The sequence below is a fragment of the Amycolatopsis sp. NPDC051372 genome, assembly GCF_040682095.1.
Lineage (GTDB): Bacteria > Actinomycetota > Actinomycetes > Mycobacteriales > Pseudonocardiaceae > Amycolatopsis.
In genome coordinates this window covers 1-56,790 of sequence record NZ_JBFBAF010000036.1, presented here as the reverse complement: position 1 = coordinate 56,790, position 56,790 = coordinate 1, and the positions used below count along the sequence as shown (strand labels likewise).

Annotated in this window: 51 protein-coding genes, 2 tRNA genes and 1 pseudogene (1 of these 54 only partly in view); 19 read left to right on the top strand and 35 right to left on the bottom strand. The window is 69.0% G+C overall.

Features of this window, described 5'->3' with window-relative positions:
- The 4 genes from AB0M56_RS40655 to AB0M56_RS40640 all read right to left on the bottom strand — a co-directional run.
- Nucleotides 1–602, bottom strand: partial view of a hypothetical protein gene (locus tag AB0M56_RS40655; RefSeq protein ID WP_364186320.1) — the 5' portion only. Its footprint begins 31 nt before the window's first position; 602 of the gene's 633 nt are visible here — the first part of the coding sequence; the start codon lies at nt 600–602; the stop codon falls past the left edge of the window.
- A gap of 184 nt (nt 603–786) precedes the next feature.
- Nucleotides 787–1,521: an ABC transporter permease gene (locus AB0M56_RS40650; protein ID WP_364186258.1), complete on the bottom strand. Its 735-nt coding sequence runs from the start codon at nt 1,519–1,521 to the stop codon at nt 787–789.
- Entirely contained in the window at nt 1,518–2,432 is a 915-nt protein-coding gene (locus AB0M56_RS40645; RefSeq protein WP_364186257.1) for an ABC transporter ATP-binding protein, read from the bottom strand. Before AB0M56_RS40645 ends, AB0M56_RS40650 begins: the two co-directional genes overlap by 4 nt.
- A gap of 184 nt (nt 2,433–2,616) precedes the next feature.
- Nucleotides 2,617–4,185, bottom strand: coding sequence for an alpha/beta hydrolase (locus AB0M56_RS40640; protein WP_364186255.1), 1,569 nt, complete (start codon nt 4,183–4,185; stop codon nt 2,617–2,619).
- 282 nt (nt 4,186–4,467) lie between these two features.
- On the opposite strand from AB0M56_RS40640, the gene AB0M56_RS40635 reads away from it, so the two are divergent.
- Nucleotides 4,468–5,637 carry a macrolide family glycosyltransferase gene (locus tag AB0M56_RS40635; RefSeq protein ID WP_364186253.1) on the top strand — a complete coding sequence of 390 codons (1,170 nt, stop codon included), beginning with the start codon at nt 4,468–4,470 and terminating at the stop codon, nt 5,635–5,637.
- Between the two features lie 56 nt (nt 5,638–5,693).
- Here the strand turns inward: AB0M56_RS40635 and AB0M56_RS40630 are convergent, their stop codons facing one another.
- The 4 genes from AB0M56_RS40630 to AB0M56_RS40615 are packed head-to-tail and all read right to left on the bottom strand — an operon-like array spanning nt 5,694 to nt 10,017.
- Complete coding sequence (locus AB0M56_RS40630; protein ID WP_364186252.1) at nt 5,694–7,418, bottom strand: aminotransferase class V-fold PLP-dependent enzyme; 1,725 nt, start codon at nt 7,416–7,418, stop codon at nt 5,694–5,696.
- On the bottom strand, nt 7,415–8,182 hold the full coding sequence (locus tag AB0M56_RS40625; RefSeq protein WP_364186250.1) for an amino acid ABC transporter ATP-binding protein: 768 nt from the start codon (nt 8,180–8,182) through the stop codon (nt 7,415–7,417). The genes AB0M56_RS40630 and AB0M56_RS40625 overlap by 4 nt, the downstream gene beginning before the upstream one ends.
- The gene (locus AB0M56_RS40620) at nt 8,175–9,068 is read right to left on the bottom strand and encodes an amino acid ABC transporter permease (protein WP_364186248.1); all 894 of its coding nucleotides are present in this window, start codon (nt 9,066–9,068) and stop codon (nt 8,175–8,177) included. Before AB0M56_RS40620 ends, AB0M56_RS40625 begins: the two co-directional genes overlap by 8 nt.
- Nucleotides 9,055–10,017: an ABC transporter substrate-binding protein gene (locus tag AB0M56_RS40615; protein ID WP_364186246.1), complete on the bottom strand. Its 963-nt coding sequence runs from the start codon at nt 10,015–10,017 to the stop codon at nt 9,055–9,057. Before AB0M56_RS40615 ends, AB0M56_RS40620 begins: the two co-directional genes overlap by 14 nt.
- Before the next feature lie 98 nt (nt 10,018–10,115).
- Between AB0M56_RS40615 and AB0M56_RS40610 the strand changes: the two genes are divergently transcribed.
- Nucleotides 10,116–11,096 (top strand): Gfo/Idh/MocA family oxidoreductase, encoded by a 981-nt coding sequence (locus AB0M56_RS40610; RefSeq protein ID WP_364186244.1) that lies wholly within the window; start codon nt 10,116–10,118, stop codon nt 11,094–11,096.
- On the opposite strand, the gene AB0M56_RS40605 is transcribed toward AB0M56_RS40610, so the two are convergent.
- Nucleotides 11,054–11,593: an NADAR family protein gene (locus AB0M56_RS40605; protein WP_364186319.1), complete on the bottom strand. Its 540-nt coding sequence runs from the start codon at nt 11,591–11,593 to the stop codon at nt 11,054–11,056. The genes AB0M56_RS40610 and AB0M56_RS40605 overlap by 43 nt on opposite strands.
- Nucleotides 11,594–12,617: 1,024 nt before the next feature.
- Entirely contained in the window at nt 12,618–12,800 is a 183-nt protein-coding gene (locus tag AB0M56_RS40600; RefSeq protein WP_364186243.1) for a hypothetical protein, read from the bottom strand.
- Between the two features lie 273 nt (nt 12,801–13,073).
- Here AB0M56_RS40600 and AB0M56_RS40595 point away from each other — a divergent pair, with 273 nt between their 5' ends.
- A complete protein-coding gene (locus AB0M56_RS40595) occupies nt 13,074–13,475 on the top strand; it encodes a pyridoxamine 5'-phosphate oxidase family protein (protein WP_364186241.1) in 402 nt (133 codons plus the stop codon).
- Here the strand turns inward: AB0M56_RS40595 and AB0M56_RS40590 are convergent.
- The 6 genes from AB0M56_RS40590 to AB0M56_RS40565 form a co-directional block, all read right to left on the bottom strand.
- Nucleotides 13,472–13,759 (bottom strand): hypothetical protein, encoded by a 288-nt coding sequence (locus tag AB0M56_RS40590; protein WP_364186239.1) that lies wholly within the window; start codon nt 13,757–13,759, stop codon nt 13,472–13,474. The genes AB0M56_RS40595 and AB0M56_RS40590 overlap by 4 nt on opposite strands.
- 56 nt (nt 13,760–13,815) lie before the next feature.
- Nucleotides 13,816–14,010 (bottom strand): hypothetical protein, encoded by a 195-nt coding sequence (locus tag AB0M56_RS40585; protein WP_364186237.1) that lies wholly within the window; start codon nt 14,008–14,010, stop codon nt 13,816–13,818.
- On the bottom strand, nt 14,010–15,569 hold the full coding sequence (locus AB0M56_RS40580; RefSeq protein ID WP_364186235.1) for a long-chain-fatty-acid--CoA ligase: 1,560 nt from the start codon (nt 15,567–15,569) through the stop codon (nt 14,010–14,012). The genes AB0M56_RS40585 and AB0M56_RS40580 overlap by 1 nt, the downstream gene beginning before the upstream one ends.
- 95 nt (nt 15,570–15,664) lie before the next feature.
- Nucleotides 15,665–16,858 carry a GTPase gene (locus AB0M56_RS40575; RefSeq protein ID WP_364186234.1) on the bottom strand — a complete coding sequence of 398 codons (1,194 nt, stop codon included), beginning with the start codon at nt 16,856–16,858 and terminating at the stop codon, nt 15,665–15,667.
- Nucleotides 16,855–18,627, bottom strand: a complete 1,773-nt coding sequence (locus tag AB0M56_RS40570) for an isoniazid inducible protein IniA (protein WP_364186232.1) — start codon at nt 18,625–18,627, stop codon at nt 16,855–16,857. Before AB0M56_RS40570 ends, AB0M56_RS40575 begins: the two co-directional genes overlap by 4 nt.
- 99 nt (nt 18,628–18,726) lie before the next feature.
- Entirely contained in the window at nt 18,727–19,755 is a 1,029-nt protein-coding gene (locus AB0M56_RS40565; protein ID WP_364186230.1) for an IniB N-terminal domain-containing protein, read from the bottom strand.
- A gap of 522 nt (nt 19,756–20,277) precedes the next feature.
- Here AB0M56_RS40565 and AB0M56_RS40560 point away from each other — a divergent pair.
- Both AB0M56_RS40560 and AB0M56_RS40555 read left to right on the top strand, forming a co-directional pair.
- A complete protein-coding gene (locus tag AB0M56_RS40560; RefSeq protein ID WP_364186228.1) occupies nt 20,278–21,420 on the top strand; it encodes a molecular chaperone DnaK in 1,143 nt (380 codons plus the stop codon).
- A complete protein-coding gene (locus tag AB0M56_RS40555) occupies nt 21,417–23,981 on the top strand; it encodes a helix-turn-helix transcriptional regulator (RefSeq protein WP_364186227.1) in 2,565 nt (854 codons plus the stop codon). Before AB0M56_RS40560 ends, AB0M56_RS40555 begins: the two co-directional genes overlap by 4 nt.
- 456 nt (nt 23,982–24,437) lie before the next feature.
- Here AB0M56_RS40555 and AB0M56_RS40550 read toward each other — a convergent pair whose 3' ends face one another.
- Genes AB0M56_RS40550 through AB0M56_RS40540 form a run of 3 tightly spaced genes read right to left on the bottom strand, consistent with a single transcriptional unit; the run spans nt 24,438 to nt 26,399 of the window.
- The gene (locus AB0M56_RS40550) at nt 24,438–25,181 is read right to left on the bottom strand and encodes a ferredoxin reductase (RefSeq protein ID WP_364186225.1); all 744 of its coding nucleotides are present in this window, start codon (nt 25,179–25,181) and stop codon (nt 24,438–24,440) included.
- On the bottom strand, nt 25,151–25,750 hold the full coding sequence (locus AB0M56_RS40545; RefSeq protein ID WP_364186223.1) for a sulfite oxidase-like oxidoreductase: 600 nt from the start codon (nt 25,748–25,750) through the stop codon (nt 25,151–25,153). Before AB0M56_RS40545 ends, AB0M56_RS40550 begins: the two co-directional genes overlap by 31 nt.
- A 40-nt stretch (nt 25,751–25,790) precedes the next feature.
- Nucleotides 25,791–26,399, bottom strand: a complete 609-nt coding sequence (locus AB0M56_RS40540) for a pentapeptide repeat-containing protein (protein WP_364186317.1) — start codon at nt 26,397–26,399, stop codon at nt 25,791–25,793.
- Between the two features lie 144 nt (nt 26,400–26,543).
- Here AB0M56_RS40540 and AB0M56_RS40535 point away from each other — a divergent pair, with 144 nt between their 5' ends.
- Nucleotides 26,544–26,837 (top strand): hypothetical protein, encoded by a 294-nt coding sequence (locus tag AB0M56_RS40535; RefSeq protein ID WP_364186222.1) that lies wholly within the window; start codon nt 26,544–26,546, stop codon nt 26,835–26,837.
- A 105-nt stretch (nt 26,838–26,942) separates the two neighbouring features.
- Nucleotides 26,943–27,737, top strand: a complete 795-nt coding sequence (locus tag AB0M56_RS40530; RefSeq protein WP_364186220.1) for a hypothetical protein — start codon at nt 26,943–26,945, stop codon at nt 27,735–27,737.
- Nucleotides 27,738–27,740: 3 nt separating this feature from the next.
- On the opposite strand, the gene AB0M56_RS40525 is transcribed toward AB0M56_RS40530, so the two are convergent.
- From AB0M56_RS40525 to AB0M56_RS40485, 9 genes are all read right to left on the bottom strand, one after another.
- Entirely contained in the window at nt 27,741–28,982 is a 1,242-nt protein-coding gene (locus AB0M56_RS40525) for a cytochrome P450 (protein WP_364186218.1), read from the bottom strand.
- Complete coding sequence (locus AB0M56_RS40520; RefSeq protein WP_364186216.1) at nt 28,979–29,662, bottom strand: TetR/AcrR family transcriptional regulator; 684 nt, start codon at nt 29,660–29,662, stop codon at nt 28,979–28,981. The genes AB0M56_RS40525 and AB0M56_RS40520 overlap by 4 nt, the downstream gene beginning before the upstream one ends.
- A gap of 91 nt (nt 29,663–29,753) precedes the next feature.
- Complete coding sequence (locus tag AB0M56_RS40515; RefSeq protein ID WP_364186215.1) at nt 29,754–30,341, bottom strand: hypothetical protein; 588 nt, start codon at nt 30,339–30,341, stop codon at nt 29,754–29,756.
- Complete coding sequence (locus AB0M56_RS40510) at nt 30,338–31,960, bottom strand: substrate-binding and VWA domain-containing protein (RefSeq protein ID WP_364186214.1); 1,623 nt, start codon at nt 31,958–31,960, stop codon at nt 30,338–30,340. Before AB0M56_RS40510 ends, AB0M56_RS40515 begins: the two co-directional genes overlap by 4 nt.
- Entirely contained in the window at nt 31,957–33,108 is a 1,152-nt protein-coding gene (locus tag AB0M56_RS40505) for a toxic anion resistance protein (protein ID WP_364186213.1), read from the bottom strand. The genes AB0M56_RS40510 and AB0M56_RS40505 overlap by 4 nt, the downstream gene beginning before the upstream one ends.
- Complete coding sequence (locus tag AB0M56_RS40500) at nt 33,108–34,199, bottom strand: hypothetical protein (RefSeq protein ID WP_364186211.1); 1,092 nt, start codon at nt 34,197–34,199, stop codon at nt 33,108–33,110. The genes AB0M56_RS40505 and AB0M56_RS40500 overlap by 1 nt, the downstream gene beginning before the upstream one ends.
- Before the next feature lie 232 nt (nt 34,200–34,431).
- Nucleotides 34,432–35,859: an ATP-binding protein gene (locus tag AB0M56_RS40495; RefSeq protein ID WP_364186210.1), complete on the bottom strand. Its 1,428-nt coding sequence runs from the start codon at nt 35,857–35,859 to the stop codon at nt 34,432–34,434.
- Nucleotides 35,856–37,508: an FAD-dependent oxidoreductase gene (locus AB0M56_RS40490; RefSeq protein ID WP_364186208.1), complete on the bottom strand. Its 1,653-nt coding sequence runs from the start codon at nt 37,506–37,508 to the stop codon at nt 35,856–35,858. Before AB0M56_RS40490 ends, AB0M56_RS40495 begins: the two co-directional genes overlap by 4 nt.
- Before the next feature lie 144 nt (nt 37,509–37,652).
- Entirely contained in the window at nt 37,653–38,987 is a 1,335-nt protein-coding gene (locus AB0M56_RS40485) for a sigma factor-like helix-turn-helix DNA-binding protein (protein WP_364186206.1), read from the bottom strand.
- A 75-nt stretch (nt 38,988–39,062) separates the two neighbouring features.
- Here AB0M56_RS40485 and AB0M56_RS40480 point away from each other — a divergent pair, with 75 nt between their 5' ends.
- Entirely contained in the window at nt 39,063–39,461 is a 399-nt protein-coding gene (locus AB0M56_RS40480; RefSeq protein WP_364186204.1) for an ester cyclase, read from the top strand.
- 38 nt (nt 39,462–39,499) lie between these two features.
- On the opposite strand, the gene AB0M56_RS40475 is transcribed toward AB0M56_RS40480, so the two are convergent.
- The 4 genes from AB0M56_RS40475 to AB0M56_RS40460 all read right to left on the bottom strand — a co-directional run bounded on the left by AB0M56_RS40475 (nt 39,500) and on the right by AB0M56_RS40460 (nt 44,068).
- A complete protein-coding gene (locus AB0M56_RS40475) occupies nt 39,500–40,570 on the bottom strand; it encodes an ABC transporter ATP-binding protein (protein WP_364186202.1) in 1,071 nt (356 codons plus the stop codon).
- Nucleotides 40,567–41,337: an ABC transporter permease subunit gene (locus tag AB0M56_RS40470; RefSeq protein ID WP_364186200.1), complete on the bottom strand. Its 771-nt coding sequence runs from the start codon at nt 41,335–41,337 to the stop codon at nt 40,567–40,569. The genes AB0M56_RS40475 and AB0M56_RS40470 overlap by 4 nt, the downstream gene beginning before the upstream one ends.
- Nucleotides 41,334–41,669 carry an ABC transporter permease subunit gene (locus AB0M56_RS40465; RefSeq protein WP_364186198.1) on the bottom strand — a complete coding sequence of 112 codons (336 nt, stop codon included), beginning with the start codon at nt 41,667–41,669 and terminating at the stop codon, nt 41,334–41,336. Before AB0M56_RS40465 ends, AB0M56_RS40470 begins: the two co-directional genes overlap by 4 nt.
- A gap of 137 nt (nt 41,670–41,806) precedes the next feature.
- The gene (locus tag AB0M56_RS40460; protein ID WP_364186197.1) at nt 41,807–44,068 is read right to left on the bottom strand and encodes an RICIN domain-containing protein; all 2,262 of its coding nucleotides are present in this window, start codon (nt 44,066–44,068) and stop codon (nt 41,807–41,809) included.
- 401 nt (nt 44,069–44,469) lie between these two features.
- Here AB0M56_RS40460 and AB0M56_RS40455 point away from each other — a divergent pair.
- Both AB0M56_RS40455 and AB0M56_RS40450 read left to right on the top strand, forming a co-directional pair.
- Nucleotides 44,470–44,542 (top strand) — tRNA-Ala (locus tag AB0M56_RS40455).
- Between the two features lie 707 nt (nt 44,543–45,249).
- A complete protein-coding gene (locus AB0M56_RS40450; protein WP_364186195.1) occupies nt 45,250–45,819 on the top strand; it encodes a hypothetical protein in 570 nt (189 codons plus the stop codon).
- 399 nt (nt 45,820–46,218) lie between these two features.
- On the opposite strand, the pseudogene AB0M56_RS40445 reads toward AB0M56_RS40450, so the two are convergent.
- Nucleotides 46,219–46,908, bottom strand: a pseudogene (locus tag AB0M56_RS40445) (alpha/beta fold hydrolase); the annotation flags it as partial.
- Nucleotides 46,909–47,092: 184 nt separating this feature from the next.
- On the opposite strand from AB0M56_RS40445, the gene AB0M56_RS40440 reads away from it, so the two are divergent.
- The 4 genes from AB0M56_RS40440 (at nt 47,093) to AB0M56_RS40425 (ending at nt 51,115) form a co-directional block, all read left to right on the top strand.
- Nucleotides 47,093–48,334 carry an IS30 family transposase gene (locus AB0M56_RS40440; RefSeq protein WP_364186316.1) on the top strand — a complete coding sequence of 414 codons (1,242 nt, stop codon included), beginning with the start codon at nt 47,093–47,095 and terminating at the stop codon, nt 48,332–48,334.
- Nucleotides 48,335–48,949: 615 nt separating this feature from the next.
- Nucleotides 48,950–49,120 (top strand): hypothetical protein, encoded by a 171-nt coding sequence (locus AB0M56_RS40435; protein ID WP_364186193.1) that lies wholly within the window; start codon nt 48,950–48,952, stop codon nt 49,118–49,120.
- A complete protein-coding gene (locus AB0M56_RS40430; protein WP_364186191.1) occupies nt 49,117–49,737 on the top strand; it encodes a hypothetical protein in 621 nt (206 codons plus the stop codon). Before AB0M56_RS40435 ends, AB0M56_RS40430 begins: the two co-directional genes overlap by 4 nt.
- A gap of 856 nt (nt 49,738–50,593) precedes the next feature.
- The gene (locus AB0M56_RS40425) at nt 50,594–51,115 is read left to right on the top strand and encodes a transposase (RefSeq protein WP_364186189.1); all 522 of its coding nucleotides are present in this window, start codon (nt 50,594–50,596) and stop codon (nt 51,113–51,115) included.
- Between the two features lie 140 nt (nt 51,116–51,255).
- Here the strand turns inward: AB0M56_RS40425 and AB0M56_RS40420 are convergent, their stop codons facing one another.
- Both AB0M56_RS40420 and AB0M56_RS40415 read right to left on the bottom strand, forming a co-directional pair.
- Nucleotides 51,256–52,413: a putative T7SS-secreted protein gene (locus AB0M56_RS40420; protein ID WP_364186187.1), complete on the bottom strand. Its 1,158-nt coding sequence runs from the start codon at nt 52,411–52,413 to the stop codon at nt 51,256–51,258.
- A complete protein-coding gene (locus AB0M56_RS40415; RefSeq protein ID WP_364186185.1) occupies nt 52,406–52,699 on the bottom strand; it encodes a hypothetical protein in 294 nt (97 codons plus the stop codon). The genes AB0M56_RS40420 and AB0M56_RS40415 overlap by 8 nt, the downstream gene beginning before the upstream one ends.
- Nucleotides 52,700–53,000: 301 nt before the next feature.
- Between AB0M56_RS40415 and AB0M56_RS40410 the strand changes: the two genes are divergently transcribed.
- The 5 genes from AB0M56_RS40410 to AB0M56_RS40390 all read left to right on the top strand — a co-directional run.
- A complete protein-coding gene (locus AB0M56_RS40410) occupies nt 53,001–53,537 on the top strand; it encodes a GNAT family N-acetyltransferase (RefSeq protein WP_364186184.1) in 537 nt (178 codons plus the stop codon).
- Nucleotides 53,538–54,334: 797 nt separating this feature from the next.
- Nucleotides 54,335–54,401 (top strand) — tRNA-Lys (locus AB0M56_RS40405).
- Between the two features lie 285 nt (nt 54,402–54,686).
- Nucleotides 54,687–55,535, top strand: coding sequence for a TIGR04255 family protein (locus AB0M56_RS40400; RefSeq protein WP_364186183.1), 849 nt, complete (start codon nt 54,687–54,689; stop codon nt 55,533–55,535).
- On the top strand, nt 55,532–56,314 hold the full coding sequence (locus AB0M56_RS40395; protein ID WP_364186181.1) for a hypothetical protein: 783 nt from the start codon (nt 55,532–55,534) through the stop codon (nt 56,312–56,314). The genes AB0M56_RS40400 and AB0M56_RS40395 overlap by 4 nt, the downstream gene beginning before the upstream one ends.
- A gap of 1 nt (nt 56,315) precedes the next feature.
- A partial coding sequence (locus tag AB0M56_RS40390) for a hypothetical protein (protein WP_364186179.1) occupies nt 56,316–56,790 on the top strand: 475 nt, incomplete at its 3' end.

The following is a 56,790-nucleotide window of genomic DNA, read 5'->3' as shown; positions in this document are numbered from 1 at the left end:
CGCCGTTCCCGGACGAAGTACACGAGCGATGCCACGAGGAACCCGCCGCCGCCGGCCAGCGACAGCACGAGGAAGTTGCCCGGCACGCCCACGAGCACACTCGCGCCGCCGCAGACGACGATCCACGCGCCGAAGCCGTACTGCAGCTTGTCCTGCCACAGCATCCCGCCCGCGAGGTACAGGACGCCGGTCAGCAGCAGCGACGTGCCCGACCACAGCAGCGAGATCGTGTGCGGGTCGAGGTCACCCAGGTTCATCACCCGGATGTTGATCAGCGACAGCGCGGCGAACGAGATCATCCAGCTCCAGCCGTACATCGCGCCGGTGCGGCGCGACGGGCCGCGGATCCCGCGGCTGATGCGGCTGCCGTAGTAGGCGGAGTACACGATCGCAGCCACGAACAGCACCGCGACCACGATCCCCGCGACCCACCCGGGCATGAGCGGCCTCGCGTGGCTGTCGTCGGCCAGGTACACCAGCCCCCAGCCGACCAGCCACGTGAAGGCCCAGACGCCGAGCAGACGCGCCGGGCTGGCCCCCAGCTCCCGGCGCGTCCGCTCGTTCTGCCGGGCGATGAGGTTCAGCGACTCGGCGGCCGACATCGGCTGCTCTTCGTCGTCATCCACCTTGCTTCGCCCTCCCACCGTGCTGACCCCTATGCAGCACGGAAGCTACTGTGCCGCTGGTTACCAATCCGACCACAGTCACGGCGGGAAGGGCTGCCACACACGGTAACGTCCAGTTCCGTGCCCGCCTACTTCTGGTCGGATTGGTAACAGCCGTCAACTAGCTGACCTTGGCCGTGTCCAACCGGAACCGCCGCACCACGACGATGGCTGGCACCACCAGCCACGCCGCCAGCACACCCACCGCGAGCCCCAGACCACCTGAGTGCGTCACCGGCAGCGTGCCGACCTTGCCGAGCCAGTACGTCGGGAAGAAGTGCGCCACCGTGGTCATCCAGCCGGGCATGATCGACAGCGGCATCCACAACCCGCCGAATACCCCGAGCGGCAGCATCAACGCGCCCGTCATGGCGCCGACCGTGTCGCCCTTGCCGAACAGCCCCAGCAGCAGACCCAGCACTGCGAACGGCAACGCGCCGAGCCACAGCGACACCGCGGCGAGCGCCCACTGCGAGGCCGTCATGTCGACTCCGCGCAGCGCGCCGGCCACGAAGATCACCAGCAGCACGGGCAAGGCCATCGCCATGGCGGACGCGATCTTCACGAGCACGTAGTCCGGCGCGCGCATCGGCGTGAGGCGCAGCTGCCGTTGCCAGCCGTCGGTGCGTTCGGTGGCCACTCGGGTGCCGGTGAAGAGGGCCCCACTCAAGGCGCCGTACGCACCCATGTTGATCATCGTCGTGGTGCTCGCCCGGACCCCGTCCGGGCCGACGTAGTCGCCGAACAGGCCGCCGAAGAGCAGGAACATGCCCAGCGGCACGGCGATCGTGAACAGCGCGAACTGCGGGCTGCGCACGATCCGGACGATTTCCAGGCGCAGGTAAACGAGGTTCATCGCAGGGCTCCTTCCGGTTCGTCGGTGTGCTGGTCGCCGGTCAGGGCAAGGAAGGCTTCTTCCAGACCGACGGCGGTGATCTCGATGTCGCTCGCGTCCGGGAACGTGGTGAGCAGCGCGCGGATCGCGAGGTCGGAATCGACGCACGCCAGCTCCGCGCGGCCACCCTGGACGCGCGCGGTCGTGACCCCGGCGAGCGCCGCCAGCTCGGCCTCGCTCGCACCGGGCACCACGGCCCGCAGCACGCGTCCGGACACGGCGGCGCGGACCTCGGCGACCGTGCCGTCGGCGACCACGCGGCCGTGGCGCACGAGCACCACGCGGTCGGCGTAGTCCTCGGCCTCGGCCAGGTAGTGCGTGGCGAACAGCACCGTGCGGCCGCCTGCGCTGAACTCGCGCATCGAGGCCCAGAACGAGCGCCGGCCGTCCACGTCCATGGCGGCGGTCGGCTCGTCGAGCACGAGCAGCTCGGGGTCACCGGCCAGGGCCAGCGCGTAGCGCACCCGCTGCAGCTGGCCGCCGGAAAGCTTGCCGCAGCGGCGGTTCGCGAAGTCCGTGATGCCCGCGCGTTCGAAGACCTCCGCGGCCGCCAAGGGCTTGCGGTACATCGAGCGCATCAGCCCGACGAGCTCCGCCGGAGTCGTGTCGCGCAGCAGGAAGCCGTTCTGCACCATCGCGGCCATGCGCCCGGCGTCGACGGCCGCCCGCGCGTCGCCGCCGAACACCCGCACCTCGCCCGCGTCGGGCCGCGTGAGCCCGAGCAGCATGTCGATGGTGGTCGACTTACCGGCACCGTTGGGGCCGAGCAGCGCCACGACCTCGCCGCGGCTGACCTCGAGGGTCAGCTCCTCGACGGCGTGCACCGGCCCGAACCGTTTCGTCAGGCCTCTCAGACCGAACGCCTCACTCATCCCGTCCCCCATCGACTTTGCGTTGCAAACCTGCTGAGGAATTTTGTAACACAAACCTCGTTGCGATGAAAAGTCCTACGCGCCGCGAACTTGGTTCATCAAGGTCTTTAGAGGACCTTGGAAACGACGAAGCGCCGGGCGGGGACAGTGCCCCACCCGGCGCTTCGGCCGGTGTTTCAGCTGGTCAGAGGTGACCCAGCAGCGGAAGCAGGTCCGCCTTGGCCTTCGCCTGCGCGGACGCCGACGGGGCCGGTTGCGGCTGCGGCAGCGGCGCGCACTCAACGTCGGCGGTACGGCCCGGCTTGCGGGCCGGCAGGGCGCCGGTCGCCAGGTAGTCCGCGATCTTGGTGTCCACGCACGCGTTGCCGCGCGGCGTGATGGCGTGGCTCGTGCCACCCGGCTCCGCGATCAGCGACGCACCCGGGAAGCGGCTGCGGACCTCGAGGCTGCCCTCATACGGCGTGGCCGCGTCGAGCGTCTCGTCGATCATCAGCACGCTCTGCACACCCTTGCCGTTGACCTGCACGGGCTTGCTCGCCTTCGCGGGCCAGTAGACGCAGGGGGCGTTGAACCAGGCGTTCTGCCAGGTGAAGTACGGCGCCTTGAGGAAGGTCTTCCAGTTGTCGAGGCGCCACTGGTTCCAGTTGGTCGGCCACTGCACGTCGGTGCACTGCACGCCGAGGTACACGGCGTAACCGTTGTCGCTGTCGGATTCGTAGAGCGCCTTGACGCCCGTCGGGTCGCCCTTGGTCACGATCGCCGACAGCGCGTCGGCCACGTCCAGCCAGGTCAGCTGGTAGTAGCCGGCCTGCTGGATCACGTCGGTCAGCTCGTCGGGCCCGATCTGGCCGCCCGCGGGCTTGAGCGAGAGCTTCACCAGCTCACGGTCGACGGTCGCCTTCACCGAGGCCTGCGTCTTGCCCAGGTGGTAGGTGCTGTCGTACTTGGCGAGCCAGCCGAACCAGATGTTGATGTTGCGATCGAACGCCACATCCTGGTTCAGGTTCGCTTGGTACCAGACGTCGCGCGGGTCCACCGTCGAGTCGAGCACCATGCGGCGCACGCGCTGCGGGAACATCGTGCCGTAGACCTGGCCGAGGTAGGTGCCGTAGGAGTAGCCGTAGAAGTTGATCTTGTCGGCACCCAGGGCGGCGCGGATGGAGTCCATGTCGCGCACCGAGTCGGTGGTCTTCAGGTTGTCGAGCAGCGCCTTCGGGTTCTTCTTGGCGCAGTCCTCGGCGTAGCCCTTGGCGCGGTTGAGCCACGCCTTCTCGAGGCTCGGCGTGAGCGGCACGTACGAGGGCCGGTCGAAGCTCGTGTAGCTGTTGTCGCACGAGAGCGCGGGCTTGCTGGAGCCGACGCCGCGCGGGTCGAAGCCGATCCAGTCGTACGCGTCACCCGCGTGGTTGGGCACGTTGGCTCCGACGCGCGAAAGCGTCAGGCCCGAGCCGCCGGGGCCACCGGGGTTGGTGAGCATGACGCCCTGGTACTGCGCGTCCGGCGTCTTGTGCTTGATGCGGCTGACGGCGAGCTGCGCCTTCTGGCCGCCCGGGTTGCTGTAGTCCAGGGGCACGGTCACGAAACCGCACTCGGCACCGGCCGCCTTGAGGCCTGCGTTGTCGCACTGACCCCACGCCACGGGCGGCGGGGTGTAGGCGGCGGGGGCGGTGGCCGGCGCCGCTGACGCGACGGGCGCGGTGACCAGCGAGGCCAGCGTCGCGACGGCGACTGCCGCGAAGACAGCACGTCTCACGGGAGTTCCTTCTCTGTCGGGGTTCTCGTCTGTCGGGTCCGCCAGACGTTAGTCGCCTCGGCCGCGCCCGGCCGGTTGATCGCGGCGCTCTGCCCGATAGTCCCTACGAAAGGTGGACGTCGGAAATTCGGTTGGTCCCCGCGCCGGGTCGCCGTTACGGTGGCCACCATGACGATCTTCCAGCGCTTGCGGCAGCTCTAGCCCCGGCGTGACTCTTCACGGCCGCGCGTTCGCGGCCGTCTTCCCTGCGCGCCGCGTCCTCCCCCTTTGACGGAGTCGTTCATGCGCGAACACATCGTGATGGTCGGTACCACCGCACCGAGCCACATCTACCCGTCCCTCGGCGTCATCACCGAACTCGTGCGGCGCGGGCACCGGGTGAGCTACGTGGTGGGCTCGCCTCTCGAATCACTGGTCGCCCCCACGGGCGCCCACGTCGTGACCCACCCGACCCTCCTGCCCCTCGGCGAGGCCGGCGTGTGGCCCGACGACCCGGCCGACGCCATGCGCGTCTTCCTGGACGAGGCGATCGCCGTGCACCCGCAACTGCGGTCGACGTTCGACGACGACCGCCCCGGCCTGGTCCTCTACGACATCGGCGGCCTCGGCGCGCCCCTGCTCGGGTCCCGCTACGGGGTGCCCGCCGTGCAGCTGTCGCCCACGCTCGTCGCATGGGAGGGCTACGACGAGGACATGGCGTCGGTGATGGACCCGATCAAGGCGTCACCGTCCGGTGTGGACTACGCCCGCACGATGACCGCGTGGCTGCGGGAAAACGGCGAGACCGAGGAGGCGTGGACCTGGCTGTCCCACCCACCTCGCGTGCTGTCGCTGATCCCGCGGGCGATGCAGCCCAACGCCTCCCGGGTCGGCTCGCACGTCCAGTTCGTCGGGCCGTGCCTGTCGCCGGATCGACTGGCCGAGTCGTGGACGCCGCCGTCGTCGGGGAAACCGGTGCTGCTGGTTTCGTTCGGGACGGCGTTCACCGACCAGCTGCCGGTGTACCGGGCTTGTTTGGAGGCGTTCACGAACTCGCCTTGGCATGTCGTGATGTCGATCGGCGCTTTCGTGTCCGCTTCGGACCTGGGCCCGCTGCCACCGTCGTTCGAGGTGCACTCCCGCGTCCCGCAGCTGGCGGTGCTGTCGGCGGCCTCGGCCTTCGTCACGCACGCCGGAATGGGCAGCTGCACCGAAGCCCTGTGGTACGGCGTCCCCACAGTGGCCATCCCGCAGGCCGCCGACCAGTTCGGCAACGCGGCGCAACTGGAGACCCTCGGCGTGGGGCGGCACCTGCCTGCTTCGTCGGTGACCGCCGCCGCTTTGCGCTCGGCGGTGGACGAGGTCGCGGGCTCCGCCGAGGTGGCCTCTCGACTGTCGTCGCTGTCCACGGAAATCCGCGCCCACGGCGGCATCCCGGCGGCGGCTGATGCGGTGGAGGCGTTCTTGAAGTGAGGTGTCCGGGGGTCCCGGCGTCGGTCAGGGACCCCCGTCAACCCAGCCGGCGGCGGTCAGGCTCTGATCTCGTTCAGGTAGTTGTAGATCGTGTACCGGGTCACGTCCAGGTGAGTGGCCAGGTGGTCCACCGCGTCCTTGATGAGGAAGAACCCCGCCTCGTCGAGTTCGCGCACGACGGCGGCCTTGTGGCGCTTCTTCATGAGGTCCACGGGGATGCCCGCCTTGCCGATGGCGCGTTCGACCAGGAAGCGTTGCAGGCTGTCGACGTCGGGTGGGAAGGTCTCGGGCCGCGAGGAAGCCGCGTCCGAGGACGGTGACGTTTCGCTGTTCACGCAGAGGCAGCCGACCGCCACGCCGTCGGCGTCGCGGAGGAAGAGGGTGGACGAGCGGATCGCGCGGCCGTCCGGGCCGTGGGTGCGGTAGTTGGTCAGGTCCTGCGTGGTGCCGCGGCGGACGAGGCCGAGCAGGAGGTCCGTCATGGGCCCGCCGGCGGCGCGGCCGGTGACGTCGCCCGCGATGGCGACGATGGAGTCGGGCAGGCGGGACAGGTCGTGGAGCAGGACCTCGTTGCCGGGGCCCAGCATGGCGGCCAGGCCGTCGACGGCGGGGATCAGGGCGGCGAGCAACGCGTGTGTCGCACCACCCGAAACCGCCGAAGGAAAAGTCACCGAGGTACGCGGGCGCAGGAGACCGTCCAAAGCGGACCGGACGGCCTCGGCGGCGGAAACCGGCGTTGACGCGTGCGGCGAGAGGCGGACGTGTTCCGGCCGGACCGTCGCGGCGATGCCGGCCGCCGACAAAGCAGCACCCACCTGTTCCGCCGGGTGGCCGGGCAGCTCGAAGGCCAGGATCCCCGCCCGGCGGTCCACAGCGGACACGACCGAAGCGCCCAGCGACAGCAGCACTTCCTCCAAGGCGTCCACGCGTTCGCCGATCCGGCCGGCGATCGCCCCGACGCCCGCCTCCTCCACCAGCTCCAGAGCCGCCGCGAAGGCACCGGACGTAATGGGGCTCAGGTTCGAGATCGACCAGCCCGCGGCGGTCGTGTCGGCGGGGTGGATCTCGTCGTCGAACAGGCCAGGGTCGCGCGCGCCCGTCCAGCCGGACAGGATCGGGTCCATGCGCTCCAGCGCACGGTCGGACAGCACTGCGAAGCCCGTGCCCCAGCCGGCGCGCAGCCACTTCTGGCCGCCGACCACGAGCACGTCCGCGGCCTCCCACGGCGCCTCGATCACGCCGAAGCCCTGGATCCCGTCGACGACCAGCAGCCGATCGCCCACGACCTCGCGCAACGCGGCGAGGTCGGCGCGGTAGCCGGTGCGGAAGTCGACGGCGCTCACCGACACCACCGTCGTCTCGGGCGTCAGCGCTTCGGCAACCCGGGAAGGAGTGACGAACCCGGCCGGCAAGCGGCGGACCCGCACCCGCCCGGCCTGGGAAGCACGAGCCCACGGATACGTGTTCGCCGGGAACTCTCCCGCCGAGACCAGTACCTCGCCGTGGGAATTGAACGCCGCCTGGAACAACCCCAGGCTCGTGTGCGGCAGCAGCACGGTGTGGTCGGTGTCGCTCCCGCACAGCCGCGCCGCGGCCGCCTTCGCGCGCGTCTCCTGGCGCATCAGCTCGTCCACAGTGGACGGGCCGGCCTTCGTCGCCGCTTCCAGCAGGTTCGCCGTGGTGTCAAGCACGGCGTGCGACGGCGGCCCGAACCGCGCGAAGTCGAGGTAGCCGGCAGGCTCGTCGAACTGCAGGAGGTACCGGGGCGAGATCCGCGTCACGACAGGACCCGCGCGAGGAACTGGCGGGTGCGCTCGTGCGCCGGGTTCTTCAGGACGGTCTCGGGCGGGCCCGTCTCGACCACCGCGCCGTCGGCGAGGAACACCACCTCGTCGGCCGCCTCGGCAGCGAAGGCCATTTCGTGCGTCACGACCACCATCGTCATTCCCTCCCGCGCCAACGTACCCATCACCGCCAGCACCTCCCCCACCAGCTCCGGGTCGAGCGCCGACGTCGGCTCGTCGAACAGCATCAGCTTCGGCTTCATCGCCAGCGACCGCGCGATCGCCACGCGCTGCTGCTGCCCGCCGGAAAGCTGCGCCGGGTACGCGTCCGCGCGATGGGCCAGCCCCACGCGGTCCAACAGCTCCAACGCCTCCTCGCGGGCCCGCGACGGGTTCATCCCGAGCACCCGCACCGGTCCCTCGACCACGTTCTCCAGCGCCGTCCGGTGCCCGAACAGGTTGAACCGCTGGAACACCATGCCGATGTCCCGCCGTTGGCGAGCGACGTCCTTTTCGCGCAGTTCATACAGCTTCCCGCCGCGCAGCCGGAAGCCGATCGGCTCGCCGTCCACCCACACCTGTCCGGCGTCGATGGTTTCGAGGTGGTTGAGGCACCGGAGAAAAGTGCTCTTGCCCGCCCCCGACGGCCCGAGCAAACAGACCACCTGCCCCCGGTGCACCTCGAGGTCGATGCCCCTGAGCACCTCGGTACTCCCGTAGCTCTTGCGCACCCCGACCGCGCGCAGCAATGGGTCAGACACGGGCACTCCTCACCAACGGCATCCCCCGCAACGCCTTCCCCACTCTCGCCGCGGGCCCGCGATCGGCGGCGCCGAACGAGCGTTCCAGGTAGTGCTGCCCGACGCCGGCCACCGTCACCACGACCATGTACCAGATCGCGGCGGCGATGAGCGTTTCCATCACCAGCAGGTTGTTGGACGAGATGTTGTTGGCCGCGTGGATCAGCTCGGTCACGCCGATCACCGACGCCATCGACGTGCCCTTGAGCATGTTGATGAAGTCGTTGCCGGTCGGCGGGATGATCACGCGCATGGCCTGCGGCAGCACCACCCGCCGCAGCGTCGCGCCCGGCGTCATGCCGATGGACTTCGCGGCCTCCGTCTGCCCGAGGTCCACACTGGTCAGACCCGCGCGCACGATCTCGGCCATGTAGGCACTCTCGTTCAAGGCCAGGCCGAGCAGAGCCGCGGTGAACGCGCTGATCAGCACGTTCGTCTGCTCGTGGACGAGGTAACCACCGAAGGGCAGCGGGATCGAGATCGTCGGGAAGATCAGCGCGAGGTTGTACCAGATGAGGATCTGCAGCAGCACCGGAAGCCCGCGGAACAGCCAGATGTACGCGGCCGCGAACCACTTCGCCACCGGGTTGGCGCTGCGGCGCAACAGGGCGATCAGGATGCCGAGCACGATGGCCACGGCCTGCGAGATCACCGCGAGCACCACCGTGTTGAGCAGACCGACGGCCATCACCCGGTAGAACACGAAGTCGGGCACCGAGTCCCACTCGATCTGGGCCTGCGCGAGCGCGAACCCCAGCAGCACGAGCAGGGCGACGATGACCACGCCCGAAACCCAGCGGCCCCAGTGCTTCAGCCGGACGATCGGCAGCGGCTCAGCTCCCGCCATTGACGGCCGCCTCCTTGACCGCGCCCTGCTCCACGCCCCAGGCCTGCAGGATCTTGCCGTACGTGCCGTCGGCGACGAGCTCCTGCAGCGCCTGCTTCACGGCGTCGCGCAGCTTCGTGTTGGTCTTGGTGAAGCCGATGCCGTACGGCCCGCCCTCGATCGGCGCGCCCGGCACGACCTCGAAGAACTTGCCGTCGCCCGCAGTGCGCGAGATGTAGACGGCGCTGGGCAGGTCGTTGAGGATCGCGGCGACGCGGCCGGTGCGCAGCTGATTCTGGTTCTGCGTGTCGGAGTCGGTGGCCGTGACGGTGATCGCCGGCTTGCCCGCCTGCGTGCACTTGGTGCTCTGCGCGGCGGCGAACTTCTGGTGGCTCGTGCCCTGCACCACGGCGACGTTCTTGCCGCACAACGTGTCCGGGCCCGTGATGCCGTCGGGGTTGCCCTTGCGGACCATGATCGTGATGCCGGAGGAGAAGTAGTCGACGAAGTCGATCTGCTGCTGGCGCTCCTTCGTGTCGTTCATCGCGGCCATGGTCAGGTCCACGCGGCCGGACTGCAGGCTCGTGATCAGGGAGCCGAACGCCATGTCCTCATACGACACCGAAACGCCCAGCTTCGCGCCGATCGCCTTCGCCAGGTCCACCTCGTAACCGATCGGCGTCTTGCCGTCGCTCGAGTAGAAGTTGTTGGGCGCCGACTGGATGTTCGACGCGAGGTGCAGCGTCTTGGCCTGCGTGACGGCCGACGGCAGGGCGGCGGTGAGCTGCGCGTCCGCCTTTACGGCGGCGATCAGCGCGGCGTTGTCCGGGATGGGCGAGGCTCCTCCGCCGGCCGGCAGCCGCGTGCCGCCGGCGCCGTCGGGACCACCTCCGCAGGCCGCGGTGACGAGGGCGAGCGCACCGGTCAGCAGGGCAGCCTGCCAGGCGCGGGTACGGGACGGCGACCGCATCGGGGACCTCCAGGACGTCGGGTTGGGCGGAACGGTACAACTGGTTGTTGAAGTGGTCAACAGACAGTTGAAGCCCGCTGGTTCGCTAAAGTTCGATCATGCGCATCGGAGTGCTCGGAGCCGCGGGAATCGTCCCGGAAGCTTTGCTCAAGCCGGCCCGGGAGAACCCGGACGTCGACATCGCGGCGATCGCGGCGCGCGACATCTCGCGCGCCCACGAGTTCGCCACGAAGCACCGCATCCCCGAAGTACACGCGACCTACGAAGAGTTGCTCGCGGACCCGTCCATCGACGCCGTGTACAACCCGACGCCCAACGGCCTCCACGGCCGCTGGACCCTTGCCGCCCTGGCCGCCGGCAAGCACGTGCTCTGCGAGAAACCCTTCACCGCCAACGCTTCCGAGGCCCGCCTGGTTGCCGACGCGGCCGAAGCGGCCGGGCTTGTGGTCATGGAGGCCTTCCACTACCGCTACCACCCGTTCACGCGGCGCATGGAGGAACTGCTGGCGTCCGGCGAGCTGGGCGAGGTGCAGCACATCGAGACCGCGGTGTGCTTCCCGCTGCCGCGCTTCAAGGACATCCGCTACAACCCCTCCCTGGCGGGCGGCGCGACCATGGACGCGGGCTGCTACGCCGTCCACATGGCACGCGTCCTGGGCGGCGCGACCCCCACTGTCGTCGACGCTCGTGCCAAGCTGCGTTCCCCGGAAATCGACCGCGCCATGACGGCGTCCTTGCGCTTCCCGTCCGGCGCGACGGGCCGCGTGCGCGCCTCGCTGTGGTCGTCGGACGTCCTGCGCATCAGCGCCCGCGTCGTCTGCCGCGGCGGCGAACTGCGGGCGATCAACCCGCTCTCACCGCAGTTCTGGCACCGCCTGTCCATTCGACGCGGCGATTCCCGCTCAGTGGAACGCTTCTCCCACCGGCCCTCGTACGCCCACCAACTGGAAGCCTTCGCCGACGCAGTGTTGCGCGACGTGCCGAGCCTGACGCCCCCATCGGACGCCATCGAAACCATGACCGTCGTCGACGCGATCTACGAGGCCGCCGGCTTGCGCCCTCGCGTCCCCACGTCCTGACGCACCTTCATCAACGCGAACCCCAGCAGGTTGAGCCCCCGCCACGCGCGGGGCTCACCCACGCGCTGGTCGTCCGGCGCCAGCCCGATCCCCCACACCCGATCCACCGGACTCGCCTCGACGAGCACGCGCTCCCCCGTGTTGGCCAGGAACTCGGCCAGCCCGGCGTTCTGCCCGAACTTCGCCACGTTCCCCTCGACAACAATGTCGAACCGGTTGGCGTTCCACACTTCGTCGTTGAACCCTCTGACTTCACGACCCAGGGCCTTCGCCGCTCCGGGATGCCTCGCGGCTCGGATGCGCTCCGCCGTGGAGTCGTCTCCGAAGAGGGTTGCCTTTCGCCACATCATGAAGTGCTCGGCGGTCGCGAAGAGCCGACCGTCCACCTCGAATCCAGCCGGCCACCACTGACTGAGGCACCCGGCCCCAATCCGCCCACCCGGGTCCGGCCGGTGCCCCCAGAAGGGCAGGTACTTGAAACGCCGCCCCCGGTCCAAGGCACGACAGAGCTCATCGAACGTCCGCGGCTGTGGTCCCATACGGACAGTGTGGACGAGGTCGGGGAGTTTCGCCCGGGGTTTTCGCAGGTTGACGGCCTGGAGGCTGAGGTTCGGGGGAACGGGGCGGCTGGATGGGGGATGGGATTTTATCGCTGAGTGGGATATGGGATGGGGTGCAGTTGGGGAGTTCGGTGGTGTGAGGCTGGGGAGGGTCTGTGGTGGGGTGGTTGATTCGCGGTGGGATTCGAGCGGTTCGGCCCATGCTTGACAACGCGATTTGACCCACCGCGGCAACGCTGGGCGACTCACCAGGCAATGCTGACCGACCAGCCCCGGCAATGCGACGCGGCCCACTCCCCAAGACCTAACGCGACGCACCCCAGCAACGCGAGTTGACCCACCTCTCGCAACACAACTCAACCCATCCCCTACGACTCAAGGCACCCGTACCAACAACGCAACGCAACACGGCCTCCGAAACGGAGCCCCCTTCCCGACCACCCCTGGTTCCTCACCACACAAGCCACACCCTTCCCCCACCACAAAACGCAACAGGCACTCCCAACCGCGGGAGACCTCCCACCCCCCTCCCCTTCCCCTCCCGGCTCCCCGACAAGAAGCCTCAGCGCGGTTCGGGCTGGTTGTCAAGGTACGCTTTCCCGCCTTGACAACCAGCCCCGAACCGTAGCCACAATTGTCGGCTTCGGGGAGCTCTCGTCGAGCTTCTTTTTCTTTTCGCCGAAGGCGATGCTCTTCAGGAAAGAAAAAGACCCGCCTACGGCGGAAAAGAACTGCACATATCACCACCCCGATTTTTCTATCGTTCTACGGTGCTCGCTTTGTGTCAAGGCTGGAAAGCGTACCTTGACACAAAGCGAGCACCGTAGAGAAAGTAAAGAATCGGGGGGTGCGCCGGGGGAAAGGATGTTGAAGGAGTCTTCGTTGCAGTCCTAGTGGGGGCTTGGCAATGCAACGACATCCGCACAACCAAGCAGATGGCTCGGGAATGCCAAGCGGCCGCTTAGCCTTCGGCCGCACCTTCAAACCAGTCGCCGATGTTCTTCCAGGTAAACGCCAGCTTCCAAGACTCGTCGACAGCAAGCCATCCAGCGGCCGCGGCAGTGATCTTGTCGCGGGAAACAGTCAGCGTCTGGTAATGACGGGAAGGGGGCGCCATCGCGATACCCAAGCTGATAAGTGCCATTGGGGGTATACCAAACCTGCCAGTAGGTGTTCTCGACACCACCATCGAGAATCAGGTGACCGCCGCGGGGCAGGGATTCCATTACAGCAGCGATGTTGTTCTCGGTGGGGTTCTCCAGGTTGAGGCCGGCGGACGTCTCCATCGTTACCGAGGTGATCACCTCTCGGGTCGCTGCGGTCGAGCCGAAGGATATCGCTGCGACGAGCATTGACCGGTGCACGTGAACCCCATCCCCCACCGAAGCCATCCGCGCCGCCAGCTAGCGTGGCCGGTATGGAGATCGATCTGACCGCCCGCAGCGACGAGTTCCGGGCCTTTTGGACCGAGCGGAGGCTGGCATCGCTGACCACGGTCCGGCCGGACGGCACGCCGCACGTCGTGGCGGTGGGAGTCACCGTCGACTTCGAGGCCGGCGTAGCGAGGGTCATCACGTTTTCCGACTCCCACAAGGCGCGCCTCGCCAAGGCCGCGGGCGAGAGTGGCGTAGCGGCGGCGGTCTGCCAGCTCGAAGGCCCCGTCTGGTCCACGCTGGAAGGACTCATGGTCCTCCGCGACGACCCGGAAGCCGTCAAGGACGCCGAAAACCGGTACGCCGCGAGGTACCGTCAGCCGAAGCCGAATCCCAAGCGGGTGGTGTTGGAGATCCGCGTCAGGAAGGTCATCGGCAACGCCTAGCCGCGGGCGTGCACCAGCCAGGTGTACTCCGCGATCAAGGCGGCGAGGTCCGTGTCCTCACCGGCGGCCGCGAGTTGCTGGTGTCCCACGAGCATCGCCAGGCCGAGGGCGGTGAGGGTGCGAGCGAGGGCGGCGTCCCCGACCAATCCCTTGACTGCCCGCCCCACGGTCTTCAGCCGGGCGTCGTCCACCCGCTTCTGGGCCGCGCGCACGGCCTCGTCGTTGGCCGCCCAGGCACGGATCGCGGCCTCGGCCTTGTGGTGCAGGCCGAGCGTCAGTTCCATGAGCGCCGCGAAGTCAGCGGCGGGGCCGGCTTGGCCGAACGAACCCGAGGCCAGGATCAAAACCTGCCGGTTCTCCCAAAAGACCAGTAGATCCTCGACGAACGCCGACCAGCCGCCGAAATGGTGATAAAAGGTCCGCTCGTCACACCCAAATCGCGGCACAAACGGCCGACGTTCAAACCGGCGAAACCATCCCCGGCGAGCACGCCGAGCGCCGCTTCGAAGTACTGCTCCCGGGTCACCGCGGCCATCAGACGTTGCGGTCCCGATCCCGCCAATAGGGCTCCCGCAGCGAGCGCTTGAGGATCTTCCCCGTCGCGTTGCGCGGCAATGCTTCGAGAACGTCAACGCTGCCAGGGCACTTGAAGTGCGCCAATTGCTTCCGGCAGAACTCCAGCAGCTTGTCCACGTCGAGCACCTCGCCCGGCACCGGCGCGACAACGGCCTTCACCTGCTCGCCCCACCGTTCGTCCGGCACGCCGATCACGGCGACCTCCGCGACGCCGGGGAACTCGGCCACCACGCGCTCCACCTCGGGCGAATAGACGTTCTCGCCACCGGTGATGATCATGTCCTTCACGCGGTCTTCGAGAAATACAAACCCACCGCCATCGACGCGGCCGATGTCGCCCGTGCGCACCCAGCCGTCGACGATCGTCTCGGCGGAGGCTTCGGGTTTGCCCAGGTAGCCCGACATCCGCTGGTCCGTGCGGATCCACACCTCGCCCGACTCGGTGTTCGCCAACGTCGCCGGGTCGACGATCCGGACCTCGACCCCGGGCAGCGGCGTGCCGGCCGAAGCCAGACGCTCGGGGCGAGACGCGTCGCGGTGCGCGACGCCGTCGAGAGTGGTCACGGCGCCGGACAACTCAGTCATGCCGTACACCTGCACGAACTCCATGTCCGGCCAGGCGGCCAACGCCGTGCGCAGCAGCGGGAGCGGCATCGGCGAAGCGCCGTAACCGAGGTACTTCAGCCGGGAGAACCCGGCGATCGCCTGTTCCCCCGCCTGCACGATCGCGCCGACCACCGCCGGCACGAGGAAGGCGTGCGTCGCCCCCGCGGCCAGGGCGCCGAACAGCGACGGGGCGTCCGGTTCGCGGGTCATGATCGTCGGCAGGCCGGTGAGGAAACCCAGGATGGCGTAACAGGTTCCGCCGACGTGGAACAGCGGCATCGCCACGAGGTTCTTGTCGCCGTCGGCCATCGGGAAGGCCGTGCCCACGGCGGTGCCGTGCGTCAGCACACTGCGGTGAGTGAGCACCGCGCCCTTCGGGAATCCCGTGGTACCGCTGGTGTACATCACGAGCACGCCATCGTCCTCGGTCACCGGCGGCAAGTCCACAGAGGACGGATCGCCCGCCGACACCAGAGCCTCGAAAGCGTCGGACTCCCCGCCCACGACAACGAACCGCCGCAAAGCAGGAAGCCGACCCCGGATCTCCTCCAGAACCGGCACCAGCTCCGCCCCGACGAACACGATCTCCGCACCGGAATCCGCGAGGATGTAAGCCAGTTCGTCGGGCGAAAGCCGCCAGTTCACGATCGCGTTGGCCGCTCCCAGCGCCGCCACCGCGAAGGACACCTCAAGGCACGCCGGGTGGTTCTTGTCCACGAACGCCACCCGGTCGCCGCGCCCGACGCCGTCGGCCGCCAGCGCCGCCGACAGCCGCCGCACGCGCTCGTCGAACTGCGCCCAGGTCCGCGTCACGCCGCCGAAGGTCACCGCCGGCTCGTCGCCCCCTTCGCGCGCCCAGTGTTCGAGCACGTCTCCCAGCAGACGGAAGTCGGGACGTTCGTCGACAGCCATGCAGCGGCTCCCTTCGCAGGCACCAGCGCCATAGAGTGCTCTATGGTGCGGCGCCGAAACCCCCGCCGTCAACACCCCGGCCAGGGGAAACTCGCTCAGGCGAAGAGCGCCAGCACCCCTTCGGCGCTGCGCACCACCACGTGCGCGGCCGCGCGCTCGGCCGGCGGGCGATCCTGCCGCTCGGCCTCGTGCCGCCACCGCAGCACGGCGTCCGCACCGGCGGCGTAGACCTCCCGCGGGTCCGTCTCGAAGTCGAGGCCCAGCCGTTCCTCCGGCGTCGTCCCCTGCGCCCCCAGCAGCCGCACGGCCTCGTCCGCGGGCTCACCGGACAGCGCGGTCCGGCCACCGCGGATGTCGGCGATCAGGCGCAGCTCCGTGAAGTCGTGGGCGGTCGCCGCGAAGCGCTCCACGCGCGCCTTCAGCCGGTCACTGCCCGGCCGCGGTTCGTTCTGCAGCACGGTTTCCAGCCGCACCACGGCCGTACGCGCCTTCAGCGCCTCAGCGCGCGCCGCGAAGCACCCCGCGACGGTGTCCCGCAGCTCCCCCAGACCACTGCGCCGCACGAGCTCCGTGGACAGCTTCACGCGGCTGTCGCTGCCCGTGCGGATCAACGTCAGCGCCAGCTTCACCCCGAACAACCCGAACCGCGAAACCAGCGAACGCCGCGTGTCCACCGAAACCGGCCCCGGGAACGCGGGATCGGTGAACGCGTCCACCGACAGCAGGTAGCGCTCCAGCTCCTCGCGCGGCACGGCGGCGAACGCGGCCAGCAGCTCGAACTCGTCGTCGGTGAACGCGCGGGCGCCGTACGCGAGCTGCGCAGCTACGGCGATCACGCCCTGCGCTCCGCTGCACAGCGGGTCTTCGCGCCACGCCCGGCGCGCCAGCTGCTTGGCCGTGAGCAGCGCGTCGATGCGGCCCGCGCCCGTTTCGTCGGCGCGCGCGAGGACCAGGACCGTGTCCACGGCCGTCTGCCGCGCAAACGCCGAGCGCGCGGCCGGGTGCGTGCTCGCCAGCTCGTCGGGCTCGAGGTGGCGCAGCAGCCGCACGGTCGCGTCGGTCACTACCGAGGCGGACGGGTCGTCGACGAGCGTCAGATCGCGCAACGACCGTGTTTCGCCGAGTGCCGCGGCGAGCGTCGACTTGCCCGTGCCCGGCGCGCCGGTGATGCCGACGCGCAGCGGTTCGTCGAGGTGGTTGAGTGCTTCGTGCAGCGACGCGGCAGCGCGTGAGCTGTCGCGGTAGAGGCCGCAGGCTTCGGCCAGCAGGCCGCGGACGTCCTCGGTCACGCCGGCAGCTCCCTCGGCGCGCGGCCCGCGAGCACACCCAGCTCGCCGGCGCGCTGGTGCAGACCGGCCAGCCGCTCGATCTCGCGGCGCAGCTTCACCATCCGCCGTTCGCGCTCGGCCGAGCCGGCGATGATCGTCTCGCGCTCGCGCGCGAGCTGGTCGGCCAGCTCCTCGGCCAAGCCGGTGAAGTGGTCGCGCAGCTTCCGCTGCACATGGCGGATCGCGTCGCGGCACTCCTTGGAGAAGCGCAGGAAGACGTCGTCGACGTGGCGCTGCGCGGTCATCTTCGCCACCGCTTGGCGGCGCTGCAGCCGCATGCCTCCCTCGTCGCTGATCGTCTTCGCCGCGAAGGCCGCGCCCGCGCCGAGCGAAACGGGGTTGATCAGCGGCAGCCCGGCGAGGCTCGTGACGAGGCCGAACATGAGCACACCGCCGTAGGAACCACGCAGACCCGTGAACAGCTTCTGCCCGATCTTGAACCCCTCGATGCGCGGCTGGCGGACGTCGGCGATGAGCTCGGCACCCGATTCCCCGAGCCGCAGGTCGTGCAGGTCGTACTGCGCCCCGAACGCCGCGGCGACGGCTTGGGCGATCCACTCCGCGCGGTCGGCGGTGAAGTTGTAGTTCGTCTCCACGGCCTCGGCGAGCGTCTTGTCGAGCCACGGCCCGAACTCGTCCCACACCTTCACCGGGTCGCCCTTGTCGAAGGTCTCGTCGATGGTCTCGACGATCTTGCGGGTGCGCTCGCGCAGGTCGTACTCGGCGTCGGACTGCAGGTCGGCGATCTCGTCGGCCAGCAGGTTCTGCCAGCGGGTGTTGCGCTTGCGCAGCTCGTCGGCCTTGCGCTGCGCGCGGTGCAGCAGGGTCGTCTGGTCCACGCCCGCGTCCTGCCCGGCGAGCTCCGCACGGGCCCGCAGCGTCTCCACGAGCTCGGCGGTCGCCGCACGCACGCTCAGGGCCGCCAGCACGGCGCTCGTGTGCTCGGGCGGCCGCGCGGCCTGCTCGGCGATCCACGTGAGCAGCGGGGGGAAGCCGGAGCGCGAGTTGAGGTCCTGGTCCCCCGCCTTCGCCGCGGCCATGCGCACGGTGGCCGACACGGGCAGCACGGGCGAGTCGATGCCGGCGCCTGCCAGCAGCGCGCGGTCGCGTTCGGCGACGGCGCGCCAGCTCGGGCAGACGTCGATCTTGGTCAGGGCGACCACGACGTGGGGGCACCACGTGCGGACGTGGTGGGCGAGCGCGACCTCCGCCTCGCTGAGCGGGGTCGTGGCGTCGGAGACGAGCACGACGGCGTCGGCGTCGGCCAGCACGTCGAGGGCGGCGGCGGTGCGCGGCGAGCGCGGGTCGCCGATCGCGGGGGTGTCGACGAGCACGAGGCCCGCCGAAAGCAGTTCGCGCGGCACGCCGACGTCCACACGGCGCAGCGAGCCCGGGGGGCGTGCGCCGAGTTCGCCGGTCAGCTTTTCGACCGGCACGGGCACGCGTTCGTTGCCGCGGCCCACGAGCGTGGCCGTGGGTTCGGCCGAGTAGCCGATCTCGACCGGCACGGCGGGCGTCGCGGCGTCGCCGACGGCGCAGACGGGTGCGTTGAGCACGGCGTTGACCAGGTAGCCCTTGCCCTGCTTGGGAAAACCCAGCACGGCGACTCGGGTCGCGCCTGGCGGCCGGTCGCGGCGCCGGCGCAGACGTTGCACCAGGTCTTCGCGGCCGTGGGACCGGCAGGCGTCCAAGGTCTCGTCGAGCACTTCGAGCCAAGCGGAAGCGGTCACGTCGAAGGAGTGTCCCCCGTGCACGAGGAGTGAGCGAACCGGGTGGTGGCTCCGCGGTCGCACCCAGACCGCGGAGCCACTCCCGTCAATGCCTGTGGATCACAGGTGCAGGTCGAGCCCGCCGCCGCCGTGGCTGGTCTCGACGCCGGCCTGGAGGTCGATGCCCAGCGTGTGCTGGCCCAGGTCCGTGACGGTCGAGACGGTGTCGTGCACCGCGCCGAGGCCGGCGTCGGTGCCCGTGTGCGCGTCGGTGCCGGTGTGGGTGTCGGCGCGCTCGCCGCCCAGGTCCGGGACGACCGAGTGCGTGAGGCCCTGAACCTCGTTGGTCACGCCGCCCACGGCGTGGTCCAGGCCGCCGGCACCGAGGCCGCTGGTGAGGTTGCCGACCTGGTCGGTGACGGAGCCCGCGAGGTCGCTGACGTGACCCTCGACGCCGCCGGCGGCCTGGGCGAGGTTGCTCGTCAGGCCACCCACGGGGGCCATGGCGCCACCGGCGACCGGCAGGTCGCTCGCGTGGAGCGGCGCGGAGCCGTCGACGGCACCGGTGACCTGGCCGGCGACGTCCTGGACCTGCGCGACGGCGCCGCTGACGGCACCGGCGTCGAGGCCGCCCGAGAGGTCGTTGACCAGGCCGAAGGCGCTGGTCGGGTCCTGCGCGAGGGCGGTGACGCCCGCGGCGGTGTTCTGCAGGTCGGTCACGCCGGACAGCGTGCCGACGGCGGGCAGCTCGCCCACGACCGGGAGGTCGCCCACGGCAGGCAGCTCGCCGACGGCCGGCAGCGCCGGCAGACCCGGGACGGCCGGGAGGGTCGGGACCGAGAGGCCGTCGACGCCGGGCAGGCCCAGCGACGAGGTGAGCGCCTGCAGCTGCTCGATGGCGCCCGCGGGGCCGTCGGCGAGGACACCGGTGAGGTCGCCCGCCTGCGGCAGGGCGGGGAGCGCGCCCAGGTCGTCGACCGGGATGTAGTCGAGCACCAGCGGCATGACCTCGTGCACGTCGGCGGCGCTGATGTCGCCGAGGCCGGCGGCCTGCAGGGCGGCCTGCGGGTCCTGGGCGAAGGCGGCCAGCGACATCGGGTCGCTGAGCAGGGTGAGCGTGAAATCGTGCAGGGTCTGCACCGGGTCCATGTGGGGATCTCCAGAGGTGTTGACTGCGGGGGATTGGCCCGGCCGTCCCCGGCCAGGTTGCCGATGAAGGTAGAGACGGGGCGCCCGGTCCACATCGGGGTTCACTCCCAGTTGTCGCGCGTTCCGCCGTTAGGGGGTCGCCGGCTCCCCGTTAGGGAGCGGGGGTGACTCATCGGCCCACCAGTGGGGTTAAAACCGACATTCGCGCGTCGCCGGTGACCCGAACGCGTGAGGATCGCCGGGGGCCCGGGGATCCGGCTGCGCACCCCTCCGGGACGGCCCCTCGAAACCGGCTCCGCACCCCCGTTCACATCGGCGTTCACTAACAGTCGCAGCTCGCTCAGCCGTTAGGGGGTCGATATGAGATCGTTAGGGAGTTACGGGCTCATCCGTTCGGGGGCTCGGTTGGGTAAATCCCACCCGAGCTTGCCCGGATGACCCGAACGGGTGAGGATGGCGTTCCCCTAGGGGGCGGATTGCTCTCCTTGGCCCGTCCCAGTGCGACGAAGGGAGGAAGCGGCGTTGCCCTATGTGCTCGGCATCGATGTCGCCCACGCCCGGACCCACGCCGCCACCCGCCGGAAGCTTGCCGACGGCTGGGGCGCCCCCGAACCGCTGTGGCTCGGCGAGAGTTCGCCGGCCGCGGCCACCGCGTTATTCCTGGACGATGAGGGTTATCTGCTCACCGGTGACGCCGCGGCGCGCGCCGGAACGAGCGTTCCGTCTCGATTGCTGACGGGGTTCCACCGCCGCATCGGCGACGACGTCCCCGTGTTCGTCGGGGGCGAGCGGTTCTCGCCGGAGTCACTCACCGCAGTCCTCGTCGAGGGCATCGCGGAGCACGCGGGCGCTCAACTCGGAGGAGCACCCCGCCACCTCGTCGTCACCCACCCCGGTGATTGGGGCGACTACCGGCGTGACCTTCTGCGACGAGCGCTGGGTGAATCCGGCTTCGCCGCCGTGACTTTGGTGCCCAGTTCCATTGGCGCCCTTTATGCCCATCTGCCCGATCCCGGACCCGGCGACCGGACGGCGGCGGTGTGCGAGTTCGGGCCCGACGGCGTCACCGTCACGCTCGCCACGGCGTCCGGCTCGGGCGGCTGGGTGGCGCGCACGAGCACCGAGGGCGTGGCGCCCGCGGCGGCTGTGAGCACGGCTTTCGCGCTCGCCCACGGGATTTCGGTGCTGCCCGACGCGTTGGCGGGCATCGTGTTCTCCGGTGAACCCGGGCCGGGGGCGCTGCCGGGCCGGTTGCCGTGCCCCGTGTTCGCCTCACCCCAGCCCCCGCTCACGGCCGCGTTCGGAGCCAGTAGCCTCGCCGCTCAACGGATGAGCCCGCCCGCCCGGCGGGAGCAGCCCGTCGCGGAGACGACCCTGATCCCCAAGGTCGACTCGGTGCCCGAGCTCGCCGAGCGGCCCTCCCCGCCGCCGGTGGACATCACGCCGTTCGAACTGCCCCCGTCCGAAGGCGCCGCGAAACTGCTGCGCCGCTGGCGTCCGCTCGCCGCGGCCGCCGCGGTGCTCGCGATCGGTTCCTCGGTCCTGATCGCCGCCCTCTCCTCCCACGAAGCCACGGCGGACAAGGGAACCGCCCCGGCCCACCCCGCGTCCCTCACGTCATGCGCCCGCCCGGGCGCGGCCCCCACCGGTGAAGGTCACTGTTGAACGCACTGCTGGCGAAAACCGGCACCGACGCCGTCCACCCCGTTGCGCGCCTGCTCCTCGCCGAGCTGGCGGCTGCGACCGCCACGCCCGCGCGGCTCGTGGTCGTCGCGCCCGGTGGCTACGGCAAGACCACGCTGCTCGGCGCTCTCGAGTCGGGCTGCCGCGAGGCCGGCGTCGACGCGACGCTCGTCGACGACGCCGACCAGCTCGGCGAGGAGGACGTGGCGAGACTGACGGCGCTGGCGGGACCGGTCGTGCTGGCGCACCGGCCGAACCCGCGTTCGGAAGCGTTGCGAGCGTTGGCGGAACCCTTCGCCCGTCAGGTGGCGCTGCCGCCGCTGGACGCCGAGGAGGTCGGGGCGCTCGCGCGGCAGCTCACGGGCCGGCTCGTCGACGGGACGGCTGCCGCCGCGTTGCACTCCCGCACCGGCGGGGTGCCGAGGCTGGTGGAGCGCGCGGTGACCGGGCAGCTCGGCGAGTTCCGGGCCGAGCTGGCGGAGCTCGACGACGACGTGCTGCGGTACTTGATCGCCGCGGAGGCCGGGGCCGGCCGCAATCTCGACCTGCTGTGCGCCTTGCTGGAGCTGGCGCCGGATCGGTTGCCCGAGGTCGTCGACGGTGCCCGCGCGACGGGGCTGCTCGACGCGAACGACGGGTTGTTGCCGGTCGCCGCGGAGGCCGTGCGGACGTACGGACCGCCGGCTCGTCGGCTGACGGTGTTGCAGCAGCTCGTGGAAATCCAGCTGCGGGGCGGGTTGCCCGTGCTGGAGCTGGCGAAGTCGTTGCTGGACACGGGAAGTTCGGGTGCGAGCGCGGCGGCTGCCTTCGCGGCGGCCGCGGGTGAGGCGTTGCCCGGGGACACGAAGCTGGCGGCGCGGCTGTTCGGAGCCGCCGCCGAGGCGGGGGCGCGCGACACGGCCGTGACGACGGGGTGGGCCCGGGCGGCGGCGTTGTCGGGTGACCTGGACACGGCGCTGCGGCTGGGTGACGGGATGTTGAGCGGCGACGATCCCGAGGCGCGGGCCGCCGGGGCGGAGATCGCCGCGACGGTGTTGGCGCACCGGGGTGAGCTGGCGCGGAGTGCGGAGCTCTATCGGTGGGCCGCGGCGGCGGACGCTTGTGCGCCCGGTTTCGGCGACGGTGACGCCGGGCCGGATCTGACCGCGTCGACCTGGGGCGCGCCCCGACCGACACCCGGCCACAACGCGCCCGTGCCCGGGGAGGTTTGGGCGCCTTCGTGGAACAACGCCCGCGGGCCCGAGGTGTACCGGTGGGCCGGGCGCGGGGCCGCGAACGCGTTCGCCGCGATCGCGCTCGTCGGGTCCGGCCAGCTGGACGCGGCGCGGACCTTGGTTGACGCGCCCGTGCCCGGGGTGGCGCCGACGTTGTTCGCCGGCGCAGTGGCGCGGACGGCCGGCGGCATCGTCGACTCGGTGAGCGGGCAGGGCGCGGACACGCTCTCGGCGCTCGTCGGGGCGGCCGCGATGCTGGAGCCGGCCGCCACGGGCGCCCCGCTGCCGGACAGCCCGGCCGCGCTGGCCGCGCTCGTCGGGCTGCACTCGGGTGAGCTGGGGCTGGCCGAATCGGTGCTGGACCGCGCGCTGGCCAGCGACGTCGGCGGCGACCTGCTCACCGCGCGGCACCGGCTGTTGCTCGGCTGGGTCGCGATGACCAGCGGGCACCTCACGGCCGCCGCCGAACACCGCGACGCCGTGGCGGGCACCCGCCTCGAAGCCCGCGACGAGCTCTTCTTCGCGACGCTCGAACTCGGCCTCGCCCGGCGCGCGAGCGACCTGGTGGGGCTGCAGCAGTCGTGGGACCGCGCGTACCAGGCGTCAATGCGGCAGCAGACCGACCTGTTCACCCTGCTGCCGCTGGGCGAGCTGGCCATCGCCGCCGCCCGCACCGGCGCGCACGCGAAGCTCACGCGGCAGCTTCGCCACGCCCACGCCATGCTCGGCGAGCTCGGCAACCCTCCACTGTGGACGGTCTCCCTGTGCTGGCACGAGCTGCACGCCGCCATCACCGTGGAAGACCTGGACACCGCTTCCCACCAGCTGGCCGCCCTGACGAGCTTCGCCGGCCACGGCCGTTACCCCGCGGCGCTGGCCCGCGCCGCCACGTGCTGGCTCGCGGTCCTCGGCGGCGCCTTCGACCACGACGAAGTCTCCGCGGCCGCCGCCGAACTCCACGAACTCGACCTCTGCTGGGACGCCGCCCGGCTGGCCGGCCAGGCCGCCATCCGCACGTCCGACCGCAAAGCCATGGTCCAGCTCCTCGAAGCCGCCCGCCAGTTCCAGGCCGGCACCGGCCGCCGCGAATCCGCCACCCCGGAACCCGGCGCCGCCCCCGGCCTCAGCACCCTGAGCGAACGCGAGCTCGAAGTCGCCCGCCTCGTCGTCGACGGCCTGACGTACAAACAGGCCGGCAGCAAGCTGTTCATCTCCGGCAAAACCGTCGAACACCACATGGCGCGGATCCGGGCCAAGCTGGGTGCGGCGGACCGGCGTGAGCTGCTCGCGACGCTCCGGGAGCTGCTCGCCAAACCCGACCTGTCCTGAGGCGCGGCGGGCGGGTCAGTCAGTCGCCGCTGGGGCCGAACCCGCACAACGCTGCCGGCCCCGGCGCACCGGCAACTGCCCAAGCCTGCGGCCACTGGCGAAGTCGGCGCGGCGCAAGGCCGCCCCGTCCGGAAGCGACGGCGCCGCGGACCGGCGTGAGCTGCTCGCGACGCTCCGGGAACTGCTCGCGACATTGCGGGAACTGCTCACCAAACCCGACCTGTCCTGAGGCGCAGCAGGCGCGTCAGTCAGTCGCCGCTGGGGCCGAACCCGCACAACGCTGCCGGCCCCGGCGCACCGGCAACTGCCCAAGCCCGCGGCCACTGGCGAAGTCGGCGCGGCGCAAGGCCGCCCCGTCCGGAAGCGACGGCGCCGCCGACCGGCGTGAACTGCACGCGACGCTCCGGGAACTGCTCGCCAAACCCGACCTGTCCTAAGCCACAGCAGGCGCCTCAGTCAGTCGCGGCTGGGGCCGAAGCGTTCCGTGCGGATCGAGTGCGGCGAGTGGCCCAGAGCCAGCAGAGCGTCGGCCACTGTCTCCACAAAAGCGGTGGGCCCGCAGACGAACGTGGTAGGCCCGAAGTCCGCGGGCCAGCTAGCCGTGTTGAGGGTCGCGACGCTGATGCGCCGCGGAATCCCCGGGGCGCCGTCGGGGAGTTCGCGGGTGTAGACGTACGTGACGTCCAGGCCGGCGTACGGCTTGCGCAGCTCGGTGGCGTAGTAGAGGTCTGCGGGGGTCCGCACGGAGTACACCAGGCGGAACAACGCGCGGCTCCCGGCGGCGCGGCGGGCGCGGATCATCGCCATCAGCGGCACCACGCCGGAGCCGCCCGCGACGAGCAGGACGGGGGCGGGGTCGGTGGGGCGCCAGACGAACCAGCCGCCGATCGGGCCGCGGATCTCGACGGGGTCGCCCACGGCGTAGGGGCCCGTGAGGTGTTCCGAGACCTCGCCGCCGGGGACGCGCTGGACCGTCAGCTCGAGACGGTCGCCGTCGGAGGGCGCGGCGAGGGAGTAGCTGCGCTGGGCGGTGTAGCCGTCGGCGGCGGTGAGGCGGACGTCGACGTGCTGGCCCGCGAGGTGGCCGGGCCAGCCGGGGACGTCGAGCACGAGGGTGCGGGCCGTCGGCGTCTCCTGGCGGATCTCCGCGAGGTACGCGACGCGCCAAGCTAGTCGCCCTGATACCGCTGTTCGCGCCATGGGTCTCCGTAGTCGTGGTAGCCGGAGGACTCCCAGAAGCCCGGCTCGTCCTTCGTGGCAAGTTCCAGCCCACGCACCCACTTCGCCGACTTCCACAGGTACAGGTGCGGCACCAGCAGCCGCGCCGGCCCGCCGTGTTCCGGGGTGAGCGGCTTGCCGTTGTACTCGTACGCGATCCACGCCTGCCCGTCGAGCAGGTCGGCGAGCGGCAGGTTGGTGGTGTAGCCGCCGTAGGAGTGCACGAGCACGTAGTCGGCGGCGGTGTCGAGGTCGCCGATCAGCGTCTCCACGGGCACGCCGCGCCAGCGCGTGTCGAGCTTGGACCACTGCGTGACGCAGTGGATGTCCACGGTGAACTTCTCGCTCGGCAGGGCGGTCAGCTCGCCGAACGACCACGAGCGCTTCTCGCCCTTCTCCGTGGTGACCGCGAACTCCCACTTGTCCAGGTGCACGCGCTGCGTCGGGCCCGCCGACAGCACGGGGAAGTCCTCCGTGAGGTACTGGCCGGGCGGCAGCCGCGGGTTGCCGCCGCGGGCGCGACCGGCGAACCCCGGCGTGATGACACCCATCGCGGACTCCTTTCGCCAACCCTCCGACGCCCAGCGCAGCCTACCCGCGAACGTGCAGTCCGAGCGATGTCACCAGCACCGTAGCTTGTTCAGGCGACACGATCGCCCCGCCGAGCTCGGCGTGCACCGGGTCGAGCGCCGACAGGTCACTCCCCCGCAGTTCGGCGCCACCGAACTTCACCTCCAGCAGCTCGGCACCCGACAGATCGACGTCGGCGAACGTGGCCCCCGTGCAGTCCGCGCGCGTGAGGTCGGCCTCGCGCATCCGCACGCCCTGGAAGGTCGAGCCGCGCAGGTCCGCGCCCGCGAGTCCCGCGAACGACCAGTCGCCCCCGAGCACCTTCATCGGCCGCAGCGAGCACTCGGTGAACCGGCTCCCCACGAGCTTGCACCCGCTGAACTCCGCGTCGAACAGGTTGCAGCGCGTGAAACCGCAGCCGGTGAACGCCGTGTCCACGTGCTTCGAGGCGTTGAAGCGCACGTTGCCGAACACGCAGTCGACGAACGAGACACCGCGAGTGACGGCCTCGGTGAGGTCGACCTCGTGGAACTCGCACCGCTCGAACCGCCGCCCGGTGAACTCCTCGGCGTACCAGTCTTCGCGGCGGAAGGTCAGCTCGGTCGCCGGACGCTCGGACTCTGGGGGCACGGACTCTGAGGGCTCAGCGGTGTGGGGCACGCGGCCAGGCTAGCCGCCGCGTACCGCTCGTCGGCCGGCCTGCCCCGTCGACCAACCGGCGCAATTTGACCGGTGACGCGTTTCACCCTCACCCGGAAGTGGGAATTAACCAGCATGTCCAGATGGCGAACGTCCACCAGAACCAACACGGCAGCCCGAGTGATCACCGGAATCGGCGCGTTGTTCGCGTTCATCGAGGTGCTCTACCTGGTGATGCTGCTCGCCGGCGCCAACGCCGCGAACGGCTTCTTCATCTTCATCCGGTCATTGGCCGACCCGCTCGCACTGTTCTTCCCGGGTCTGTTCCCGGTGAGCAACCCCGACCTCGCAGTCATCCTCAACTACGGCCTCGCCGCGGTGTTCTGGCTGGTCGTCAGCGGGATCATCGCGCGGCTCGTCCCCCGCTGACCCGTTTTTGCCCCGGCCAAACGTGTTTCACGCCAATACCGGCGAAAAGCGCGGTGAACGCCACAGCCGGAAGCGACCGGTTACCGCGCCCCATACGATGTCCGGGTGAGCGACGGCAGATGGTTCGAGGGCTGGCCCGAAATCGCGGGCCTCGCCGCCGCGGCGGGTCGTTCCCTGCTGCCGAACGTGCCCGCCACGCCGGCTGCCCTCGCCCGCACGGTCACCGAACAGCTCGTCGGCCGCCGGCTCACGGCGAAGGCCAACGGCGGCGAAGCCCGCTTCACCCTGACCGAACTCGACTACCCCGCCGATTCCCTGCGCCTGGCCACCGGCCGCCTCGGCGACGTGCGCCTGGTCGCCGAGGACGTCGAGTGGCCGACGTCCGCGACGAGCACCATCCCGCTGCGCCGCTTTGTCCTGCTGGCCAAGGACGTCCGCCTGCGCAGTCTCCCGACTCCCACTGTGGTTCCGGGTGAGGTCGAGCTGGGCATCACCGTGCCCGGCAGCGTCGTGCGGGAACGCGTGGCCGACGCCCGGCCTGGTCTCGTCACAACCCCGCACGACGACGGCTTCCAGGTGCGCTGGGCCAAGCACCCCGGCTGGGGCCGGCTCACGCTCACGCCCGCCATCGCCACGGACGCCGTGGTGCTCACCCCGACGACCCTCCACATCGGACAGCGGGAGTTCCGCGCCCCGAAACGGATCCGGCCCGTCGTACTGCCGCTGCCCGAGCTGCCGAAGGGGCTGCGGCTCACCGCCGTGCGGCCGGCCGAGGACGAGCTCGTGCTCCACACCGTCGCCGACGAGTGGCCCGAGCGCCTCTCCCGCGTCCCGCTGCCCGACCTGCTGGCTTGGCTCACGACAGCCGCGCTCACGCTGACGCTGCCCCGGTTCCGGTAAAGCTCAAGACCACGCCACCGGCAGGGAATGCACGCCGTAGACGAGCATGTCCGTGCGCAGCGGCACTTCCTCGGCAGGAATCGCCAGGCGCAGCTCCGGCAGACGGCCGACCAGCTCCGCGAGCCCGACCCGCAGCTCGGCCCTCGCCAACTGCTGCCCCAGGCACTGATGCACCCCATGTCCGAACGCCAGGTGCGGCGTGCGCGGACGCTTGAGGTCCAGCCGTTCCGGCTCCGGCCAGTGCTCGGCCGCGCGGTTGGCCTGCGGCACCGAGATCAGCACGGTGTCACCCGCCGGGATCGTGACGCCGCCGACCTCGAGGTCCTCCGTCGCGACGCGGTTCGGTCCGATGTGGATGATCGACAGGTAGCGCAGCAGCTCGTCGACGCCGTTGTCCAGCACGGACGGGTCCTCGCGCACCAGAGCCAGCTGGTCCGGGTTTTCGAGCAACGCGAAAGTGCCCAGCGCCAGCATGTTCGCCGTCGTCTCGTGGCCCGCGCCGAGCAGCACAGTCGCGATGTCGACCAGTTCCTGCTCGGTCAGCGCCGGGTCGGCGTCGCCGTGGATCAGGCCGGACACGAGGTCGTCGGCCGGGTGCTCTCGCTTGTGCGCCACCAGCTTGCGCATGAACGCGTAGATCGACTCCGAGGCTTTCGCCCGCTCCTCGTCGCTCTTGGTCAGGTTGAGCGCGATGCCGGTGTGCTCCTGGAACTGGGCGCGGTCCGCGTAGTCCACGCCCAGCAGTTCGCAGATCACCAGCGACGGCAACGGCAGCGCGAACGCGGGCACGACGTCGCCCTCGTTCCCGGCCGCGCGCATGGCGTCGAGGTGTTCGATCGAGATCTCGCGGATCCGCTCTTCCAGCAACTGCATGCGCCGCACGGTGAACTGGCCGGTGAGCAGCCGGCGCAGCCGCGTGTGCTCGGGCGGATCCATGAACAGGAACCGGCCGTCCTCGCGCTGCACCACGTCTACGGGGCAGCGCGCCTCGCCGACCTCGTCGGGGCGCAGGTCCATCGCGCTGCGGTTGCGCACGTTGTCGGAGCTGAACCTCGTGTCGGCCAGCACCGCGCGGGCCTGCTCGTAGCCGGTCACCACCCAGGCGTGCGCGCCGTTGACCAGCTCGATCCGCGACACCGGCGCCTTCTCCGCGAGCACGGCGGGCGGGTCGAACGGGCACTTGCCGCGCTCCAGCATCTCCGGTGGGACGGGACGGCGCATCGTGGGCGGTTTCCTGGCGGTCATCGACGGTCCTTCCGGGTGGTGGGGACACGCGGAGCGGTCAGCAAACCGGTGAGGGCGTCGGTCAGGGCCTCGCCGACGAGCGCCCAGTCGGCGGGCATGCCAGTGGTCGCGGCGAGCCGCTCCTGCTCCGCGCACGTGTGGATCACCGCGACGCGCGCGGTTTGGCTCCGCAGAGCCGATTCGGCGGCCGGAAACGGTGTCACGTGCGCCCACACCGCGGCCGCGCCCTCGACGAACTCGACCGCGAGCACGGGCTCGAGGCCCTCCACGTCGAGGAGCGCCGGATCGGTCACGACCTGCGCCAGGAACCGGGCGCACCAGCTGGGGTTGCCGAGGCTCGCGAGGTGCTCGGTGTAGGGCAGCACGAGGCTGGCCACGTGGTCGCGCGGCCGCTTCGAACGCCGCACGGCCGCCACTCGTTCCTGCGCCCGCGCGGCGATCGGCTCGACGTGCGAGCGCGTGATGGCGCGGATCAGGTCTTCGCGCGTGCCGACGTGGTAGGCCAGCGCGGAGTTGTTGGCCTGACCGGCGGCCTCCACGATCTGGCGGTTGGACACCTGCGCGAGCCCGCGTTCGGCGAACAGCCGCTCCGCCGTGTGGAGGAGCAGCTCGCGAGTCGCCTCGGCCTGTTCCCGGCGCGAGCCCGGTTCCGATGTGCCCGTTACCGATGTGCCTGCCACCAGCGCACTCCCTCGTAAGACGATCTTCTTACGAAGCTAGTACTAAGACACGCGTCTGACAACCATCCGGTCGGAAATCACCGAACCGGCATCAAGACTCTTCACCGAGGTAGCGCGTGTGGTCCTCCTGGCGGTTCACGTCCGCCGAGTAGTACTCGCCGGCGAGCCTCTCCGCCTTGCCCCGCAGGAGGTCCAGCTGCTTCGCGAGCTCGTCCTCCGCACTGGTGCCGTCCGCGTCACGCCGCGAGGCGAACCAGCGCGGCAGGTTCAGGTACGTCTCCACCGACATCGGCAGATCCGTGCGCGCGAGCAGCAGCACGCGGTACTGCAGGTCCGGCGTCGAGGCGAGCCGCAGCGGGTCCTTCAGCAGGTCGGACAGCACCTCGGCGACGTGGCGCACACCGTCCACAGCGGACGGTGGCAGGCGCCCGGAGTGGCTGGACACCGTCTGCACCAACGTCTCCAGCGACGAGCGCACCTGCGCCGCCTCCACGGTCGGGTCGACGACGAGCCGCACCTTCTCCGGCGGCGCGACGAGCGCGCCCGCCGTGTAGAGCACGGCCATGACCACGAACATCAGCCACAGCGGCCCGATCACCCCGACCGCGTACAGCACGAGGCCGATCAGGCCGCCGACGCAGCCGGCGATGTTCTTGGTGGAGCCGAACCAACGCCTCATTGGTACCCGCGAATCTCCTGGAAGACACTGGACAGCTGGGTGTTGCGGGCATCGAAGACCTTGCCGCCGGTCATCGTGGCGACCTGCGTGAGCTCGTCGCCGCTGCCCTCGCCGAACAGCACCGTGAACACCGGGTTCTGCTTCATCGCCGCGGGCAGCGACGCGAAGGAGGACTTGAAGCCGTCGAGGTTCGAGCCGCTCTCGTTCTGCCCGTCCGTCATCAGCACGATCGAGTTGAACCGGTCCGGGTCCTGCGCCACCAGCGGTTCCATCACCTGATACGCGCGGTCGAGGCTGTCGTAGATCGCGGTGCCGCCGTCGGCCTGCAGGCCTTCGGCGAAGCTCTTGATCTTCGCCAGCTCGCCCTGCGGGTTCTGCTCGGGCACGGTGAACGTGACCGGCTGGCCCGGCGCGGTGTTGAACGGCAGCATCGTCACCTCCTCGCGGCTGCGGAACTGCCGGTAGCGCCCCACGAGCGAGTTGTCCGCGCCGGTGAGGCCGGCCAGCGCCGAGCGCAGTGCCTGGATGCGGTCGCCCTGCATCGAGCCCGACGTGTCGAGCACGTACAGCGTGCGCGACGGACGGCGGATCTTGCTGAAGTAGGCCGAAAGCAGCGCGTCCACGGCCTGCTGTGTCGCCGGGAACGGCAGCTCGACCAGGTCGTGGGGCACGAACTGCGCGCCGAGCTGCACACCCGGAACCACCGGACGCCGCTGCGTGACCTGCATGATCCGCCGCTGCACGTCGGGCGTGCGCAGGTAGTCGGTGAGCCGCTGGTGCGCGTCGCGGGCGTCGTTGCTCGCGCGGGTCAGCAGCGTGAGCGGGTAGTCGGCAGTGACGACGCCGTCGCTGGGGTAGATGAGTTTCAGCGGCTGCGGCAGCTTGCCGGAGGAGTTCATCGACAGCAGCACGGACTCGTAGTTGACCAGGCCGTCGACCTTCGCCCCCGGGTCCTGGCCGGTCGCGCGGCGCTGGAACGCGTCGGAGAGCCAGCCCGACGAACCGGCCGACATCACCTGCGCGCTGAAGAACTGCGTGAGCTGCGGTGTGACGGCGCTGATCTGCTGCGCGTCGATCGCCGTGCCGGAGTGGGCCAGCGCGGACGCGACGCCCACCAGCGCCGAGAAGCCGGAGTTGGACGCCGACGGGTCGGTCATCCCGTAGGTGAACTCCTTCTTGCCCGTCGCCGCGGCGATGTCACCCCACGTCGGTGCCGACTTGTCCCACCCGAGCCGCTGCGCGACCGGCTGCGACAGGCCCAGCACCACCGGCGAGCTCATGATCTTCACCTGGTTGCCCAGGCGCTTGGCCGCCTCGGGAATGCCCGCGGGGTAACGGTTCGAGGAGAACCAGACGGCGTCGTACTTGCCGTCGAGGCTGCCGTTGGAGAGCGACTCGGCGCCCTCCAGCGTGCCGGTGAACGTGAACTTCACCTTCACGCCCGTGGCCTTCGCGGCCTCGTCGAGCACCGGTTGCATGTCGGCGAGCTCGCTGCCCGCGAGGATGCGCAACGTACCGGCTTCGGGCGGCCCGCCGTCGGTGCCGGAGCTCGGATCCGACGACGAACACCCCGTCACCAGCAGTGCGGCGGCGAGCGCCAGTACCGCGAGTTTCTTCACAGCTCCCCCTCGTGCGAACGGCGCAGCCGGTCCTCGGCGCGCCGCAGCTCACCGGACAACGACTCCACTGTGGACGCCATGTGCAGCACGGCCTCGGCCTTGAACCCGTCGATCGCGTCGAGGGCCGAGTAGATCCGGTCGAACGAGTCACGCAGTGTGTCGACGGCGACCGCCGGGCCGCTCGACGCCTTGCGGATCTCCGCGCTCTGCGACTCCAGCAGCGCGGCGTTCGCGCGCAGCAGGCCGTCGGTGGTCGACTGCAGGGCCGCGACCTCGTCGAGCACGTCGCGCTGGTTGGCCAGCGCCGCGCTCACCAGCAGGGCCACGCGCAGCGCGGAGACCGTGGTGGACACCGCCCGCTCGACACCGCGGATCAGCTCGTCGTTGGTGCGGCGCACCAGGTCCAGTGCGAGGTAGCCCTGAGCGCTCACGGCCAGCTGCGTGAGCACGTCCTGGTGGCGCTGGCGGATCGGGTACAGGATGTCGGCGCGCAAAGCGTTGGCGTGCGCGGGATCCGTGAGGTCGAAGACGCCGGCCTGCCGGTCGATCGCCCCGTCCACGGCCTCCGCGAACGCCGCCGCCTCGGCGAGCCGGCCGAGCGTGGCCCACAGGCGTTCGCGCTCGCCCTTGAGCGCCGCGTTGTCGCGCCGCAGCATGTCCTGGCGGGTACGCAGCTCGCGGACCAGCGCGTTCACGGGCTCGTTGGCCGCGCGGTAGCGGTCGAGAGCGCGTTTGGCACTCGCGGCCGCCGGGAAGATGCCCAGCAGCTTGCGGCCGGTGATCGGCAGCTTGGCCGGGTCGAGCTCCGCGACCGTGCGGCGCAGCTCCACCAGGCTCGTGGTCACCTGCTGCTGCGGCGAGCCGACGGAGCCACGCGCGGATTCCAGCGCCTTCGTCGACCGGTCGAGCATCGTGCCCGCGACCGTGGCCGCCGCGCGCATGTCCGCTTCGCCGACGGCGAGGAGCTCGTCGAGCAGCGTGGTGAACTCGGGCGACTTGACGTCGAGCGCTTCCAGCCGCGTCACGAACTCACCGGCGCGTCGGGCGATGTCGGCCCGCGTGTCGTCACCGAGCGCGATCAGCCCGGCGGCGCGCTCCACGGGGACCGCCGCCACCGGCTCCGGCGGGGTGAGGGTGAAATCGTCCATCAGTACTGCTTCTGGATCGCGTCGAGCAGCCGTTCCAGCGTCTCGAACGACGGCGGCTCGACCGTGTCCACGAGATCGGCCGGCACCGGGGCCTTGGCCGCGGCCACGACGTCGCGGAACTGCTGCGGGTTCGTGGTGCGGAAGCCGAACGTGGCGGCGAGCTTGCCCAGCTCCGGATCGGTCGAGAGCAGCTGGCCGACCCTGTCCGCGTTGGGAGAGAACGGAACCAGCGTGTGCTTCGAGTACACCGTGGGCGCCGTGTAGAGCATCCGCATGTCGGGCTGGATCGACCCGTCGTGGCGTACGAGACGATCCACGTACTGCGACTCGTAGATCAGCGCGAGCGGCGTCTTTCCCATGCCGGCCGAGAGGAAGTCCTCGAACGGCCCCTCGGTGCTGTTCTGCGTGTACCCCTGGTCGAGGAACAGCTTCGACACCTGGGGCAGCACTTCGGCTTCCTGGTCCGGCGTCGAGACGACGTTGTTGCCGTTGGCCACGAACGACACGATCGACAGGTACATCGCCGCGGAGTTCGACTCCCGTGGGTCGGTGGTCGTCACGAGGATGTTCTTGCGCACGGGGTAGGAGGTGTTGCCCGGCAACTGGTCCCAGCGCGTGCCGGCCTGGGTGAGCTGCAGGTACTTCGCGATGTCGAGCACCTGGTAGTCGCCCGCGCCTTTGTGCACGGCGCCCGCGGCGCTCAGCAGCGAGACGATCGGCTCGAACGTCGCGATCGCCATCGGCGACTGGAACGGCGTGTACACCGTGGTCACCTTGCGGTCGCGGTGGATCTTCTGCGCCGCCGGCGACGACGAGGGGAACGCGAACTCGTACTTGGCGAGGTCGACGGTGGTCGCGATCTGGCGCGAGCCGGCGGTGTCGACCTCCACCTTCAGGCCGTGCTTGGCAAAGGCGTCAACCACGCGCTGGTCGGTGAAGAAGGCCTGCTTCTCCGAGCCGATCACCCCGCGCACGACGGTGAGGTCACCCCCTCCCGACGCTTCGTCGCTCCCGGACCGCCCCCACACGATCACGGCCACGATGGCGAGCACCAGAACCACAGCCAGCCCGATGGACAACCGGCGTTTCACGAACCCACCTTCCGCACGTCCCGCGACGCGTCTCCTCGGATCCTTCAGCCCCCGCAACTCGTTTGACGCGCGGCACGAGGAGTTCGAAGTGAACGATCAATGAACGAACGGGGTCGATCGGGGTCTGGTGAGGTCCCGGCTTTTCCTTGTGGCGGAAGGGAAATCACGAACCGCCCGCGTACCGCAGCCGGTTGATCACGGCGGCGGCGCGCGGGCGGTCAGCGCAAACGGCTCAGAGCGAGGCTTGTTCCTCCACCGGCAGGCAGATCTCGAACCGCGTGTCGCCCGGCACGGACGTCACCTTGATGTCGCCCGAGTGCCGTTCCACGACGATGCGCCACGAGATGTCGAGGCCGAGGCCCGTGCCCTCGCCGACGCCCTTGGTGGTGAAGAACGGCTCGAAGATGCGCTGGCGGACCTCTTCCGGGATGCCTGGGCCGCTGTCGCCGATCTCGACGCGCACCTGCTTGCTCTCCTGCCACGTGCGCAGCGTCAGTGTGCCCTCGCCGCCCATGGCCTGGACGGCGTTGTCGATGATGTTGGTCCACACCTGGTTCAGCTCGGCCGCGTAGGCCGGGATGTGGTCGATGCCGCGGTCGTAGTCCTTGACGACCCGGATCTTGTCGCCGATCTTGCCCGACAGCATCACCAGCGTGGAGTCGAGTCCTTCGTGGACGTCGATCCACTGGTGCGGCGCGCGGTCCATCTGCGAGTACTGCTTGGCCGCGCCCACGAGCACCGAGATGCGCGTGGTCGAGTCCTCGATCTCGCCCATGAGGATCTCGGTCTCGAGCGCGTACGCGAGCCAGCGCAGGGCACCGTCGAGCAGGCCCTCGCCGACGGATTCCAGGACGCCGTCGAGGTTCTCGGTCTTGAGCCCGGCCGCGACGAAGATCGCGGCAAGGTCCCAGCCCTGATCGATGTCGTGGTCATCGAACCAATCGCTGATCTCGTCCTCGCGGTCGGACTGCTGCATCGCCGAGAGCCGTGGCGCGTCGGCAACCGTCTTGACCAGCTGTTCCTGGACGTCGAGCAGCTGCTCCAGCAGGTCCGGATCGATGTCCTTCTTCGCCAGCAGCGCGAGCTTGTGGCGCATCCCGGCCACGCGCTCGCGCAGCGACGCCGTGGCGCGCACCGCGGCCGCGGCCGGGTTGTTGAGCTCGTGGGTGAGCCCGGCCGACAGCTCGCCGAGCGCGAGCAGCCGGCGCCGCGACGAGATCACGGTGTCGGAGTTGCGCCAGCCGAGGTACATGCCCTCCAGCAGGTGCGCCGCCATCGGGAACCACCTGCGGAACTCCACCGCGAACTCCGCCGAAGGCAGCGCGAGCAGCGTCAGGTCCCCGATCGCCCGCACGGTGGCGCCGTAGGTGTGCTCGGTGTCCTGGTGCACGAAGAACTGCGTCGCGCCGAAGTAGGAGCCGCGCTGGTCGGAGCGCTTCACCTCGACGTCGGCGCCGCTCACCAGCCGCGACATCCGCAGCGCGCCCGAAAGCACGATGTAGAAGCAGGTGGCCGGATCGCCCTCTCGGTGCACCGTGGTGTCGCCCTCGTAGTGCTCCAGCACGGCGTGCTGTTCGATCCAGTCGAGCTGCTCGTCGGAGAGGTGCTCGAACAGGAAGAGGCCGCGGAGTTCTTCGCGCGGCAGTGCGGGCTCCTTCACTGTTCCTCCAGGTAGCGGTGGACCAGGGTGACGGCCATGGCGCCCTCGCCGACGGCGGAGGCCACGCGTTTCACCGACTGCGACCGGACATCGCCGGCCACGAACACGCCGGGCACGGACGACTCCAGGTGGTACGGGTCGCGGTCGAGCGGCCACCCGGCCGGCTTGCGGCCCTCGGCGACCAGGTCGGGCCCCGTCTGGACGAACCCGTGGTGGTCGCGCTGGATCACGTTGCCCAGCCAGTCGGTGCGCGGCGCCGCGCCGATGAAGATGAACAGGTGCCCCGTCTCGACCTTCTCCGTCGTGTCGCCGTGGCACAGGGTCACGGCCTCGAGGTGGTCGGCGCCATGGGCCTTGACGATGGTGGTGCCCGTGCGAACGGTGATGTTCTCGATGCCCGCGATCTGCTCGATGAGGTAGTGCGACATCGACTTCTCCAGCGAGTCGCCGCGCACCAGCAGGGACACCTCGCTCGCGTGCTGCGCGAAGAACACCGCCGCCTGGCCCGCGGAGTTCGCGCCGCCGACGATGTAGACGTGCTGGCCCTTGCACTCGGGCGCTTCCGTGGCGGCGGAGCCGTAGTAGACACCGCTGCCGGTGAGCTCGCGGATGCCGTCGGCCTCGTGCGCGCGGTAGGTGACGCCGCTGGCGAGGATCACTGCGTGGGCGGCGATCTCGGAGCCGTCGCCGAAGGTGACCACGCGGCTCGACCCGCGCACCTCCAGCCCCACCACGTCGCGCGCGGTGAGCACCTCGGCGCCGAACTTCTGCGCCTGGCGCCGGGCGCGGTCGGTGAGCTGCGCGCCTGAGACGCCGTCGGGAAACCCGAGGTAGTTCTCGATGCGCGAACTGGTGCCCGCCTGGCCGCCCGTGGCCTTGCGCTCGACGAGCACCGTGCGCAGGCCTTCCGACGCGCCGTACACGGCCGCGCCGAGGCCGGCCGGGCCGCCGCCGATCACCACGAGGTCGTAGAACTCCTGCGCCGGCCGCGTGGACAGGCCCACCGCGTTGGCGATCTCGCCGCCGGTGGGCTGCTTCAGCACCGTGCCGTCCGGCGTCACGACCACCGGGATGTCGGCCTCCACGGCCCCGGCGGCCTGCAGGATGCGGCCGCCTTCGTCCTCGTCCACCGAGTACCAGCGGTAGGGCACGGCGTTGCGGGCGAGGAAGTCGCGGACCTTGAACGAGGGCGCCGAGTACCGGTGGCCGACCAGCTTCGTCTCCTCCACGGACTTGTCGCCGACCGCGAGCCACGTCTCCACCAGGGAGTCGATGACCGGGTACAGCTTCTCCTCCGGCGGGTCCCACGGCTTGAGCAGGTAGTGGTCGACATCGACCACGTTGATCGCCTGGATGGCCGCGTCCGTGTCGGCGTAGGCCGTCAGCAGCGCGCGGCGGGCGTTGGGGAACAGGTCCATCGCCTTCTCGAGGAAGGCGATCCCGTCCATGTGGGGCATGCGGTAGTCGGCGAGGATCGCCGCGACGGCGTCTCCGCGCAGCTTGATCTCGCGCAGGGCGTCGAGGGCGTCGGCCCCGGAGTCCGCACGGATCACGCGGTAGTCCTTGCCGTAGCGGCGACGCAGGTCACGCGCGACCGACCGCGAAACAGCGGGGTCGTCGTCGACGGTCATCAGGATCGGCTGGCTCACACCCGACAGCCTACGGCGTGCCCTCGGGCAGGGAGAACGCTTGCGTGAGCTGGACTTACTCCAGCCGGGCCCGGACCTGGGGATCGGTGCCGGAAGTGCCCGCGCGAACGGTCCGTTCGCGCCACTCGGGCGCAGCCGCACAGCTCAGGCCGGGCGGCCCAGCAACGCGAACGCCCGCGCGGCCAGCTCCCTGACCCGAACCCACTCCGGTGCGCTCGCCAGAGCCTCGAACGACCACGGACCCGTCGGGCCGCTCATCTCTTCGAGGAGGACGTCGAGCTCCGCCAGCACCGCGACGGTGTCGGCCGGCAGGGTGTCCTTCAATGCCGCGAAGTACTCGTCGAACTCCAGCGCGAGCTCGTCGGCGTCGCGCAGCCCCTGCTTCTCGAGCAGCGCGATCTGGGCCGCGGCCGGCTGTGCCAGGTCCCCGACGGCGATGATCAGGTGCCGGAAGAAGGACTCGTTCATCCCACCGAGCGTAGGCGCCACCGACCCGAGGCCACGGCCGATTTTCCGCGTGGGCTCGGAAATTTCGGAGTCCGCCGTCAGCTCGCCGGGCCGCCCGGCGAGCGAGCGAACCGTTCTCGATCCGGCGTCCGAAGCCCCCGTCGCTAAGCGGAGGGCGAACTGCGCCCGCAAATACTCCAGCCGATCCGGGTCCGCGACGGTGCGCAGAGCCGAGATCCGCCCGTCCCGCGTTTCCACCGAGGTCAGGCCCACGATCTCGCCGTCCTGGAGGAACAGGATGCCCGGGCCGCCATTGACCTCCCTGAGCAAGAAGTCGGAGACCGAGGCGAAGCGGGCCAGAGTCGCGGCGGCGTTGCGGCGGACGGCGTCGCGGCCGCGGACGTGCATGCGTTCGCCGCCGCCGAGGTCGATCCAGGTGGCGATGTCGGCCGCCAAGAGCTCCTCGAGCTGCTCCAACCTGCCCGATCGAACGGCCGTCATGAAGGTCTCGGTGAGCCGCATCGAGCCGCCGTCGGAAGTCGGGAAGCGGGTCTCGCCCGCGTCGATCCGTCTGCGGGCGCGGCTGTAGAGCTGACGGGCGTTGGCTTCGGTGAGCTCCAGCAGCGCGGCGAGCTCCGGATACGGGTAGTCGAAAGCCGAACGCAGCACGAAAACCGCGCGTTCCATCGGCGTGAGCGACCGCATCAGCACGAGCATCGCGAAGGACACGGACTCGCGCTGCTCCACCGTCTCCAGCGGGCCGAGCTCCCCGCCGCCGGTGAGCACGGGCTCGGGCAGCTCGTCGGCGACCGTCTCGTGGCGGACCGGTGCGGACGTAAGCCGGGTCAGGCAGAGATTCGTCACGGCCTTCGTGAGCCACGCGCCGGGTGTCGCGATGGTGCCGCGGTCGGCACGATTCCAGCGCAGGTAGGCGTCCTGCACGGTGTCTTCGGCGTCGTCGGCCGAGCCCAGCAGCCGGTAGGCCAGCCCGAAAAGCCGGCCGCGTTCGACGGTGAAGTGGTCGGTTGTCACAAAGCACTCCCCTGCTCGGTCTCCACTGCACCCCTGCAGGAAAACCGCCACCACCACAGTAGAGAGGGGACCCCCGTGGCCACCACCCGTGAAACCGTCGAACGCTTCTACGTCGAAGCCGTCAACGGCCGGCGCTTCGAACTGTTCGACCAACTGCTCACCCCCGACGCCGTCAATCACGGTCCCGCCGACGCTCCGGCCCGCGAAGCCCTCGTCGGCGCCGACGAGATCGTGCGCTCGGCGTTCTCCGACGCCGAGCTGCACGTGGACGACATCCTGGTCGAGGGCGACAAAGCCGCCGTGCGCTGGACGTTGACCGGGACCCATGACGGCGACTTCCACGGCACCCCGCCCACTGGCAACGCGATCAGCGTGCGCGCCACCGTGGTGCTGAAGCTGCGCGACGGGCGCATCGCCGAGCTGTGGCCGGTGCTCGACTTCCACGCCCTGCTGACCCAGCTCGAGGCAGCCTGACCGGAGGGGCGCCGCCGTCGGACGGCGGCGCCCCCGCGTCAGCTCGCCAGCAGGACCGGCTGCGTTCCGAATGACACCGAGACCCCGGTGCCCGGCAGTTTCGCCGCCGAAACGCTCGGGAGGTCGGCCAGCGCCGACGTGCCGTCGGGCAGCAGCGCGGTGACGCGGGTGACCGCGCCACGGATGCTGTGGTCCGTCACCACCGCGCGACCGTCCGCAGCGGCCACGAGCGTGACCGCCTCCGGACGCACCAGCACCGTCACGGCGTCGCCGTCGGTGCGCCGGCCCGGTTCGGCCGGCACGAGCCGCTCCCCCACCACGTCGACGGACGCGCCGCCGACCGCGACCACGCCCGGGAGTCGGTTCATCGTGCCCACTAACTCCGCGACGAACGCTGTCGCGGGCCGGGCGTAGAGCTCGGCCGGGCTGTCGCACTGTTCGAGGCGCCCCGACCGCATCACGCCGACGCGGTCGGCGATCGACAGCGCCTCCTCCTGGTCGTGCGTCACGAACAGTGTCGTGATGCCCACGCGCAGCTGCAGCCGGCGGATCTCGTCGCGCAGCTGCGTGCGCACGAGGGCGTCAAGTGCCGACACGGGTTCGTCGAGCAGCAGCACGCGCGGCTCGATCGCCAGCGCGCGGGCCAGCGCCACGCGCTGCTGCTGGCCACCCGACAGCTGGTGCGGGTAGCGCTTCTGCTGCGCCGACAGCCCCACGAGCTCCAGTAGCTCCTGCGCCCGCTTCTGCCGCGCCGCCGTGGCGACGCCGCGCAGCCGCAGGCCGAACGCCACGTTGTCGCGCACCGTGAGGTTCGGGAACAGGCTGTAGGCCTGGAACACCATGCCCATGTCACGCTTGTTGGCCGGCACGCCGACCACTTCGGTGCCGTCCACCAGCACCTCGCCGGCGTCCACTGCCTCCAGGCCGGCGAGCACGCGCAACGCCGTCGTCTTGCCACAGCCCGAAGGGCCGAGCAGCGCGACGAGCTCCCCCGGCGAGATCGTCAGGTCCAGCCCGTCGAGCGCCCGGACCTCGCCGAATTCGCGGCGCGGGCCGCGGAACTGGACCGACGCACCGGTCTTCGTCTGCTGGGCAGTCACAGTTTTCACGCCACACCCCGCGAAGCCTTGCGGCGACCGGCCACAAGAGACAGGACGAACAGGAGCAGGAACGCGACCAGCAGCGACAGCAGGGAAACGGCGACGGACACGCCCGCCTCCGACTGCCCGGTGCTGACCGTCCACACGGGAAAGGTGTCCATCAGCAGAATGCTCGCCAGCGTGTACTCACCCAGCACCAGCGCCAGGTTGAGGAACGCGGCGCCGAACACGGCCGAGCAGATGTTGGGCACGATCACCCGCAGCAGCACCGTCGGCCACGACGCGCCGAGGCTGCGCGCGGCCTCCACCAGCGTCGGCAGCGAGATCGCCGCCAGCCCCGCATCGAGGGTGCGGTAGGTGAAGGGCAGCGCGAGGATCGCGTACTCGAGCACGAGGATCACGGGGGTCCCGTTGATCACCTCCGGCGCGTCGCGGAACACCACGAGCACGCCGTTGACCAGCACGATCGGCGGAATGACCGGCGGCAGCAGGCTCACGCCCTCGATGAGGCGGCGCAGCTTCGGCTTGCGCAGGTGCACCCAGGTCACCGTGGGCACCATCAGCAGCAGCGTGAGCGCCACCGTGCCGGCCGCGACCCACAGCGACGTGCCGAGCGTGGGCAGCAGGTCGGGCTCGTCGAGGATCTTGCCCCACGAGGCGAAGCTGTGCGTGTTGTTCACGTCGCGGAGGCTGAACTCCACCGACGCGCCCATCGGCACGAGGAAGTACAGGCCGAACAGCGTGAGCACCGTCCAGCGCAGCGCTTTGTTCTTCATGACAGCCACCTCGAAGCGCGCTTCTGCAGGTACGCGTAGATCGCCATCACCAGCGCGACCACCACGACCATGCCGAGCCCCAGCGCCTTGCCGAGGTTCTGCTGGTCAGCCACGACATTGCCGCTCACCAGCGAGCCGATCTGGATCGGCACGAGCGGCACGACGCCTGTGGTCAGCGCGTAGGCCATGGCGTAGGCGGAAAACGCGTTGGCGAACAGCAGCAGCGTCGAGGCGAGGAACGGCGGCAGCAGCACCGGCACCGCGATCAGCCGGAAGTTTTGCGCCCGCGTGGCCCCGAGGTTCGCCGCGGTTTCGCGCCACGGTGCGGTCACGAAAAAGTCGCCCAATTTCCGGAAGTTCCGGGAACTGGGCGACTCTTGTCGATCTCTTGCTCGTTCTCATGTGGACTGGGAACCGATGCGCGCCGAGGCCGCCACCACGGCGCGCACCGGTTGTCTGGAGCGGTGGGCTACGGGTAGCTCACCAGGTTCACCGGCTTCGTCCCGTCGGGCGTGGTCGCGCCCGTCGTGTTGATGACGTGGGTGATCGTGCCCGCGTGGTTCAGCGACACGGTGACCATGTCGTGGAACCGCACGCCCGGGGTGTTCGGCGCCTCGTACGCGTAGGCGCTGGCCACCGACGGGTTGGTGTTGAAGAAGCAGTAGCTGCCCAGGCCCCACGCTTCGTGGCTGGCCACGTTCGGGCCGACCTTGTAGGCGGAATAGCCCTGCGAGGAACCGTTCATCCACGATGCCTGGTTGGGCACGTCGTAGGGCATCTCGTTCTGGAAGAAGTACGTGCGCCCGCCGTTGCCGTTCCAGACGACCTGCGTCTTCTGATAGTGCTCGACGAACAGGCCGTACATCGTGACGTTGTTGCCGTTGACGGTCAGCCCGTTGTCGGCGGTGTTGGTGTTCCAGCCGACGAAGCTGTCGTTCGCGGCGTGGTCGGCTCGCCAGATCCACATGTGGTCGCCGATCACGTTGTTGCTGTTCACCACCAGGCTGTTGGTCGCCTTGCCGACGGCCGGGCCGCCGATGCGGAAGAACACGTCGTGCAGCGACGTCGGGTCGGCCGAGTGGTCGGCGGTCGAACCGGGCGCGCCGACCTGCATGAGCGTGTTCGAGTTCGTCGTTCCCGCGTCGATGAGCAGGCCGGCGACCTTCACGCCGTTGACGTCGTCCACGTTCATCGCGGTGATGCCGTTGTCGGGCACCAGGGTCGCGATGCCGAGGCCGAGGACCACGGTGTCGGGGCGGGTCACGTGCAGGGTCTGGTTGAGGTGGTAGACACCCGGCGTGATCAGCAGGTTCTTGCCCGCCGCGAGCGCGGCGTTCAGGTCGGCCGCCGAGGCGCCCGGCTTGGCGATGTAGAACTGGTCGATCGGCAGCGAGGAGCCTGGCGCGGTGCCGTTCGCCCAGCTCGTGCCGGAGGTGTTGGTGCGCAAGGCCGGCACGAAGACCTGGTACTTGCCCGCGCTGTCGATGTAGAGGAACGGCTTCTCGCGGACCACCGGCGCCTGGCCGACCGTGGTGTAGGGCGGGCTCGGGAACGTGTTCTGCGGCGCGCCGTTCACGCCGACGAAGACCATGTTCCAGTTGGAGCCGTTCCAGCTGCCGAACTGCGAGTCGCGCGAGATCCACTGCTGCTGCGAGCCCGAGCGGACCTGCCCGTCGATCTTCGAGTCGGAGATCCAGCCGCCGCTGGCCCAGCCCCCGTCGTCGAGCTGCAGGTCGCCGCGCACGTGCATGCGCCGATAGGGCGCCGCCTGGCTTACCGCCCACCGATCCGCCCCGCCGGTCGGGTTCACCGACAGGTTCTCGGCCCCGCGCCAGAAGTTCTGCGTCGCGTTCTGCGGCGGGAACCAGTCGGCTTCCACGTGCACGGCACCGTTGATGGTCACGGCGTCGGGGCTGAGCCCGAGGCCGAGGACCTGCGTGTAGAAGCCGACGTTCACGTCGTTGGAGTACGTGCCCGGCTTGAACATCACGGCGTAGCGCTGGCTGCCGAATTGGTTGCGCTCTTGCTGGCTGAAGATGCTGTTCAGCCTGCTCTGGATGCTCGCAGCGGACATCGACGGATCGAAGATCACGACGTTCGGGCCGAGGTTCGGGTCCTCGTTCGGAGGAGTCGTAGTGCCACCCACGGGAGCCATTGTGAATGATTGCGCACTGGTGTTATTACAGGTGTACTGCTGAAGCTGAACCCTGTCTGCGATAGAGGCGCTCGGCACGTCGAGGCACTTGCCGCTGTTGCGGTTCACGAAGTGGTACGTACCACTCGCTTCCTGCACCGGCTGCCACTGCTGGTTCAGTCCGTTCGAGTACGACCAGAGCTGCACGAGGCCACCGTCGGCCTTCGAGACGTTCGTGATGTCCCAGGACTGGGCCGCGTTGAGCTGCGAGTTCACGCGGACGTAGCCGTCGCTGGTGGGCTGGAACTGCCAGGCCTGGGAGGCGGTTTGGTTGCAGCTGTACTGCTGCACCACGGTGCCGTTGGCACTGGCGGCGGACTTCGCGTCCACGCACTTCCCGCTGTTGACGGACTGCACCGTGAACCACTGATCGGGCGCGATGGCTTGGGCTTGGGCCTGGCTTTGGGCCCAGCTTTGGGTTTGATGTTGGGCCTGCGCTTGGGTTTGGGCTGCCGGCTCCGCCTGCGACACCCCCGCATACCCACTCACCAGCGCGAACGCGGACAGCACCACCGTGCCCACTCTCCGCAATCTCATCGGAACCTCCTCCACCGCACCGCGGCGTTCAACGAGCAGGAAACGGCAAGGCTCATGCCCAGACATGAAGACGCGGCGCAGCGGGCGGGGACCTCGGCGTCACAACCGGGTGAAAATGTAACGGCGGCCACACGGGGAGTCAATACAGAGCTAAAAATAAGTCATGAAGAGGTTCTTGAGCTGGAAGTTCTCGGGGCTCACCCGGGCAGGCTCACTCTCAGGAGCCGGGCCGGAGCTGGCCAGGACCGGGTTTCGGAAGGAGTGGATCTCTGCTGGACCTCGTTTATGCGATCTGACCTGCCGTTTTGCCGCGCCGAACCCTTGGCGCACCCCCCGACGAAGACGGCCGGTGGCGGGGTGTACTCTTTGTTCACACGAGATGCGGAGTTCACCTTCGCTTCGGGGCTATGGCGCAGCTGGTAGCGCACCTCACTGGCAGTGAGGGGGTCAGGGGTTCGAGTCCCCTTAGCTCCACCGTGACGAATCACCGCCCACCGGATCTAATGATCCAGGTAGGGCGGTTTTTTCGTTCGTCCAAAGTTCGAGTTTTCCATTGGCCAAGTTCGGTTGAATGTCGGCAACTGGAGCAAAACTGGAGCAGCCCGTACGAAGGCGCTGCGGGCGCGGCCTGCATCAGCCCTGACGACGTCGTCCTGATGGGTGAACCTTCAGAGTCATTTTCGTCAGCGCCAGCAGCGATCTCGCCGCCGATCGAGTCGAGTCGGCTCCCAGATGGTGAAGTCATTCAGTACGCACGGGGCGAACTTTGCTCGGCCAACCGGCCGTTCAAGGCCTGGAGCCCCGGCCCGACTGATCATGATCATCGACGGCGTGAACATCCGCTTTCTGCACGTGCGCTCACCCCACGAGACGCCCTGCCGATGGTCACGACGCACGGGGCCGGCTCGGTGATGGAACTGCTCGATTCCCTCAGCGCGCACACCGACCCGGCCACGAACGACGGCCACGACGTGCTGCCGTCCCTCCCAGCTACGGCTTCTCCGCCGAGCCCACCGAACTCGGCTGGGACCTCGGCCGCACCGCACGCGCCTGGATCAGGTTGACGCGCCGCCTCGGCTACACCCCACTTCCCGCTGCGAACGCGGGACGCCCGCCCCGAGAAACGGCTGTACGTCCAGGCATGCTGTGGTAGATATTGCACGGTGGTCGCGACTCTTCCTGTGCACAAGCTGATCGAGGCAGCCGAGCGAGTCGGCGTCGAGCTCCGCAAGACCGGCAACGGCGGCAACCTCTACGTATGGCACACGCCCAGCCCAGAGGACGCGGTCGTGTACATCGGCAAATCAGCCTCGGATCTTCGGGTCGAAAACGAGACACGTTGGCGCGACGGCCTCGATCCCCGGCATCAGATTGTCTCCGGCATCGTAACGCTGCTGCGGGTCAACCACGCAGACCTGCAGGCGTTCCACTACGATCCAGCCTCGTTCGACGGTCGGCGATGGCGGGATATCCGCCTCAAGAACGGCTGGTCGGGCAGCCTGTTCGATCGTCTCGACTCGGATCTTCCGGCCGGCTACGGCTTCTCTGCAAGCACCGTCGAGAAGCTCCTTGTGCGAATCGCGGTCCGGTACGGCGTGCCCATCGGCAACTCCCAATTCGGTTCGCAGTGGGAAAACCCGATCGGCACTGTGTCCGACACCCTTGCAGCCTTGGCCGTCGATGCAGATCCGTCATTCGAAGTCCCCGAACCCGACGCTCGCGGAGACTCGATCGAGGCAACCGAGCGCTGACCAACAGCCAGCACTCGAAGCGAACCTTCGGACACAGAGGGACAAGCATGGCCGACGTCTACCTGTACATGGATGAGACCGGGGACCTCGACGTATCCGGGCACCCTAAGGCCAGTTTCTTTTTCGGCCTGGGGTCGGCGCTGTTCGTCGGGGACCACCGCCAGCAGGTCTGGGAGGGCATATGCAACTTCGCTTCCAGCTGGAGTCGGAGAGCCTCCGCCTTCCCAATGGGCTGCACGCGCACGAAGACCGAAGGCAGGTCAGATACCGCGTCTTCGATCGTGCGTGAAGTTCGTTGGTGTGCAAATGGTGCCGTCCGATGCGGCGACCGTGTTTGGCCTGGCCGCGGGTGGTCTTGTTGAGTTGGTCGGCGATGCGGTGGGGCAGCGGCTGCGACGATTACCAGCTCTGATCCCGGGCGAAGCGGTCGGTGGCGGCGATGATCGCCGTTGTCATGCTGCCGCCACGGTGACCGGTGTCGTCGAGAACGACGAGTTCGCTTCCGGGCCAGGCCCGGTGCAGCGCCCAGGCTGTGTCGAGTGGAATGCTGACGTCGTAACGTCCTTGGATCAACACGGCCGGAATCCGGTGGAGCCGCTTGATGTCGCACAGGAGCTGCCCCTCGTCCAGAAAGCAGCCGTGGGACCAGTAGTGGGTCACGATGCGCGCGAAGGCCAGCTGAAATGACTGGTCGGCGACCGACAAGAACGGTGCGGCGTCGGGGGCCAGGGACATGTAGGTGTCCTCCCACTCGCACCACCTGCGTGCGGCCTTGGCCCGGACCTCGGGGTCGGGATCGTGGAGCAGCCGACTGTAGGCGGCCGAGAGATCGCGATCGCGTTCGGCGGCGGGTTCGCCGTCGTGGAACCGTTCCCACTCGCGCGGGAAAATGCGCCCCATGTCACGAGTGAGCCAGTCGCGCCGGTCGCCGGTGGTCACGGCTTTTAGCACCATTTCGGTCACTCGTTCCGGATGCGCCTGCGCGTAGGCCAGCGCGAGCGTGACGCCCCACGAGCCACCCCACACCAGCCACCGCTCGATTCCCAGGTAGACCCGCAACGCCTCCGGCCAGTTCGAAACGCTCTTCGAACGGACCGCCCCAGCCGGCTCACTGAAACACGAGCGGGGTGGGCGAGGCGGAGGGGTGTGTGCGCTTCAGTGCGGATCGCCGCAGGTCAGGCATATCCGCAAACTTCTTTTCGTGGAACGCGCGAAGCCCCAGCAGGCTGCTTGGGTTCTAGGAGTCGTCGCAACACCCCAGTTCAAGGGGTGTGTGGTGGAGTTCGAGATTCGGGCGAATCGGGGCCCGGGAGGCGGTCGCCGGCTTAGCCGTGAACGAGTTGCATACTTCGAGCTCATGCGCCAGGGCTACAGCAGAAGGGAAGCCTGCCGGATCGTGGGCATCGACCAGCGGACAGGCAAACGCTGGCGTAACGGCTGGCACTCACCGCCGAACGGCCGGAAGCCGGTACCTCCCATCCGCGGGCAGGTGCCGGCTTCCGACTCGGGCCGCTACCTGCGCGAAGAGGAACGGATCCACATTGCCGGCCGGCTACGCGAACACGCTGGCATCCGCACCATCGCCCGCGAGCTGGGCCGTGCACCATCCACCATCAGCCGCGAAATTCACCGCAATGGCATGGCCGTGCGCGGCGACACCTCGCGCTGGAGCTACCGGCCGCACTCCGCGCAACGCCGCGCCGAACAGCGCCGCCCACGCCCCAAACAGGCGAAGATCCAAGCCAATCCCGAGCTGAGTGAGTTCATCCAGCGCCACCTGAACCTACGGTGGAGTCCAGAGCAGATCAGCCAGGCTTTGCAAGCCTGCTTCCCTGGCCGCCCGGAGATGCACGTGGCGCACGAAACGATCTACCAGGCCCTCTACGTCCAGGGCCGGGGAGAACTGCGCCGCGAGATCGCCCGCGCCCTGCGCACCGGCAGAACGATGCGCAAGCCTCGCCGCCAGAGCCAGCTCCGCCGATCCCGGTTCTCCACTCCGATGGTCATGATCAGCGAGCGCCCCGCCGAGGCAGACGATCGGGCAGTCCCGGGCCACTGGGAAGGCGACTTGATCATTGGCAAGGACAACGGATCCGCGATCGGGACCCTGGTCGAACGCTCAACCCGCTACCTGCTGCTGGTCCATCTGCCCCACGGACGTTCCGCCGAGCAATGCCGCGACGCACTGGTCAGCGTCATCGGCACCCTGCCCGCGCACCTACGCCGCTCGCTGACCTGGGATCAAGGCGTCGAGATGGGCCGTCACCACGAGTTCGCCCTCGCCACCAACATGCCGGTCTTCTTCTGCGACCCAGCCAGTCCCTGGCAGCGCGGTAGCAACGAGAACACCAACGGCCTGCTGCGCCAGCACTTCCCCAAGGGCACCAGCCTCATCGGCCACAGCCCCGAGGACCTGGCCGCAGTCGCCGCCGAACTCAACGCCAGACCACGCAAAACGCTCGACTGGGAAACCCCAGCCCAGCGCCTGGCTAAGCTCCTGGCCAAAGCCAGCTGACCAACTGTGTTGCGACGGCCCTTGGAATCCGCCCTGCCTGCCGGGGCTTCGTGTTCGTGTCTTGCCGAGGCAACGGCAAGAGACGGTAGTCCTGTGTGCGGGCCACGTCGAATAGCGTCGCTCAGGATGACACGCCCGGTCGAGAAATTTTTTCCTCGACCTGTGATAACTGGACTGTAGTCGATAGCGTACACGTTTGGCCAGAGGAGTTGGACACGAGCTCAGGGTGTTCTAGCTGCAAAAATGTGGTATGCGGACAATTTAACTGTCAACGGGCTTGCCTCCCTTCGGAAGTTGGACACGTTCGGCCAAAGGGGTGACGGCGGTCGATGCAGGCTTGTGGCGGGCTCGAGTGTGTCGGTTCGGCGTGAGATCCTGGCTTCGGCCTCGACGGATTCGGTGCGGATGTCGAGGTCCGCGGGAGAGGGAAGGCAATCCCATTCTCGCGAAGTTGGAGACGTATTCGTCTCGGGCCACGTCGAAATGTCGCCCGGCGCACCGAGCTGGGCGGCTCATTGTCAACCTCAGGAGTGCGCATTGACGGTCGTATCACCTCGCACCGCTGTAGCCCAGCCCGGGCCTGTGTCGGACCACGCATGCCGGACGTTCCCTGCGGTGCTGCTGGCGATTTCCGTATTCGTTTTCACCGCCTGGTTGATCATGCGCGGCTATCAGCCCTGGTCGGCGCTGGGAATCGCCGCGGCTGCGGTCAGCCTCAGCCAAGGTCTCACCGGGCTTCCGCGCGCATTCGTGGGGGCTCTGCGCTGGGCGGGGAAGAACCTGTGACCGGCCAAAAGCAGCCGATTGCGCTGTCCTGGAACGAAACCGTTCGGGTCGCCCGCGTTCTGCCGTTCTTGGTAAAGGCAGAGATCAGTGACGCTGGTGCGGGCGTCGAGGACGTCGCTCGCTGGACCTCGTTCCCTCTTGACGCGATTCAGGGCTTCCTCGACGGACGGCACCTGCTTTCCTGTCCCGCGCTTGCCCGGATCCTGCGGCTGATCGGCATGCCGTTGTTCCAGCAGAAGGAACACCTGGTAGATCTGCAACGTGTGATATCGGCTATGCCGAACATGCGTGTGTGGGCTCCGACGCCACTGCCGTTGCCCGACGAGATGCTGGCGATCGCCACGAACGCCGAGCTGGCCGCGGTACTGCGGCACGCGGTCGACGCATCAGGTCAGCCGAAGAGGTACCTGGCCGCGCAGTCGCTGCTGAACCGCAGCCAGCTGTACTACCTCATCGATCCAGCACGGAACTCCCTGCCCCGCAAGCCTGCGCAGCTCGTCTGGCTTCTCGAGTCGTGCGCGGTCCCCTACCGCCAGATCGTGCAAGTGGCGGAGCAGTGGCAGCGTCTCGATGAATGTCGCAACGCTGCGAGGATCAGACTTCCCGAGGCCGCATGAACCACACCCGGGTCAGGGTTGCGGGCTGAGCGAGCGGGGACCCGTCTGTCGTCAGACGGACGGGCCCCCCCTCGCCACGAGCCGACTGTTGTAGAAGAGACGCCCTCTGGCGAGGGCAGGACCACGGTGAACATGGACGTGCTTTCTGCCGAGCAGCGCCGAGGCGGGTTCGGGCCGTCGAGGCCCGGTGCGCGCTCATGGGCAGGCGGCAGAAAGGCTGCGGAGCGGCGACGCTGTTCACCCACGACGAGTTCGAGTTCCTGCGATTTCTGCCTGGCGGTGTGCACGACGTCGAGCTGCTGCGCTGGTGCGAGCTGCAGCCTGGGCACGGCGGGCTGCACGAGACGCCGGGCCAGCAGGACAACGACAACGAGTGGTGGCTGTGCTGGGATCATGACGATCACGCCGCCGGCCGTGACCTGCGGATCCGCGTGCCATGCCCGGCCGAGTCCGGGCCGGACGCGCTCGGCGACACCGAGCCCTGCCTGCTCCCCGACGGGCATGCCGGCGACCACGGGTACGAGTTCGACGTCGGCGGTCCTGCCGGCCGCGCGGCCCGCCGGTGCTGCTGCCCGCTCTGCCGGCGCCCTGACGGACATGCAGGCGGCGAAACAGCGGCTGCTGCGCCGACACGGGCTGACCGGAGACGTGTACTCGTACATGGCGAGCCTGCGGTTGTGGGAGGAGCACTTCGGGGGAGTCCTCGACGCGTCACCTCGGCGGGGACACTCGGTCGCCCGCTCCACAGCTGTGCCGCATCCTCGCCACCGACTACGGGGCGCAGGGCTTCCTCGAGGCATTCACGCGTCCGCCCTACCTGCCGGTGAGCAGATCCCCGGTAGCCACCGGCGTGGTCGTGGCCCTCACTCCGGCAGGCCGGGCGGCGCTCGACGCCGTCGATGCCCTGCTCGACTGGCAGCTCTACCTCGTGTGCGACAACCTCTCCCCGCACAAGAAAGCTGAGGTCACTGACTGGTGCCAGGCCAACGAAGTGGAACTGGTGTTCACACCGAGCAACGCCTCGTGGTTGAACTGGATCGAACGCGAGTTCACCGCGCTGCGCTACTTCACTCTCGACGGCAGCGACTACCCCAGTCACACCGCCCAGGAGCGCGCGATCGCCCGCTACCTCCGCTGGCGAACCAGCGAGCCCATCCCAAACGCCGCTTCGCCATCCACTCCAAGATCCGCCGACCAGATTACCTACCCAACGTTGCTTGACGAGGCACTAGCGCGCACAGTCACATCTCAGTTACTCCTCGAGAATGACCTCAGATGGCCATTTCGTGAGGAAAGCGCCGAGCGCGTTGTCGATGAGGACCCCCTGGGGCGTGGGTTCCTGGCCGGGCCCCAGGTGCTCGGAGAAGGCGTCGGCTAAGGCGTCAATCACTGCTTCTTGCTGGTCCATGGTCGGCTTTTCCTGTGCCCGAAGGGCAGCCAGCAGCTCGGGGTCTCGTTCTGCAAGCAAGCTGATGATGATGTCCCGGAATTCGTCCGGGAGGGTATCGATGACGCTGTTCACGGCTTCCTCCAGCCGGCTTGGGTGCGGGCCCACGCAGTGACGACCTTTCCATCTTTGTTGAGGTTCACCACCGCGTCCTTTCCAGTGAAGCGGTAAGCGCCACCGTAGGCGTCGGACCGGTATTTCGGGGGTTTGACGGGGTTTTTGACCGCGTCGTGGGCGGCGGCGTCGTTCACGCCGTGTCCGTCGCGGGTGGCCATTTGCTCCTCACCGTGAGCGGTCTTGCCGGTGATCTCCTTGGGCGCTGGGAACGGCGGTTCGGTCTCGGCCGGCGCGGGGCTGCTGCCGTGGTTGGTGTTCGCCGGTGATACCCGGTCGTCGCCTGCGGCGTGGACTGCCATGTTCATGGCACCAACACCGGTCATGGAGACGCCCGCAGCTATCCCCGCCGCGGAGACCACGTTCAGCGGCACACCAGCGACGGCGCCCGCACCGGTGGCATCCAGGAGGCCACCAAGCCCTTCCCCGGCCGAGCTGATGACGGTGAGCCCGATTCCGGCTGCGGCGGTCAGCGCATCTCCGGGGTGGTTCAGGATGGCGTTGCCGATGGAGGCCGAGAAGTTGACGAGGTAGCCGCCGGCGTCGGCGAGGAAGTTTCCCGCGTCGTCGAGCCAACTGGAGTCCTGGGGTGCTCCGCTGGCGGCATCGCTGATGGCGCCCGCGACGGTGTCACCGACTTCAGTGAGCTGGGCACGGGCGCGGTTGAGAATGTCTTGGGCGGCCTGACGAGACGCCGTGCCGGGATCTGTGAATCCCGGGGTCGGTTCGCCGTTGGCGGCTGCTTGTGCCGCAGCTTGGTCGTGCTGGGCCTGTGCGCGCTGGGTGGCGGCCTGGGCCTGATTCCACGCGGCGATCGCCTCGGTCGCCTGCGCTTGAGCCCAGCGCAGCGTGCTGGCGTAGTGGTCCAGGGCATCGGCTGCGGACAGCAGCGAGTCGGCGGCGGCGTACCACTTGCCCGGTTCGTAGGAGAACTTGTCGTGGAATGCATGCGCCGCCGGTCCGGTCCAGGCTCCCGTATCGATCGCTTTGAGACCGTCGGACGCGCGGCCCGCCCGGTCGGCGCGGGCACGCAACACTCGAACGTTGTCTTCGATGGCCTGCGGCTTACCCGGCACCAGCTCGGCTGGATCCTGGGTCTGTCCCAGTTCAGCCATCGTTGACTGCTCCCACGGCTGGATCAGTCTTCAACGAGCGGGTGGCTGCTTCGTCGATCGCGCGGTATGCCTGAGTCGCGCGGGAGAGCGTGTCCGCGATGGCGCCGGCATCGTCGGTGAGCGTGTCGAGCCCGTCACTCCAGCACACGCAGAAGTCCATCAACGCGTCGTGCACACCACCATGCCCGTATAGACTGCTTTCGCCGCAGAGCCCGCGAAGCTCGAAATTCTCCTGATCATCCACGCTCTGCCTGATGCCGCTTGCGGCCTCATCAAGCTTGTCCACATCGACGTGAAACCCAGACCCATCCACCGCAGCTCCCCCTCAGCAAATGCTCGCCGTCGCGAGCAGCGACGACTGGTAGCCGCGACGGACCATTGCCCTCGTCGCTCTACACAGGCGGAACGGTACCTACCGTCACTACATTGATCAACGGTGCTGGTCAGGCGGCAACGCGCGGGTGAGTTACGGCGTGTCGGCCAGCTGTGACGACTAGAACACCTGTTCGACAATTGGGGTTGTCGGGTGATACTTCGACCGTGCCTGACCAGCAACAATCCCGCTGCGCCTGCCGCTGCGCGCCGACGTGTGGCACGAGTACTGCCTCAACGGGCACCGGCTCGACGTCGCCGGCCGCAACTCGTCATTCGACGCCGACCTGTGGCTCGGGACAGCGGCGTGCAATCTCTGCTATGAGCTGCGGCTGCCGCGGGCGAGCTGGGCTGTGGTCGGGTTGCGATTCGCGCACGAGGCGCCGCCGGGCCGGCACTATCTGCGGCTCGTCGCGCACCCACCTCAGGTTCGGGCTGGGGTCGGGCAGATTCTTCTGGAGCTGCACGGCACACCGCTTGGGGACCTGGGCGTGCGCATGTGCTCGGTCGACGAGCGGGGCGTGATCGAACAAGTCCGTGTCGACGACGACTGCCGACGCCACGGCGTGGGGACGGTGCTGGTGACTGCGGCGCTTGCGCGCACCCCGGGCTACGCCTGGTCAACCACGGCGCTGGAGAACACCACGGCTGCGCGCGCCTTCTGGGCGGCGTACCGGCCCGCCGTGCCACTGCAGCTCGGCGAGCCGGCCTACTGCTCACACATGCGCGAAGCCGACGGCGAGTACGGCTAAGACCTCTCCCACCCGGGCCGGTAGTCCGGATGGGCGGCCCAGTGGCGCGCGAGCAGGTACGGCAGCCGCCGATAGAGCGGGTCCGGCCGGTCGCCGCGGTGGTACCGGTTTGCCTGCCAGACGTCGAGAAGCCCGGTCCGCGCGTCGATGTCAGCAAACTTGGGCCCCTCCGGTTCCGCCGCGGCGTCCTCAGCGAGGCGGGCGCGCACGAACTGCGTCTACGACATGTTTGGCCAGGTCAACTAATCAAAGCCGCAGGCTATGGTCGGTAAGTGCCACCACCGCGCAGCTGCGCCCCAAGTGCGAACGAACCCCAACGCGACAGAACTCTTACCCGCACCCGAATTGCCGCGCACGATCACCAGCCGTGCCAGCTCCGACCCCGCGGTCGCCATCCGCCGAAGTCTAGGCAGTCACCGGACGGCATCCGAGCTTCACCTCTGCCACCAGGTCAGAGCAACAGCCAGCTCACCCAGGCACCACACAAAGATGCCGCCACAGCGATCGGCATCCCTCCCGCTATGGGCAACCTCGTCCGACAGCCAGCCAGTGATCGAGTTCGGCCTGGCCGCCACCCGAACGGCCCACCACGAGACGTCGAATCTCACGTTGGAGCCCCAGCATCAAGCGAAGCCGAACGGCCATGAGGCAAAACGCCAGGTCAGACCCCAACGCCACTGAGCACAGCAGAGCAAACGGAGACATAACGGAGCCCACCTCGGGTATTCCCCATCGCAAATATGATCTTCAGGCCTACAAAGCACCAGGTAACAGCCCTGCAGTCGAAACATGATTCAAGATCATCGGACTTGATCATGCGGGCTTTTAATCCGTAGGTTCTGGGTTCGAGCCCCAGGCGGCCCACTGTTGATCACGTTTCTGACCTGCGCTTTCGGTGAACTTGGGGCAAGGTTTGCTGAGGTAAATGGGTGCGTGGGGCTCCGTTGCGTCTCCGTTTGCTCTGGCGTGCCAGACAACCGGCTCGGCGCTCGTTGAAGCGATGTTGACGGCGTTGCCGCGCTCGACCAGATCTACTCCACGGCATGGAGCACCTGTACAGAGCGCGCACGGGAACGAAGCTGAGGTGATAGACGTTGCCGAGAGGCTGGTGTCCAGCTAAAGTCTAGGTTCACGACGGGAGGGGGTGACGTGGGGGACGAGACACGCCCGCTCGCGGGTCTGCCCCCGGCGGACCGCACCCTGCTGGTTGAGCCTCCTCTGGAACTCGCCGTCGTCGAGGTGCGGTTCGACTCCGACGCGCCCGATGTCGAGTCCAGAGTTGCGTTTGCGCTGCGTGAGGCGCTGGCCGATGTCGGCCAGGACTACCCACGGATGGAACGCGCGCAGGAGAACCGCGTCGAAATCCAGATGAACCCCGACGCGGCGGTCGAGCCGCAGGCGCGCGTCGCGCAGTTCGCACGTGGCTGGCGGCTTCATGCTGCAGATGACTCGTCCACTGTGACTATCCTGCCGAGCGCCGTAGTCCTCCAAACACGTCGTTACGAGCGCTGGTCGGTCACACTCCGGCCAGCCGTTCTAGCCATGCTTGAGATCGTCCAGCATCACCTCGCGCCCGCGCTCGTCGTCCGCATCGGACTGCGCTACGTCGACCGGTTTGTCGACGACACCGCGACGGCTTCGACCTGGTCGGGTCGAATCAGCCCACACTTGCTCGGCGCGGTCGAACACCCGGTGTTCGGCAGCCACGTGCAGGCCGCGCAGCAACAGATTGAGCTCGGGCTCGGTCCCGCCCACGGGGCTATCCTGCGGCACGGACCGTTCAGCGACCCCGCCGTCGGTGGTGCCATCAGCTACCTGGTCGATATCGACGTCTTCGACGTCGAGTCGACGAGCTTCGACCCCGAGTCTCTGACGGTGCGCGCTGAGGTGCTAAACCGAACGGCGGCTACGCTGTTTCAAGCGACCTTGACACGTGATTACCTGCGTGAACTGCAGAATGTCGGCATAGCCACGACGGTAGAGGGGGGATCTGCGTGACGTCGATTGCAATGCGGGCCACCGGCGCCAGCTTCGGTGGCTTCGACAAAGCTGCAAGCTGGAAGGTCGCTGGCACGGGTGATGCTGGTGGTTGGGGAAACACTCGGCTGCGGAACGTGGAGAATCCCTCGATCCGCGACGCGCTGACCACGTTCGATGCCGCTCTGGCAGCGTCTAGCTCGTTCCTGTTGTTAGTGTCAGGTCGCACGCGTGGCCAGACGGTCGAGATCGTCGCCGATCATGACATCGCGTTGGATTGGCTCATTGAAACCGATGTCAACGACAGTGACACACTTCGCGCTGGTGAGTCTCTTGAGAAGCAGCCCGCCGTCGCGGTGGTCGAGCAGCTAGTTACACAGCTTGGCATACCCAAACGAGACGTGCTGCGTGCTGCCGGCATCTCCAAGTCCACGTACCACTCCTGGTGCAAGCCGAACAGGCCCCGTCCGCGAGTAAACAGCCAGGGACAGTTGTGGGCGCTGGTCGAAGCCGTTAACGACCTCGCTGAGAACCTCGGAGCCGCTGACCGCATCGCTCCCTGGCTGCTTGCTGATGCTCGTCGCAAGTCCCTACTGCGAGACGGCCAATTCGACCAGTTGATCGCCCTCGCATCCCCGCTTCCCTCAGGTGATGGCGTTGCTTATCTCGCCGGCACTTTTGCGGCCGGCCAAGAGAAACTCGAACCGATCGTGTCCACAGCGACATCAGCGCGCACTCGCGTGGTTAACACCGACAGCAGTTTCGAGCGAGTAATCAAAAACGTGCGGCGGCCTCACTGACGTGACCACACCCGACGCAGTCAATACGCCCCGACACGAGCATGCATTCGTGCCCGGCGTGTTGTCTGCGGCGGACGCTACTGCCAGGGCTTTCAAAAGAGCCCTCACGGCTTGGGCCCAGGGCGACATCCTTGAAGGCGTAGGCTTGTTCTGGGCTACACCACATGATGTAGACCTGCTCACCGGCATATCTGCAGCTCGTGGCGTCGGCACCTCCTATCCCGTCTATTCGTGGGACGGACAGGCGGCGGACGAGAACATCAGCCTTGACCCCGCCGACTGGTCGAACGCGCTCTCGATCATCACATCGCAAACCTGCGACATCGCCCCAGCGGGGCCCGGTGCGCGGCACCACACCGTCCAGGTCTCTCCGCTAGTGTCGCGTGTCGTTAGTTGTTTGACGGTTGGGTGGGTGTCAGAATGCGGTATGGCGAATCGACCGGCTGCCGCGCTGTCTCTTCGTGATGGTGATCGTG

Excerpts from the sequence above, each read along its gene's own strand:
- AB0M56_RS40635 (WP_364186253.1), top strand. The coding sequence starts at position 4,468 with ATGCGCGAACACATCGTGATGGTCGGTACCACCGCACCGAGCCACATC.
- AB0M56_RS40525 (WP_364186218.1), bottom strand. The coding sequence starts at position 28,982 with ATGACCGCCAGGAAACCGCCCACGATGCGCCGTCCCGTCCCACCGGAG.
- AB0M56_RS40645 (WP_364186257.1), bottom strand. The coding sequence starts at position 2,432 with ATGAGTGAGGCGTTCGGTCTGAGAGGCCTGACGAAACGGTTCGGGCCG.
- AB0M56_RS40610 (WP_364186244.1), top strand. The coding sequence starts at position 10,116 with ATGCGCATCGGAGTGCTCGGAGCCGCGGGAATCGTCCCGGAAGCTTTG.
- AB0M56_RS40595 (WP_364186241.1), top strand. The coding sequence starts at position 13,074 with ATGGAGATCGATCTGACCGCCCGCAGCGACGAGTTCCGGGCCTTTTGG.
- AB0M56_RS40615 (WP_364186246.1), bottom strand. The coding sequence starts at position 10,017 with ATGCGGTCGCCGTCCCGTACCCGCGCCTGGCAGGCTGCCCTGCTGACC.
- AB0M56_RS40585 (WP_364186237.1), bottom strand. The coding sequence starts at position 14,010 with ATGGCCGCGGTGACCCGGGAGCAGTACTTCGAAGCGGCGCTCGGCGTG.
- AB0M56_RS40420 (WP_364186187.1), bottom strand. The coding sequence starts at position 52,413 with ATGGCTGAACTGGGACAGACCCAGGATCCAGCCGAGCTGGTGCCGGGT.
- AB0M56_RS40545 (WP_364186223.1), bottom strand. The coding sequence starts at position 25,750 with ATGGGTGTCATCACGCCGGGGTTCGCCGGTCGCGCCCGCGGCGGCAAC.
- AB0M56_RS40470 (WP_364186200.1), bottom strand. The coding sequence starts at position 41,337 with ATGAAGAACAAAGCGCTGCGCTGGACGGTGCTCACGCTGTTCGGCCTG.
- AB0M56_RS40550 (WP_364186225.1), bottom strand. The coding sequence starts at position 25,181 with ATGGCGCGAACAGCGGTATCAGGGCGACTAGCTTGGCGCGTCGCGTAC.
- AB0M56_RS40515 (WP_364186215.1), bottom strand. The coding sequence starts at position 30,341 with ATGAGGCGTTGGTTCGGCTCCACCAAGAACATCGCCGGCTGCGTCGGC.
- AB0M56_RS40535 (WP_364186222.1), top strand. The coding sequence starts at position 26,544 with ATGTCCAGATGGCGAACGTCCACCAGAACCAACACGGCAGCCCGAGTG.
- AB0M56_RS40600 (WP_364186243.1), bottom strand. The coding sequence starts at position 12,800 with ATGGCACTTATCAGCTTGGGTATCGCGATGGCGCCCCCTTCCCGTCAT.
- AB0M56_RS40590 (WP_364186239.1), bottom strand. The coding sequence starts at position 13,759 with ATGGAACTGACGCTCGGCCTGCACCACAAGGCCGAGGCCGCGATCCGT.
- AB0M56_RS40505 (WP_364186213.1), bottom strand. The coding sequence starts at position 33,108 with ATGGACGATTTCACCCTCACCCCGCCGGAGCCGGTGGCGGCGGTCCCC.
- AB0M56_RS40460 (WP_364186197.1), bottom strand. The coding sequence starts at position 44,068 with ATGAGATTGCGGAGAGTGGGCACGGTGGTGCTGTCCGCGTTCGCGCTG.
- AB0M56_RS40620 (WP_364186248.1), bottom strand. The coding sequence starts at position 9,068 with ATGGCGGGAGCTGAGCCGCTGCCGATCGTCCGGCTGAAGCACTGGGGC.
- AB0M56_RS40565 (WP_364186230.1), bottom strand. The coding sequence starts at position 19,755 with ATGGACCCGGTGCAGACCCTGCACGATTTCACGCTCACCCTGCTCAGC.
- AB0M56_RS40580 (WP_364186235.1), bottom strand. The coding sequence starts at position 15,569 with ATGGCTGTCGACGAACGTCCCGACTTCCGTCTGCTGGGAGACGTGCTC.
- AB0M56_RS40650 (WP_364186258.1), bottom strand. The coding sequence starts at position 1,521 with ATGAACCTCGTTTACCTGCGCCTGGAAATCGTCCGGATCGTGCGCAGC.